This window comes from Marivita sp., from assembly GCF_020055635.1.
Taxonomy (GTDB): Bacteria; Pseudomonadota; Alphaproteobacteria; order Rhodobacterales; family Rhodobacteraceae; genus Marivita.
The window spans coordinates 57,277-112,531 of sequence record NZ_JAIPUT010000004.1 but is presented as its reverse complement, the minus strand read 5'-3'; the positions used below and the strand labels follow the sequence as shown (position 1 = coordinate 112,531).

General features: G+C 63.3%; 58 protein-coding genes and 2 tRNA genes (2 of these 60 running past the window's edge). 19 read left to right on the top strand and 41 right to left on the bottom strand.

Features of this window, described 5'->3' with window-relative positions; genetic code table 11:
* From LCF60_RS03645 to LCF60_RS03600, 10 genes are all read right to left on the bottom strand, one after another.
* A protein-coding gene (locus LCF60_RS03645; protein WP_292289705.1) for an ATP12 family protein crosses the window boundary here: on the bottom strand, positions 1 to 459 show its 5' portion. The gene continues 264 nt to the left of window position 1, outside the view; 459 of the gene's 723 nt are visible here — the first part of the coding sequence; it begins with the start codon at positions 457 to 459; its stop codon lies beyond the left edge, outside the window.
* A gap of 75 nt (positions 460 to 534) precedes the next feature.
* Entirely contained in the window at positions 535 to 1,581 is a 1,047-nt protein-coding gene (locus LCF60_RS03640) for an RluA family pseudouridine synthase (protein ID WP_292289704.1), read from the bottom strand.
* Positions 1,578 to 1,958 carry a fluoride efflux transporter CrcB gene (gene crcB, locus LCF60_RS03635; protein WP_292289703.1) on the bottom strand — a complete coding sequence of 127 codons (381 nt, stop codon included), beginning with the start codon at positions 1,956 to 1,958 and terminating at the stop codon, positions 1,578 to 1,580. Before crcB ends, LCF60_RS03640 begins: the two co-directional genes overlap by 4 nt.
* A 195-nt stretch (positions 1,959 to 2,153) precedes the next feature.
* Positions 2,154 to 3,458, bottom strand: coding sequence for a replication-associated recombination protein A (locus LCF60_RS03630; protein WP_292289701.1), 1,305 nt, complete (start codon positions 3,456 to 3,458; stop codon positions 2,154 to 2,156).
* A gap of 3 nt (positions 3,459 to 3,461) precedes the next feature.
* Positions 3,462 to 3,728 carry a hypothetical protein gene (locus LCF60_RS03625; RefSeq protein WP_292289700.1) on the bottom strand — a complete coding sequence of 89 codons (267 nt, stop codon included), beginning with the start codon at positions 3,726 to 3,728 and terminating at the stop codon, positions 3,462 to 3,464.
* 54 nt (positions 3,729 to 3,782) lie between these two features.
* Positions 3,783 to 3,857, bottom strand: a tRNA-Glu gene (locus LCF60_RS03620).
* Positions 3,858 to 3,994: 137 nt separating this feature from the next.
* The gene (gene recJ, locus LCF60_RS03615) at positions 3,995 to 5,743 is read right to left on the bottom strand and encodes a single-stranded-DNA-specific exonuclease RecJ (RefSeq protein ID WP_292289699.1); all 1,749 of its coding nucleotides are present in this window, start codon (positions 5,741 to 5,743) and stop codon (positions 3,995 to 3,997) included.
* 10 nt (positions 5,744 to 5,753) lie between these two features.
* Positions 5,754 to 6,719, bottom strand: coding sequence for a class II fructose-bisphosphatase (glpX, locus tag LCF60_RS03610; protein WP_292289698.1), 966 nt, complete (start codon positions 6,717 to 6,719; stop codon positions 5,754 to 5,756).
* A gap of 86 nt (positions 6,720 to 6,805) precedes the next feature.
* Positions 6,806 to 8,092, bottom strand: coding sequence for a homoserine dehydrogenase (locus tag LCF60_RS03605; protein WP_292289697.1), 1,287 nt, complete (start codon positions 8,090 to 8,092; stop codon positions 6,806 to 6,808).
* A gap of 76 nt (positions 8,093 to 8,168) precedes the next feature.
* Positions 8,169 to 8,450, bottom strand: coding sequence for a hypothetical protein (locus LCF60_RS03600; protein ID WP_292289695.1), 282 nt, complete (start codon positions 8,448 to 8,450; stop codon positions 8,169 to 8,171).
* A gap of 96 nt (positions 8,451 to 8,546) precedes the next feature.
* Between LCF60_RS03600 and LCF60_RS03595 the strand changes: the two genes are divergently transcribed.
* On the top strand, positions 8,547 to 9,131 hold the full coding sequence (locus LCF60_RS03595; protein WP_292289694.1) for a TetR/AcrR family transcriptional regulator: 585 nt from the start codon (positions 8,547 to 8,549) through the stop codon (positions 9,129 to 9,131).
* A gap of 101 nt (positions 9,132 to 9,232) precedes the next feature.
* On the opposite strand, the gene LCF60_RS03590 is transcribed toward LCF60_RS03595, so the two are convergent.
* From LCF60_RS03590 to LCF60_RS03580, 3 genes are read right to left on the bottom strand one after another with little or no spacing between them, the layout of a single operon-like run.
* Positions 9,233 to 9,529 carry a carboxymuconolactone decarboxylase family protein gene (locus tag LCF60_RS03590; RefSeq protein WP_292289693.1) on the bottom strand — a complete coding sequence of 99 codons (297 nt, stop codon included), beginning with the start codon at positions 9,527 to 9,529 and terminating at the stop codon, positions 9,233 to 9,235.
* A gap of 23 nt (positions 9,530 to 9,552) precedes the next feature.
* Positions 9,553 to 10,326 (bottom strand): amino acid ABC transporter permease, encoded by a 774-nt coding sequence (locus LCF60_RS03585; protein ID WP_292289692.1) that lies wholly within the window; start codon positions 10,324 to 10,326, stop codon positions 9,553 to 9,555.
* Positions 10,327 to 10,336: 10 nt separating this feature from the next.
* Complete coding sequence (locus LCF60_RS03580; RefSeq protein ID WP_292289691.1) at positions 10,337 to 11,080, bottom strand: amino acid ABC transporter ATP-binding protein; 744 nt, start codon at positions 11,078 to 11,080, stop codon at positions 10,337 to 10,339.
* A gap of 124 nt (positions 11,081 to 11,204) precedes the next feature.
* Between LCF60_RS03580 and LCF60_RS03575 the strand changes: the two genes are divergently transcribed.
* On the top strand, positions 11,205 to 11,984 hold the full coding sequence (locus tag LCF60_RS03575) for a transporter substrate-binding domain-containing protein (RefSeq protein WP_292289690.1): 780 nt from the start codon (positions 11,205 to 11,207) through the stop codon (positions 11,982 to 11,984).
* 60 nt (positions 11,985 to 12,044) lie between these two features.
* Here LCF60_RS03575 and LCF60_RS03570 read toward each other — a convergent pair whose 3' ends face one another.
* Entirely contained in the window at positions 12,045 to 12,233 is a 189-nt protein-coding gene (locus LCF60_RS03570) for a hypothetical protein (protein ID WP_292289688.1), read from the bottom strand.
* Between the two features lie 174 nt (positions 12,234 to 12,407).
* On the opposite strand from LCF60_RS03570, the gene LCF60_RS03565 reads away from it, so the two are divergent.
* Genes LCF60_RS03565 through LCF60_RS03555 form a run of 3 tightly spaced genes read left to right on the top strand, consistent with a single transcriptional unit; the run spans position 12,408 to position 17,203 of the window.
* Positions 12,408 to 14,009 (top strand): hypothetical protein, encoded by a 1,602-nt coding sequence (locus LCF60_RS03565; protein WP_292289686.1) that lies wholly within the window; start codon positions 12,408 to 12,410, stop codon positions 14,007 to 14,009.
* A 23-nt stretch (positions 14,010 to 14,032) separates the two neighbouring features.
* Complete coding sequence (locus LCF60_RS03560; protein ID WP_292289685.1) at positions 14,033 to 15,142, top strand: phosphatase PAP2 family protein; 1,110 nt, start codon at positions 14,033 to 14,035, stop codon at positions 15,140 to 15,142.
* Between the two features lie 3 nt (positions 15,143 to 15,145).
* Complete coding sequence (locus LCF60_RS03555; protein WP_292289684.1) at positions 15,146 to 17,203, top strand: S8 family serine peptidase; 2,058 nt, start codon at positions 15,146 to 15,148, stop codon at positions 17,201 to 17,203.
* Between the two features lie 64 nt (positions 17,204 to 17,267).
* Here LCF60_RS03555 and LCF60_RS03550 read toward each other — a convergent pair whose 3' ends face one another.
* The 9 genes from LCF60_RS03550 to LCF60_RS03510 all read right to left on the bottom strand — a co-directional run bounded on the left by LCF60_RS03550 (position 17,268) and on the right by LCF60_RS03510 (position 27,485).
* Entirely contained in the window at positions 17,268 to 18,839 is a 1,572-nt protein-coding gene (locus LCF60_RS03550; protein WP_292289682.1) for a flotillin domain-containing protein, read from the bottom strand.
* A 13-nt stretch (positions 18,840 to 18,852) separates the two neighbouring features.
* Complete coding sequence (locus LCF60_RS03545) at positions 18,853 to 19,659, bottom strand: coniferyl-alcohol dehydrogenase (RefSeq protein WP_292289680.1); 807 nt, start codon at positions 19,657 to 19,659, stop codon at positions 18,853 to 18,855.
* Position 19,660: 1 nt separating this feature from the next.
* Positions 19,661 to 21,127 carry an aldehyde dehydrogenase family protein gene (locus tag LCF60_RS03540; RefSeq protein ID WP_292289679.1) on the bottom strand — a complete coding sequence of 489 codons (1,467 nt, stop codon included), beginning with the start codon at positions 21,125 to 21,127 and terminating at the stop codon, positions 19,661 to 19,663.
* Position 21,128: 1 nt separating this feature from the next.
* Positions 21,129 to 22,274 carry an ATP-binding cassette domain-containing protein gene (locus LCF60_RS03535; RefSeq protein ID WP_292289678.1) on the bottom strand — a complete coding sequence of 382 codons (1,146 nt, stop codon included), beginning with the start codon at positions 22,272 to 22,274 and terminating at the stop codon, positions 21,129 to 21,131.
* Positions 22,267 to 22,998 (bottom strand): ABC transporter ATP-binding protein, encoded by a 732-nt coding sequence (locus tag LCF60_RS03530; RefSeq protein WP_292289677.1) that lies wholly within the window; start codon positions 22,996 to 22,998, stop codon positions 22,267 to 22,269. Before LCF60_RS03530 ends, LCF60_RS03535 begins: the two co-directional genes overlap by 8 nt.
* 1 nt (position 22,999) lies before the next feature.
* The gene (locus LCF60_RS03525; RefSeq protein WP_292289676.1) at positions 23,000 to 23,935 is read right to left on the bottom strand and encodes a branched-chain amino acid ABC transporter permease; all 936 of its coding nucleotides are present in this window, start codon (positions 23,933 to 23,935) and stop codon (positions 23,000 to 23,002) included.
* Positions 23,932 to 24,798, bottom strand: coding sequence for a branched-chain amino acid ABC transporter permease (locus LCF60_RS03520; protein WP_292289675.1), 867 nt, complete (start codon positions 24,796 to 24,798; stop codon positions 23,932 to 23,934). The genes LCF60_RS03525 and LCF60_RS03520 overlap by 4 nt, the downstream gene beginning before the upstream one ends.
* 65 nt (positions 24,799 to 24,863) lie before the next feature.
* Positions 24,864 to 26,063 carry an amino acid ABC transporter substrate-binding protein gene (locus LCF60_RS03515; protein WP_292289673.1) on the bottom strand — a complete coding sequence of 400 codons (1,200 nt, stop codon included), beginning with the start codon at positions 26,061 to 26,063 and terminating at the stop codon, positions 24,864 to 24,866.
* 30 nt (positions 26,064 to 26,093) lie between these two features.
* A complete protein-coding gene (locus tag LCF60_RS03510) occupies positions 26,094 to 27,485 on the bottom strand; it encodes an aldehyde dehydrogenase (protein WP_292289672.1) in 1,392 nt (463 codons plus the stop codon).
* A gap of 128 nt (positions 27,486 to 27,613) precedes the next feature.
* On the opposite strand from LCF60_RS03510, the gene LCF60_RS03505 reads away from it, so the two are divergent.
* The 5 genes from LCF60_RS03505 (at position 27,614) to LCF60_RS03485 (ending at position 31,034) form a co-directional block, all read left to right on the top strand.
* Positions 27,614 to 28,534, top strand: a complete 921-nt coding sequence (locus tag LCF60_RS03505) for an AraC family transcriptional regulator (protein ID WP_292289669.1) — start codon at positions 27,614 to 27,616, stop codon at positions 28,532 to 28,534.
* Between the two features lie 199 nt (positions 28,535 to 28,733).
* Positions 28,734 to 28,985: a hypothetical protein gene (locus LCF60_RS03500; RefSeq protein WP_292289668.1), complete on the top strand. Its 252-nt coding sequence runs from the start codon at positions 28,734 to 28,736 to the stop codon at positions 28,983 to 28,985.
* Between the two features lie 247 nt (positions 28,986 to 29,232).
* Positions 29,233 to 29,463 carry a hypothetical protein gene (locus LCF60_RS03495; RefSeq protein ID WP_292289667.1) on the top strand — a complete coding sequence of 77 codons (231 nt, stop codon included), beginning with the start codon at positions 29,233 to 29,235 and terminating at the stop codon, positions 29,461 to 29,463.
* Positions 29,460 to 30,176 (top strand): Crp/Fnr family transcriptional regulator, encoded by a 717-nt coding sequence (locus LCF60_RS03490; protein ID WP_292289666.1) that lies wholly within the window; start codon positions 29,460 to 29,462, stop codon positions 30,174 to 30,176. The genes LCF60_RS03495 and LCF60_RS03490 overlap by 4 nt, the downstream gene beginning before the upstream one ends.
* A gap of 78 nt (positions 30,177 to 30,254) precedes the next feature.
* A complete protein-coding gene (locus tag LCF60_RS03485) occupies positions 30,255 to 31,034 on the top strand; it encodes an FkbM family methyltransferase (protein WP_292289665.1) in 780 nt (259 codons plus the stop codon).
* A 38-nt stretch (positions 31,035 to 31,072) separates the two neighbouring features.
* On the opposite strand, the gene alr is transcribed toward LCF60_RS03485, so the two are convergent.
* From alr to LCF60_RS03430, 11 genes are all read right to left on the bottom strand, one after another.
* On the bottom strand, positions 31,073 to 32,188 hold the full coding sequence (gene alr / locus LCF60_RS03480) for an alanine racemase (protein WP_292289663.1): 1,116 nt from the start codon (positions 32,186 to 32,188) through the stop codon (positions 31,073 to 31,075).
* 2 nt (positions 32,189 to 32,190) lie between these two features.
* On the bottom strand, positions 32,191 to 33,348 hold the full coding sequence (locus tag LCF60_RS03475; protein WP_363318378.1) for an amidohydrolase: 1,158 nt from the start codon (positions 33,346 to 33,348) through the stop codon (positions 32,191 to 32,193).
* Positions 33,349 to 33,358: 10 nt separating this feature from the next.
* A complete protein-coding gene (locus LCF60_RS03470; protein ID WP_292289661.1) occupies positions 33,359 to 34,534 on the bottom strand; it encodes an acetyl-CoA C-acyltransferase in 1,176 nt (391 codons plus the stop codon).
* A gap of 3 nt (positions 34,535 to 34,537) precedes the next feature.
* Positions 34,538 to 35,830, bottom strand: coding sequence for an ArgE/DapE family deacylase (locus LCF60_RS03465; RefSeq protein WP_292289660.1), 1,293 nt, complete (start codon positions 35,828 to 35,830; stop codon positions 34,538 to 34,540).
* Between the two features lie 8 nt (positions 35,831 to 35,838).
* Positions 35,839 to 36,492, bottom strand: coding sequence for a 3-oxoacid CoA-transferase subunit B (locus LCF60_RS03460; RefSeq protein WP_292289659.1), 654 nt, complete (start codon positions 36,490 to 36,492; stop codon positions 35,839 to 35,841).
* Complete coding sequence (locus LCF60_RS03455) at positions 36,479 to 37,171, bottom strand: CoA transferase subunit A (RefSeq protein ID WP_292289658.1); 693 nt, start codon at positions 37,169 to 37,171, stop codon at positions 36,479 to 36,481. Before LCF60_RS03455 ends, LCF60_RS03460 begins: the two co-directional genes overlap by 14 nt.
* Positions 37,168 to 38,520 carry an aspartate aminotransferase family protein gene (locus LCF60_RS03450; protein ID WP_292289656.1) on the bottom strand — a complete coding sequence of 451 codons (1,353 nt, stop codon included), beginning with the start codon at positions 38,518 to 38,520 and terminating at the stop codon, positions 37,168 to 37,170. Before LCF60_RS03450 ends, LCF60_RS03455 begins: the two co-directional genes overlap by 4 nt.
* Complete coding sequence (locus LCF60_RS03445) at positions 38,517 to 39,287, bottom strand: amino acid ABC transporter ATP-binding protein (RefSeq protein ID WP_292289655.1); 771 nt, start codon at positions 39,285 to 39,287, stop codon at positions 38,517 to 38,519. The genes LCF60_RS03450 and LCF60_RS03445 overlap by 4 nt, the downstream gene beginning before the upstream one ends.
* 15 nt (positions 39,288 to 39,302) lie before the next feature.
* On the bottom strand, positions 39,303 to 39,959 hold the full coding sequence (locus tag LCF60_RS03440) for an amino acid ABC transporter permease (protein ID WP_292289653.1): 657 nt from the start codon (positions 39,957 to 39,959) through the stop codon (positions 39,303 to 39,305).
* Between the two features lie 18 nt (positions 39,960 to 39,977).
* A complete protein-coding gene (locus tag LCF60_RS03435; RefSeq protein WP_292289652.1) occupies positions 39,978 to 40,625 on the bottom strand; it encodes an amino acid ABC transporter permease in 648 nt (215 codons plus the stop codon).
* 134 nt (positions 40,626 to 40,759) lie between these two features.
* The gene (locus tag LCF60_RS03430; RefSeq protein WP_292289650.1) at positions 40,760 to 41,536 is read right to left on the bottom strand and encodes a transporter substrate-binding domain-containing protein; all 777 of its coding nucleotides are present in this window, start codon (positions 41,534 to 41,536) and stop codon (positions 40,760 to 40,762) included.
* A 140-nt stretch (positions 41,537 to 41,676) separates the two neighbouring features.
* Here LCF60_RS03430 and LCF60_RS03425 point away from each other — a divergent pair, with 140 nt between their 5' ends.
* Positions 41,677 to 42,636, top strand: a complete 960-nt coding sequence (locus tag LCF60_RS03425) for a LysR family transcriptional regulator (protein WP_292289649.1) — start codon at positions 41,677 to 41,679, stop codon at positions 42,634 to 42,636.
* 40 nt (positions 42,637 to 42,676) lie between these two features.
* Here the strand turns inward: LCF60_RS03425 and LCF60_RS03420 are convergent.
* The 3 genes from LCF60_RS03420 to LCF60_RS03410 all read right to left on the bottom strand — a co-directional run bounded on the left by LCF60_RS03420 (position 42,677) and on the right by LCF60_RS03410 (position 43,895).
* A tRNA-Leu gene (locus LCF60_RS03420) sits at positions 42,677 to 42,762 on the bottom strand.
* An 85-nt stretch (positions 42,763 to 42,847) separates the two neighbouring features.
* Complete coding sequence (locus LCF60_RS03415) at positions 42,848 to 43,393, bottom strand: tetratricopeptide repeat protein (protein ID WP_292289648.1); 546 nt, start codon at positions 43,391 to 43,393, stop codon at positions 42,848 to 42,850.
* 31 nt (positions 43,394 to 43,424) lie between these two features.
* Complete coding sequence (locus LCF60_RS03410; RefSeq protein WP_292289646.1) at positions 43,425 to 43,895, bottom strand: Lrp/AsnC ligand binding domain-containing protein; 471 nt, start codon at positions 43,893 to 43,895, stop codon at positions 43,425 to 43,427.
* Between the two features lie 110 nt (positions 43,896 to 44,005).
* Here LCF60_RS03410 and putA point away from each other — a divergent pair, with 110 nt between their 5' ends.
* The 3 genes from putA to ettA all read left to right on the top strand — a co-directional run bounded on the left by putA (position 44,006) and on the right by ettA (position 50,039).
* On the top strand, positions 44,006 to 47,440 hold the full coding sequence (putA, locus tag LCF60_RS03405) for a bifunctional proline dehydrogenase/L-glutamate gamma-semialdehyde dehydrogenase PutA (RefSeq protein WP_292289645.1): 3,435 nt from the start codon (positions 44,006 to 44,008) through the stop codon (positions 47,438 to 47,440).
* Between the two features lie 31 nt (positions 47,441 to 47,471).
* Positions 47,472 to 48,215 (top strand): rhomboid family intramembrane serine protease, encoded by a 744-nt coding sequence (locus LCF60_RS03400; RefSeq protein WP_292289643.1) that lies wholly within the window; start codon positions 47,472 to 47,474, stop codon positions 48,213 to 48,215.
* 168 nt (positions 48,216 to 48,383) lie between these two features.
* Positions 48,384 to 50,039: an energy-dependent translational throttle protein EttA gene (ettA, locus tag LCF60_RS03395; protein WP_292289642.1), complete on the top strand. Its 1,656-nt coding sequence runs from the start codon at positions 48,384 to 48,386 to the stop codon at positions 50,037 to 50,039.
* Positions 50,040 to 50,600: 561 nt separating this feature from the next.
* Here ettA and LCF60_RS03390 read toward each other — a convergent pair.
* Both LCF60_RS03390 and LCF60_RS03385 read right to left on the bottom strand, forming a co-directional pair.
* Positions 50,601 to 51,086 carry a DUF2938 domain-containing protein gene (locus LCF60_RS03390; protein WP_292289641.1) on the bottom strand — a complete coding sequence of 162 codons (486 nt, stop codon included), beginning with the start codon at positions 51,084 to 51,086 and terminating at the stop codon, positions 50,601 to 50,603.
* A 66-nt stretch (positions 51,087 to 51,152) separates the two neighbouring features.
* Complete coding sequence (locus LCF60_RS03385; protein ID WP_292289640.1) at positions 51,153 to 51,575, bottom strand: thioredoxin domain-containing protein; 423 nt, start codon at positions 51,573 to 51,575, stop codon at positions 51,153 to 51,155.
* 427 nt (positions 51,576 to 52,002) lie between these two features.
* On the opposite strand from LCF60_RS03385, the gene LCF60_RS03380 reads away from it, so the two are divergent.
* From LCF60_RS03380 to LCF60_RS03370, 3 genes are all read left to right on the top strand, one after another.
* Entirely contained in the window at positions 52,003 to 52,209 is a 207-nt protein-coding gene (locus LCF60_RS03380; protein ID WP_292289639.1) for a cold-shock protein, read from the top strand.
* 246 nt (positions 52,210 to 52,455) lie between these two features.
* Positions 52,456 to 53,016 (top strand): L,D-transpeptidase, encoded by a 561-nt coding sequence (locus LCF60_RS03375; protein WP_292289638.1) that lies wholly within the window; start codon positions 52,456 to 52,458, stop codon positions 53,014 to 53,016.
* Between the two features lie 23 nt (positions 53,017 to 53,039).
* The gene (locus tag LCF60_RS03370; RefSeq protein ID WP_292289637.1) at positions 53,040 to 53,321 is read left to right on the top strand and encodes a hypothetical protein; all 282 of its coding nucleotides are present in this window, start codon (positions 53,040 to 53,042) and stop codon (positions 53,319 to 53,321) included.
* A gap of 44 nt (positions 53,322 to 53,365) precedes the next feature.
* Here LCF60_RS03370 and LCF60_RS03365 read toward each other — a convergent pair whose 3' ends face one another.
* Positions 53,366 to 53,683, bottom strand: a complete 318-nt coding sequence (locus tag LCF60_RS03365) for a hypothetical protein (protein WP_292289635.1) — start codon at positions 53,681 to 53,683, stop codon at positions 53,366 to 53,368.
* Between the two features lie 194 nt (positions 53,684 to 53,877).
* Here LCF60_RS03365 and LCF60_RS03360 point away from each other — a divergent pair, with 194 nt between their 5' ends.
* On the top strand, positions 53,878 to 54,084 hold the full coding sequence (locus LCF60_RS03360) for a cold-shock protein (RefSeq protein WP_292289634.1): 207 nt from the start codon (positions 53,878 to 53,880) through the stop codon (positions 54,082 to 54,084).
* Positions 54,085 to 54,320: 236 nt separating this feature from the next.
* On the opposite strand, the gene LCF60_RS03355 is transcribed toward LCF60_RS03360, so the two are convergent.
* Positions 54,321 to 54,962, bottom strand: a complete 642-nt coding sequence (locus LCF60_RS03355) for an arylesterase (RefSeq protein WP_292289633.1) — start codon at positions 54,960 to 54,962, stop codon at positions 54,321 to 54,323.
* A 51-nt stretch (positions 54,963 to 55,013) separates the two neighbouring features.
* On the opposite strand from LCF60_RS03355, the gene LCF60_RS03350 reads away from it, so the two are divergent.
* Positions 55,014 to 55,255 carry the 5' end (the start) of an ATP-binding cassette domain-containing protein gene (locus tag LCF60_RS03350; protein WP_292289631.1) on the top strand. It continues 451 nt past the right edge of the window, so the window shows 242 of its 693 coding nt (coding positions 1-242); its start codon is at positions 55,014 to 55,016; the stop codon falls past the right edge of the window.

Below are 55,255 nucleotides of genomic sequence, written 5' to 3'. Positions count from 1 at the left end.
CTGGCTCAGGATGGCCAGGGACGCCGGGTCCTGCGGCGCGTGCATCACGCCGGTACGCGGCTCCAGCCGCACGCCCAGCGCGTCTGCCGCCCAGTCCAGCAGCGGATCCCATTGCTCGGCCTGGCGCGCCACCAACTCGTCCGGCTCGTGCGCCCTGTAACACAGAAGGTCGCTGTCGCCGTAAGCGGCAAGCAGGTCGGCAACTTCGGCATGCTGGATCGCGACCTTGTCAATCGCGGCGTTCGCCGTGCGGGTGAACGGCATCGTTGTCGGGTCGATCCGGTCGTTCTGCGCATCGAATTCCCCGGCGATTCGGTCTGCGACCGCTTCGGTCGGCACCGATAAGAGCGCCTTTGCAGGCGTGCGCACCGGGCGGCCATCCAGCAGCACGCCGAACCCGTCATCCGTGGGGGTCGTTTCAGCCGATTTCCAAAACCGTTTCGGAGCCCATTCGCTCATGTCAGGTCCTCCATCAAGGTGTCGGTGCGGGGGCCGGTCGTCGATATCGCGCATGGACCGGCCAAGGCGGTCGGGTCATGCCTCGAAATCCTCGAACGGGTCGGCAGGCACGTCGCGCGGGTCCCATTGCAGGAAGCCCCAGGTGCGCTGCATGTGTTCGGGCAACGGCGCGGTGATCGTGAGATGCGCGCCGGTGACGGGGTGTTTCAGCGAAATCGACCGCGCGTGCAGGTGCAGCTTGTTGCTGATCGCCCCACCCAGCATCGCGCCCCAGCCATCGCCGAGGTTTTCCTGCCCGGACCCGCCGTATTTGCCATCGCCGATGATCGGATGGCCCAGTTCCGCCATATGCGCGCGCAACTGGTGGGTGCGGCCGGTGATCGGAACCATTGCCACCCAGGCGGCGCGCTTGGCCAGCGCGCTCAGGACCGCGTAATCGGTTGTTGCGTGTTTCGCGCCTTCGGTGCTGGCCACGTCGCGCGGCAGCACCGCGCGCATCTTTTCGTTTTCGCCGCTCGCGCCATGACCCGGCGCCTTGACCAGGCCGAACTTGATCGTGCCCATCAGCGGCGCCGGAACGCCCGCGACGCAGGCCCAGTAGATCTTGCGGGTCTCGCGGTCGCGGAAGGCCGCGGTCAGCGCGCCGGCCACCTGCCGCGTGCGCGCCAGAAGCAGCACGCCCGACGTATCCTTGTCGAGACGGTGCACGAGGCGCGGTTTCTCGTCATGGCCAAAGGTCAGCGCCTCGGCCAGGCCATCGACATGGCGGGTCTGCTTGCTGCCGCCTTGCGTGGGCAGTCCCGGCGGCTTGTTCAGGGCGATGATGTGGTCGTCCTTGTAGAGCACAAGCGCCTTCATCATCTCGGCGTCCTTGTCGGACACGCCCGGTTTGGGCTGCGATTGGACCTCTCCGGGTTCGGGCAGCGGCGGGATGCGCACCTGCTGACCGGTGGCCAGCCGCGTGCTGGCTTTCACGCGGGCCCCGTCAATCCGCAGCTCGCCCTTGCGGCACATCTTTTCGATGCGCCCCTGCCCGAGATGCGGAAACATCCGCTTGAGCCAGCGATCGAGCCTTTGATCGACGTCACCGGGACCAACCGTGATTGTCTGGACACGACTCATGCAAACACACTCCGAGCGGCCAGAAGGCCAAGGGCAAGACCACCGATGGACAAGCCGACCGACAGCACGACATAGAGGCTGGCAAAGCCGATCTGCCCGCGTTCGATCAACGTCATCGTTTCAAGCGAAAAGGCGGAAAACGTCGTGAAACCGCCCAGAAGCCCTGTCATCACGAAAGGGCCGAGATGCGTCAGGCCGCGCTGCGCCGCGATCACCACGAAGACCCCCATCAGGAACGATCCGATCACGTTGACCGACAGGATGGCCACGGGGAAATCGCCGTGCCCGACCAGCCGAAGGATGCCGACCCCCGCCAGATAGCGAAGGCCTGCGCCAAGCGCGCCGCCAAGGGCGACAAGAGAAAGGGTGGTCAACATGCAGGCTCTGTCGCGCGCGGCCTGTGAGATGTCAAGCAAAGCACGGTTGCGCCCTCGCCGCCATCGACGGCCGTGGGGCCGGATGCGGGCAAGGGTCCGTCCCGTATCGCCGCGAGTCCACGCGAGGCCATTGTCCCATGCTGGCGCACCGCAAGGCGGGCATTGGCACCCGGGTCAGCGTCACGCGCCGCGCCTTCAGATGGTCCGCTTGGCCCGCAGCCGGGCGAAATACTCGAGCCTTTTCTTCAGGTCGCGCTCGAATCCGCGTTCGACCGGGGCGTAGAATTCGGTGCGGCCCATCGCGTCGGGAAAATAATCCTGGCCGGAAAAGCCGTCCTCGGCATCGTGATCATAGGCGTAGCCGGTCCCGTAGCCCTGTTCCTTCATCAGTTTCGTCGGCGCATTCAGAATATGCTTGGGCGGCACCAGCGATCCGGTCTTCTTCGCCGCTGCGCGCGCGCCCTTGTAGGCCGCATAGACCGCGTTGGATTTCGGCGCGAGCGCGAGGTAAACCAGAGCCTGCGCGATCGCCAGTTCACCTTCGGGGCTGCCCAGCCGTTCGAAGGTTTCCCAGCCTTGCAGGCACACCGCTTGCGCCTGCGGATCGGCAAGGCCGATATCCTCGACTGCCATGCGCGTGATGCGCCGCGCCAGGTATCGAGGGTCTTCACCCGCATCGAGCATCCGCGCGAACCAGTAGAGCGCCGCATCGGGATCGGACCCGCGCACGGATTTGTGCAACGCCGAGATCAGGTTGTAATGCGCATCGCCGGACTTGTCGTATTGCGCCGCGCGTTTCATCAGGCGCTGCCCCAACGCGGCGCTGTCGAGGGGCGAGTCGACCTTCCACGCCACCACCTGTTCGATCAGGTTCAACAGCGCGCGCCCGTCGCCATCCGCCATCTCGAGCAGGTTTTCCCGCGCCGGCCCGTCCAGCGGCAGCTTTCGGTCCAGTTCCCGCTCGGCGCGCTCTGCAAGCCGCTCCAGGTCCGCAAGGTCAAGACGTTCCAGAACCAGAACCTGTGCCCGGCTGAGCAGGGCCGCATTCAGTTCGAACGACGGGTTCTCGGTTGTGGCTCCGACCAGAAGGATCGTGCCATCCTCCATATGGGGCAGGAAGCTGTCTTGCTGCGCCTTGTTGAAGCGATGGATCTCGTCGACGAAAAGAAGCGTGCCCTGCCCCGCCTTGCGCCGCTGCTGGGCGGCATCGAACACCTTGCGCAGCTCCGGCACGCCGGAAAAGATCGCGCTGATCTGAACGAAATGCAGGTCGGTCTCGTCAGCCAGCAGCCGCGCGATGGTGGTCTTGCCGACACCCGGCGGCCCCCAGAACACCACCGATCCAAGGCTGCCAGCCTCGAGCATCACGGTCAGCGGCGCGTCCGGTCCGATGACCTGCGACTGCCCGATGACATCGGACAGCTTTTTCGGTCGCAACCGGTCGGCCAGGGGCCGCGGCGCGTCGTCTGCCTGTGTGTCGGTATCAAAAAGATCCGCCATGTGTCAGGCCCTGAACCGCAGCAACGGGCCCTGACCGCCGTGTGCGGGCTTCACGAACCGTGCGGCCAGCGCAGCGCGAACCGCAACGCCGGTAACACGCCCGGCCACGTCGATCAGCGCCCCACCCAATTTGCCGGGATTGATCGGCGCGTCACTCTGGACAAACTCGATGGGGGATTGCCGCACACGCAGTTCCGCGCTCGATTGTGCCGAAACCGGCAAAGCGAGAACGGCGCAGGAAACGGTGGTAATCGATCTGATGACACGCATGGCCCGCATATGTCGGGCGGCCACGCGATTTGCAAGTCTGTGCTTTGGGGAAGGTGGCAGCCCGTAGGGGAATCGAACCCCTCTTTCCAGGTTGAAAACCTGGCGTCCTAACCGATAGACGAACGGGCCACTCTTGGTGAGCGGTGTTTAGGCAAAGCGGCGCGGCCATGCAAGTGGAAATTCGAGGTTTTCTGCGGATTTTTCGGCAGATCGCGGTGCGCGAATGGGCCGAAAAAAATTCACACGAATTCAATAACTTGAACCGATCAGGAGATCGACGGCGCGGCATCTTCGAGGCGAAGCTGAACCGTGCGGCGGCCACCCCATTCATTTATCTCCAGACGCCCGGCAAGGTGGAATCGTGCGCCACCGTGGTTTTCAAGCGCAGGCCCCAGCGGGCCGTCGAACGCACCGAAGCAGATGGCGTCGATCCGGGCTCCGATACCGTCCCCGAAGCTGATCTTGAGATGCGCGGACCCGACCCGTTTCGCCAATCCGATCTGGGTGTCGGGGAAGACGAATCTCGGGGCCGCGGCGCCTGCGCCGAAGGGGCCGGCATTTTCGAGCAGGTCCACCAGTTCCGGCGTCGCGGCGCCGGGCATGAGCGGCCCGTCCAGGCGCAGATCCGACGCGCCAAGGCGATCCGCGCCCTGTTTCGCCAGAAGTTCGGTCAGGCGGGCCATGGCGGGTTCAAGCTGCGCGCGGGTCAGTGACAGACCTGCGGCCATCTTGTGACCGCCGCCTTTCTGGATGAGCCCTTCTGCCGCAAGCTTCTGGATCGATGCGCCAAGATCGATGCCGCTGACCGAACGCCCCGATCCCTTGCCGTCGTCGCCGTCGAAACCGATGACGATCGCCGGGCGGTTGGTGCGTTCCTTGAGGCGCGAGGCGACGATTCCCACGACGCCCGGATGCCAGCCCTCGCCGGCGGCCCAGACCAGCGGCGCGTCCCACCCGCGCGCCTCGGACTGTTCGAGGGCCTGCGCGCGCACGGCCTCTTCGATTTCACGGCGTTCGGTGTTCAGCGCGTCCAGCCGTTCGGCCATCGCACGGGCTTCGTGCGGATCGGTGCAGGACAGGAGCCGTGCGCCCAGATCCGCCTTGCCGATCCGTCCGCCCGCGTTCACGCGGGGGCCGAGGACAAAGCCGAGATGATGGGATTTCGGGGCGCTTTCCAGCCGCCCGACATCGCAGAGCGCCACCAGGCCAGGCCGCGCGCGTCGCGCCATCACGCGCAATCCCTGCCGCACGAGGGCGCGGTTGACCCCCTTGAGCGGCGCGACATCGGCCACGGTCGCCAGCGCGACCAGATCGAGCATCGACATCAGGTCGGGGCCCTTGGCGCCAGCCTCGCGCAATTGTCGGCCGGCCTCGACCAGCGCAAGGAACACCACGCCCGCCGCACACAGATGTGCCAGCGATCCGTCCTCGTCCTGCCGGTTCGGATTGACCACCGCGTAGGCGTCGGGCAGCGTTTCGCCGCCAAGGTGATGGTCGAGCACGACAACATCGGCGCCGGTCGCGGCGGCAATCGGGCCGTGCGACAGCGTTCCGCAATCGACGCAGACAATCAGGTCGTGATCTTGCGCCAGGGCCTGCATCGCCGGTTCGTTGGGGCCGTAGCCTTCGTCGATGCGGTCCGGCACGTAGAGCGTCGCGTGCCGGTCCAGTTGCCGCAGCCAGTCGATCAGCAGCGCCGCCGACGCGCCGCCATCGACATCGTAATCGGCGAAGATCGCGATACGCTCGCGGTCGCGCACAGCCTTGAGCAGACGTTCCGCGGCGCGGCCCATGTCCCGGAGCGATCGCGGGTCGGGCAGCAGGTCGCGCAGGGTCGGTTCCAGGTAGCCGGGAACCTCGGCAGATTGCACGCCGAGCCGCGCCAAGGTCTGACACAGGGCCGGGCTGTGGCCGGTCTGCTGGGCCAGGGCCTCTGCAAGACGTGCCACATCTGTTCCCGGACCGAACCAGCGCCGTTCGGTCAGGGACCGGTCAACGCCCAGATATCCGGTCACGCAGCCTCCATCAGTGCATCGGGTTCCGGTAGGTCATCCGCCGCACCGACCCGGTCTTGGACCGCATCAACAGCGTTTCCGTGGTGTAGAAGCCGATCTCGCGCTTGATACCAGGCAAGAGCGATCCGCTCGTGACGCCGGTGGCCGCAAAGATCACGTCCTGTGTGACCATCTCGTCAAGGCTGTAGATCTTGTCGAGGTCGGTGATGCCGGCTTTCGCGGCGCGGCCCTTTTCGTCCTCGTTGCGGAACAGCAGACGGCCCTGGATCTGGCCGCCCATGCATTTCAGCGCCGCCGCCGCGAGAACCCCCTCCGGGGCGCCGCCGGTGCCCATGTACATGTCGATGCCGGTCTGGATCGGCTCGGCGCAATGCATGACACCCGCCACATCCCCGTCGGTGATGAGGCGGATGGCGGCCCCGGTGGAGCGCAGTTCGGCAATCATCTCTTCGTGGCGCGGGCGTTCCAGAACGCAGACGGTGATGTCGTTCGGGCTACAGCCCTTTGCCTTGGCCAGAGCCGTCACGCGCTCTTTCGGGGACATGTCGAGGGTCACGACGTTTTCGGCAAAGCCCGGCCCGATGGCAAGCTTGTCCATGTAGACATCCGGCGCGTGCAGCATTGATCCGCGCGGCCCCATCGCGATGACGGTCAGGGCGTTCGGCATGTCCTTGGCGGTCAGCGTTGTACCTTCAAGCGGATCGAGTGCGATGTCGACGCCGGGTCCATTGCCGTTGCCCACTTCTTCTCCGATGAACAGCATCGGAGCTTCGTCACGTTCGCCCTCGCCGATCACCACGACACCGGCAATGTCCAGCAGGTTCAGCTGTTCGCGCATGGCATTGACCGCCGCCTGGTCCGCGGCCTTTTCGTCGCCCCGCCCGATCAGGTCGACGGTCGCGATTGCGGCTTGTTCCGCCACCCGCGCCAGACCAAGGGACAACATGCGGTCATTGAAATCGGGATGCGCGCTCATCTGGCTCTCCAGTCAGGAATGAATTCAGGTATACTGTCTGTTAAGGGGGCGTCTGCGCACTGACAAGGTTGATTGCGCTAAAGCCGTCAGACGTGCTCGATCCGAAGCGCCACGGGTTCCCCTTCTACAACACCTGTGCCGACCATTGCGGCCAGGGCATTGTCCAGAGCCGCGCGGGTCGTCTTGTGCGTGACGATCAGCACGGGCGCGGTGTTCTGGTCGTGGCTGCGCTGCCGCATGCGGTTGATCGAGACGCCGGCTTCCCCCAGCACCGCCGCCACCTTGGCCAGCGCACCGGGTTTGTCCAGCAGCATCAGCCGCAGGTAATAGGGCGCCGGTGTGGCGGTGCTTGCGGGTTTCGGCTTGGTCAGCCGGTCCGACGGCTGTCCGAAGGTGGACACCCGCGTGCCACGGGCGATGTCGAGCACGTCGCCGATGACAGCACTGGCGGTCGGACCTTCGCCGGCCCCGGCCCCGCGCATCACGATCTGTCCCACCTGGTCGCCTTCGATCACCACCATGTTGGTGCCGCCATCCAACTGTCCGAGCGGCGAGGTTGCCGGAACGAGACAGGGCGACATCCGCTGTTCGAGACCGCGGCCGGTCATCTGGCACACGCCGAGCAGCTTGACCTTGTAGCCCATGTCGGCCGCCTGGCGAATGTCCTCGATGCTCACCCGGCCGATGCCCTCAAGCTCGACCGCGTCGAAATCCACCTGGGTGCCAAAAGCGATGGCAGAGAGCAGCGACAGTTTGTGCCCCGCGTCGATGCCACCGACATCGAGGGTCGGGTCGGCTTCGAGATAGCCAAGCCCGTCGGCTTCGGCGAAGGCTTCGTCATAGGTCAGGCCCGCGGATTCCATCCGGGTGAGGATGTAGTTGCAGGTGCCGTTCATCACCCCCATGATCCGCTGGATATCGTTGCCCGCAAGCCCTTCGGTCAGCGCCTTGACGACCGGGATGCCCCCGGCAACCGCAGCCTCGAAGCGCAGCACCGACCCGTTCGCCTCGGCCAGTTCGGCCAGGGCCTGCCCGTGATGGGCCAGCAGCGCCTTGTTGGCGGACACCACGTCCTTGCCGGCGCGCAAGGCGGCCTCGGTCGAGGCCTTGGCCGGCCCGTCACTGCCCCCGATCAACTCGACGAAGACATCGATGTCGTCGCGCTTGGCCAGTTCCACCGGATCGTCTTCCCAATCGTAACCGTCGAGCGGCACGCCCCGCTCCTTGCTGCGATTGCGCGCGCCGACCGCGGAAATCGTGATCTGACGCCCACCGCGCGCCTCCAGCAGCGCCGCTTTCTGGCGGATGATCTTGAGGACACCCACGCCGACAGTGCCCAGCCCGGCGATTCCAAGGCGCAGAGGTTCAGTCATGTGGGGTCATCCTTTTGCAGAGAGGCGTGATTTTGCCCGCAATAGCGCCTTGCGAAGGCCCCTGCAACGGGCCAGATCAGGGTTCTGCGACACCGTCGTCCATCCGGTCACGAGTCTGCGGCTCGATCACCGGGCGGCGCAATCCATCCGCCCGCGCCCTGAGGTCGGCGGCCCGCGCCCGAAGAGCCGCGTCATCGCCTTGGGCCAGCCGCGGATCGTCGCCCGAAAGCAACTGTTCGAAGGGCAGCAACTCCGGGTAGTCCTGCCCTTGTGCGCCTGTCGCCAGGGCCGCGTCGACCTCGGGAAACTCCGCGCAGGCGGACAAGGCCAGTCCAAGGGTGATCCACAACCGCCACATGCAGCTTGCTCCTTTCGGTTACGATCTCATGCCGCAGCCGACATGAACACGCAACCGCAAGCTTGATCTGAACAAGCGTTCAGATAATCTGTCGACATGGCGCGTACAGCAGGATCTCATTCCGACATCACCGGCCCCCGCGTGCGGGAGGCCGCCCTGACGCTGTTTGCGCGGCACGGCTACGCGGCCGTTTCCATGCGCCAGATCGCCCGCGATGTCGGCGTGCAGGCAGGTGCGCTCTACAATTACACGCCGGACAAGCAGACGCTCCTGTTCGACCTGCTCCAGGGGCATATGGACGACCTGTTGTCGGCGCTCGCGGACGCGCCGGTGCAGCCGACACCGCCCGACCAGCTGGAAGCCTTCACGCGGTTCCACATCCGCTTTCACCTTGAGCGGCCGCAGGCGGTTTTCATCTCGTACATGGAATTGCGCAATCTGACGCCGGAAAACTTCGCCGTCATCGAGGACTTGCGGCGGCGCTACGAACGGGCCCTCGAGGCGATCCTGCAAGCCGGGCGCGACGCGGGGGCGTTCCATGTCGTCGATACCAAGATCACCACGCTGGCGATCATCGCCATGCTGACGGGTGTGAACACCTGGTACCGCAGCGGCGGCCGGCTTTCGCTGCCCGAGGTGGAAGCGATCTACTGGGACATGGTGCGCAAGGCGGTGACGTGAAAGAGATTTCGAAATCTCTTTCGCAAAGCGCGTTGCAACGCGCTTGGACACGCGGTTTCGAAACCGCGTCGGCAAGGTCTTTCGAAAGACCTTGCCCCCGGTCACACCGACCTGCCCCTGGCCCCGCCCATATGGGCGATCATCGCCAGCGCCTCGCAGACTTCCTCGCGGCTTGTCCCGAGCCGCACCAGCGACTTGACGTGAAACGCGATGCAGCTGTCGCAGCGGGTCGCGATCGCGATGCCCAGCGCGATGAGCTCCTTGGTCTTTTCGTCCAGAGCTCCGTTCGTCTTGGCGGCGCGGCCCATCTGGTTGAAGCCGGCGAATGTTTCCGGGACCTCTTTCTCAAGCACGCCGAGGCGCGCGACGGTGTCGTCCATGAAATCCGACCAACTCATCCTGTCTTTCCCCTTGTCCTGGATTACCGACGTTCGTCCGATCCCATCTTCCGTTCCAGCCAGCGCACGAAGAAGCTGATGATCAGCACCAGCACGAGGTATTCGAGAATCAGCAGCGAATAGATCTCCAGCGGCCGGTATTCCGTCACCACGAGTTCATTGGCGCGCCGGGTCAATTCCTGCATGCCGATGACCGACGCGAAGGCGGACATCTTGACGATGTAGATGAACTGGTTCGCCAGCGGCGGCAGGATGCGCCGGATCGCCTGCGGCAGCACCACGTAGCGCATGGTCTGCCCGTAGGTGAGGCCCACGGTGCGCGCCGCTTCGGTCTGGCCCTTGGGAATGGACTGAATCCCCGCGCGGTAGATTTCGGCGGTGAAGGCACTGTCGGAAATGGCCAGCGTGATGATCGCGCCCCAGAAGGCGTCGATCGAGATCGGGATGCCCATGGATTTCATCACGACGGGCAACCCGTAGAACACCCAGAACAGCATCGGCAGAAGCGGGATCGACCGGACGAACTCGATATAGATGCGGGACGGCAGGCGCACCCACCGATTGTCGGACATGCCCGGAAGCGCGACCAGAAGCCCGATGGTCATCGACAGCGCCGCGGCGATCAGCGACAGCTGGATCGTTGCCCAGAAGCCGCCGATCAGGAATTTGACATTCGACTGCCCCTGCGGCGTCGTGGGGTCGATCACATACCAGCCCCAGGTGTTGCCGCTGCTGCTGCATCCGGCCGCCAGCAGCACCACCAGGAGAAGCCCCCAGATCTTCAACGTTCTTGTCATGTCGAAAGCCTCAATGATGATGCAGGATCTTGTCGAGGAATGCGCGGAACCTCTCGGATTTCGGCGCTTCGAACACGGCTGACGGTGCGCCGATCTCGACGATTTCGCCGCTGTCCATGAAGACCATCCGATCCGCGACCTTGCGGGCAAAGCCCATCTCGTGCGTGACCACGAGCATCGTCATGCCGTCCTGGGCAAGTTCGACCATCACGTCCAGAACCTCGGAGATCATCTCTGGGTCGAGCGCCGAGGTCGGTTCGTCGAACAGCATGATCTTGGGCTTCATGCACAAGGATCGGGCAATCGCCACACGTTGCTGTTGACCGCCCGACAGGTCGCCTGGCCGCTTGCGCGCCTGTTCGGGGATGCGCACCCGGTCGAGATAGGTCATCGCCAGGTCTTCCGCGTCCTTGCGCGACAGGCCCCGCGCCTTCATCGGACCGAGCGTCAGGTTCTCCAGGACCGTCAGGTGGGGGAACAGGTTGAACTGTTGAAACACCATGCCGACCTCGGCCCTGACCCGCTCGGCGCTGCCTTTGTCCCGAAGCGAGATGCCATCGACCTCGATGTGTCCGGAATCGAATTGTTCCAATCCGTTGACACATCTGATCAATGTCGATTTGCCAGACCCGGAGGGTCCGCAAATCACGATGCGTTCCCCCAGGCTGACCGACAGATCGACATTTGTAAGGACCCTGAAATCGCCGAAAGATTTGTTCAGCGAACTGATTTCGATGACGCGCTCTGCGCTCATTTTCTACTCCGATCCATCTTCAGTGCTCACAAGATAGCGCACGCGCAGAAAAATCAGCGTGTCGTGATGGCCGTCAGAGCTATACTTGCATGTAATCGAACCACGACATCCACGAAAAGGACATATGATGCGTTTTCTGAAATCACTTGGACTGGCGGCAACGCTGGCCGTTTCCGTCCTCGCGGCTCCGGCCTCGGCGCAATCGGCGTTGCAGGACATCCTGAGCAATGGCGTTCTCAAGGTGGGCACCACGGGCGACTGGAACCCGATGTCTGTCCGCGATCCGGCCACCAACAGTTACAAGGGCTACGACGTCGACGTGATGACCGAACTGGCCACCGACCTCGGCGTCGAGCTTGAATTCGTGCCGACCGACTGGAAGACGCTGGTGAACGGCGTGGTCGCAGGCAACTACCACATGACCGGCTCGGCCTCGATCAGCCCGGCCCGCATGAAGGCCGCAGGGTTTTCCGACAGCTATATCGCCGTGGAAATCCTGCCGTTCACCACCGACGACAAGCTTGACCGCTTTTCGGGCTGGGACTCGATCAATTCCGCGGATGTGAAGGTCGCCACGACCCTTGGCACGAGCTTCGAAGCCATGGTCCGCGAATGGTTCCCGGATGCCGACATCACCGTGGTCGAAGCCCCGGCGCGCGGGTTCCAGGAGGTCCTGTCCGACCGGTCGGACGTGTTCGTGACCTCGAACATCGAAGGCTCGACCCTGCTGACCAAGTTTCCGAACTTGCGGCAGATCGAAATCGACGCACCCCGCGCGCCGACACCGATCGCCATGTTGCTGCCGCAGGACGACCAGGTCTGGATCAATTACGTGAACAGCTGGATCGAATTGAAAAAGGCGTCGGGTTTCTTCGAGACCACCGCCGACAAATGGGGTCTCTGACCCCGTTTCGCAGACACGATCGGAAAAAACCGGCCAGGCGGCCGGTTTTTTTTCACCATGCTAATGCCGGGAAATGTCGTTTGGGCCCACCATGTCGACCATCCGGATCATCCATTTCAACAATTCCGAATCCTGCGGCGTCATGTTGCGTGTCTCGACCAGTGTCTCGGCACGCCGTCGCAAATGCGGCCATTTTTCGTAGAAATCGACGGCATCCGTGATTGTCAGAATCGGGTCTTGGTCGGACATGAACAGGTCCTTCTCGATGAGCGCTTTCGACTTGGTAGCAAACCAGAGTCCGTGACCCGCGTGAAATTAGTGTGAATGACTTGGTGCATGGCAAAAGCGGGGATAGCATGACCCCACGTTAACGGAGAGACCAAGGTGGGCGCAGGCCTGGAAATTTCATTGTTCGGCTCATGCGTGCTCCGTCGCGCAGACGTGACCCGTGCCGAGGTCACCGGCGCCAAACATCGTGCGCTGTTCGCCCTGCTGGTAACCGCGCCGCTGAACCGGCGGTCGCGCAGCTTTCTTCAGGAAACGCTGTGGGGCTTTGCCGATTATGAAAGCGGTCACCAGAACCTGCGCCGGGCCCTGTCGGATCTGCGCAAGATCATCGGCGCCGATTTCGACGACATCCTGACGGTCACGAACAAGGAAATCGAGATCGACATGGCGCGGGTCAAGGTCATCGGCCATCCCTCGGACGGGCCCTTCCTCGATGATCTGAACATCCGTGAGCCGTCCTTCGTGGCCTGGCGCGACAGTGTGCGCGCCGACCCGGGCGCGGTGAAGGCGCTGTGCTTCGTGTCCGGCAAGCGCGGTCCGACCCGCATCCGTCCGCGCGTCTGCGCCCTGCCCCTGACCGTGCCTCCGGGCGACACGGACCTTGCCATCGCCGGCGACTGGATCGCCGAAGAGACCAGCCGGATGATGTCGCGTTCCAGCTTGTTGTCGGTAATTTCGCACCTGTCCGGCCGCGCCATGTCGCAGCGGTTCATCGACATCGTGAATGTCCGCGACACGCTGGATGTCGATTATCTCCTGACCGGAACCATGCGACGACAGGGCGAGACCTTGATCGCGGATGTGGATTTCACCGATGTGCGCAGCGGAACCCTGTTGTGGAACCGGCACCTGTCCTGTCCCTTTGCGCATTTCGCAGAGGAGGCCAGTGCATGGCTGGTCAGCGTCGTGCAATCGGTTGGCCGCTCGATTGCCGAAACAACCCTGGACGCCGGGCGCCAGACCCCGCTGCCGGACCTGCCGGATCATCAATTGCTGATCGCCGGAGCCACGGCGATGCATCTTCCAAAGCTCGGGGATTTCCTGCGCGCGCGTCAGTTTCTCGATGAAGCGGCGGCGCGCGCGCCATCCAACTCGCATGTCTTTGCGTGGCTGGGCAAATGGTATGTGCTCAGCATCTTCAAGTATTACAGCACCGACCGCGAGAAGGACACGCAGAAGGCGCTGGATTGCACCGCCCGCGCGCTTGATCTTGATCCGCAATCCAGTTTCGGGCTGACCATCGACGGGTTCGTCAATGGCAACATCCTCAAGAACCTTGACGTGGCCGAACAAAGGTACACCGCAGCCCAAGAGATCAATCCAAGCGAAAGCCTTGCCTGGTTGCTGCGGGGATCGTTGATGGCGTTCTCCGATGAGGGCCAGTCCGCGATCAAGGCCACCACGACGGCCCGCGACCTGTCGCCCATCGACCCGTTCGGCTATTACTTCGACAGCCTGGCCAGTTCGGCGCATCTCGCGGGGGGCGAATACGAGAAAGCGCTCGCGCTCGCCGACCGGTCTCTTGCAGCCAACGATCGGCACATCTCGACCTTGCGGACGCGGATCGCGGCTCTGCATGCGCTGAACCGGGGCGACGAAGCCCGCATTGCAGCGCAGGACCTCATGCGACGCTTTCCCTATTTCAGCCTCGAAGATTACCGCAGGACACACCCGTCTGCCGACAGGAGAATCGGCAAGCTGATGGTTGAGGCGCTATCGACCGCAGGCATTTCTTAACGCATTGAAAAGGAAACAGAACTATGGCTCAGTATGGTGGTTTGGGCGGACTGGGTGGCCTGGGAGGGCTGGGTGGTTTGGGCGGCCTTGGAGGACTGGGCGGCCTTGGCGGCAGCACCAATTTCACCGGGCTTGGCGGGTTCCTGGGCGTTGAAGATCCCGGCGGCCACGACCCGATGACGACGCATGGCCTGCAAACCACGGCCGAGGGTCTGCGCCACCTCACCGAAGGCGGCACGATGCCCACCGACCAGGAGCTTGGGTTTTCCGACCCGAACACCCTTGGCGGACTGGCAACCTGGGTGCGCGGATCGCTTTATGTCAGTGAATTCCTCGCCGGCATCGGCTCAGAGGCCATCGACGGGACGCCGCAGAAGGCCACGTTGTCTTTCGACGGTCAGACCTGCCTGACGCTTCACCGGCCCGGAACGCATCTGTTGCGGGCGCAATGCCGGTTCGTGTCGGATTACGCCACCCTGCGCGCCGAACGCAGCGCCGAGATCACGTCGCAGCTTGGCTTTCCGACGCCCTATTTCGCGATGATGCTGGGCCTGCACAGCGCGCAGAACACCAAGACGTTCGAACTTATCACGGCCACCCAGGTCGCCGCCGCGCATGCCGCCATGATCGTCAAGAACCATCTCGCGATCCGCCGGCCGGACCAGCTGGATGCGCGGCTGATGCCGATGATCCCGACACCGGGGCATGGCAGCTTTCCGTCGGCGCATGCCACCGAAGCCTATGCCGTGCTGACCGTGCTTGAGGCGCTGATCACGGCCTGGGACAGTCTGTCGGACGGCCCTCAGCGCATCGCGGTGCTGCGCGGGCTTGCCGAACGGATCACGGTCAACCGGACGGTGGCGGGTGTGCATTACCCCATCGACAGCTGGGCCGGGGCGACCCTGGGCAAGATCGTCGGACAGGTTGTGCTCAACCGCGCCGGCGCGGGGTCGGCAATCGACGTGATGACCTACACCCCGGACGATCACGACTTCTTCGACGAAGATCACCGCACCGGAAACATTGCCTCCGGTATGGGCCTTACCGCCACCGGTGACAGTTTCACGCTCGACAGCAAACCGGCCTTCAGCTGGCTCTGGTCCGGCGCGGTTGCCGAAGCGCAGAAGGTCTGAGCGATGTTTCCGCATCGCCATGATCACGAACGGATCGACAAGTATACCGGCCCTTACGAGCGGTGGATCTTTTCGCAAGACCTCGGTCGCCCCTTCGCCTTTCCGGCCATTCGCAACGGCCCGTCGACCCACATCACCGCGCTGATGGAGGGGGACGGGATGCTGGCGGATACCGACGATGTGACCATCCGCATTCCGCCGCTTTGGAGCGAGCGCCCCAACGTCACGCCCTTCGTCATGTGGAACACCGCGATCGATCCCGAAGCGCCGGTCACCGGGGAAGACGCCGAACTGGCGCGGTGCCTGCACGCCCTGAACGGAAGCCGGTACCGGCTCAACATGCCGATCGATCCGCGGACATGGCCCGAAACCTACGCCGAGGGTGCCGCGCCGCAGGGCTGGACCCCGCCCAAGACCAAGCCGCGCGTGATCATCGGCGTGATCGACGACGGCATTCCCTTCCTGCACCGCGCCTTCCGCGACAGCGCGGACGATACGCGGATCAACCTGTGCTGGCTTCAGGCGGCCCGGGCAAACGCTTCGGCCGCGGTGCCCTTCGGCAAGGAACTGACCAGCGGCGCGATCAACCGACTCAGGCTCGAACATGGCGATCACGAACTGCGGGCCTACCGGGCTGCCGGTGCGATCGACCGCGACGTGCCCGAGATCGACACCGTCCTGATGCACCACGTCACCCACGGCGCGCATATCGCCGGAATTGCGGCTGGCAACGATCCTTTTGTCGGCGCGCACTCCCTGCCCGACGATGCGGCGATCCTGGCGGTTCAGCTGCCCAACACCATCGCCTGGGACACCTCCGGCTTCGGCAAGGAGATGATGATGCTGAGCGCGATCGAATATATCTTCAATCGCGCGCGCATGATCGCTCAGGCCTTCGACGGCGAAGAGATTCCGCTGGTCGTGAACTTCAGCTATGGCTGGAGCGCCAATCGCCATGACGGCAAATCAAGCTTCGAACGGGCGGTGGATCAGCTGATCGTCGCCCGCCGTGCGACGCAGCCCTGCACCGAGCTGGTCATGCCCACAGGCAACAATTTCGCCAAGAAGATGCATGCGCGGTTCTCGGCGCGCGAGACGACCGAAGGCGCGGTCCGTTTCGGCTGGCATCTCAAGCCCGACGACCGAACGTCAAGCTATCTCGAGATCTGGTTGCCGCCCGACCGCGACCCGCAGGGCTGGACCGTTACGGTCACGCCGCCGACAGGCAGCGGGGTGCCTGAACTCAGCATGCCGATCACAGCCGATCCAGACTTGGAGGACGGTGATCCCCGGCGCTTTGTCGAAGTGGAAAAGGACGGTGCCAACATCGGACAGCTTTCCGCCGACAAGCATCTGGACAACCGCTGGCGCGTCATGCTGGCGATGACCCCGAGCGCGGGGTTTCCGGCAATCGGACGGCGCACACCGGTCGGCCTCTGGACCATCAAGATCGACACCGGAGATGATCCGCTGCCGAACGGCGCGCATGTCGACATCTGGGTTCAGCGCGACGATGACCCGAGCCAGCTTGGCACCGGGGGGCAGCAAAGCCATCTTGTCGATCTGGACCGGCCGGAACCGCCCCGCCCGCTGGAACGCCCTGCCCTGACACCGGTGCGCGGCTATGGTTGCCTGAACGGCATCGGCACCGCCCCGTCGGCGTTCCGCGTCGCGGGGTACATGCTGTCGACGCTGAAGCCATCGGATTATAGCGGCAGCGCCTCGGTGGCAGTGAACGCGGACGACACGCCGCAGGTCGATGCCAACCTGCCCACCGTGACGGCCACAGCCGATCAGGGCTGGTTCCGGCCGGGCTTGCCGTCGATCGGCACCCTGTCTGGATCGGGTTCGCGGATTGTCGGCACCAGCGCTGCGGCGGCCACGGCCACGCGGCTGATCGCGCTGAATTTCCTGTCCGGCAGGCCAGCGTGCGACGGGTTCGAGACGCTTTACCCGGAATTCGCTCCCGAGGCGCGCATCCTGGCGCGGACGGGTCATTTCCGCGTGCCCGAGGTCTGTCAACAGGCCCTGAAACGCAAGCCGCCCTTTGTAGGCGCCTGACCCGCCGCGGCCCGGCACTTGTGCCGCGCAGCGCTGGAAGCCGCCTTGGTGCGGCGTTGCGCCGTCAGCTCTTGTCCGGTTGCGGTCTGTCTTTCGCGTCCAATGCGGTGACGTCCATGTTCACACCGATCGCGTCGCCCAGTTTTTTCATCGCGGGCAACGAGACCGCCATATCGAGGATCGCATCCACGGTTTGCGTCACCGGTGACGTCGGACCGCCAGCGTCGGGTCCAGCGCGACCCAGACCGGAAACCTGGTTGATCGAGATGCCGTTGATCTTTTCCGCCGGCTTGACCATTTCGGCGAGAATCTGCGGCATCGCCTTTAGCCGGGCCAGTTCGAGTTCCATCGCGACCTGTGCTTCCGACCGCGCGTTCTCGGCATTGATCTGGGCGAGGTTGGCTTCGGTCTCGGCCAGGCGCATGGCCTTGAGCGCCTCGGCTTCCTCGCGCTTGGCCGCGGACTTGTCGGCAGCGGTCGCCTTGTCCGAGGCCGCGGTGATCCGGGCGCGCGCGGCGGCGGCCTCTGCCTGTTCCTGGGCGGCCAGAAGGGCCAACGCCTTGCGCCGCTCGGCTTCGGCCAACTGGCGGGCCGTATGCACCGCCTCGGCGGCTTTCACGGCTTCGACCCGCGCGGTGTCGGCCTCGGCATGGGCCTTGCTTTCCTCCTGCGACTTGGCGGCAAAGGCGATGGCGCGGTTCTGCTCCGCGACTTCCAGCGCAAGGGCCTGGGCGATCTCCGCTTCGCGCAAGACTTGCTCTTTGGCAAGATCGGCGGTGGCGATATCCTGCTCCATCCGGATACGCGACTTCGCAGCGGCGCGTTCGCTGTCGGCCTTGCGCGCGGCGATCTCCGACAGTTGCGCGGCGACCAGTGTTTCCACCTCCTGCGTCTGGGCGATTTCCGCGCGACGCTGCTCGAGGTCGATCTCGAGCTTGCGCCGTTCGGCGTCCATCGCCGCGCGTGCGACGCTCACCTGGCTGTCGCCTTCGATCTCGGCGCGCTCCTTCTTGGATTTGGCGATGATCTCGGCCAGTTTGCGCATGCCGACCGCGTTGAAGGCGTTGTTCTCGTCAAGCGACGCAAACGGCGTCTGGTCCAGCGCGGTGAGCGACACCGAGTCAAGTTGCAGGCCGTATGTCGCCAGCGTGTCGGTCAGGCTGTCGCGCACCTCCTTGACGAAGGTGGCGCGATTTTCGTGCAATTCGTCCATCGTCATTCGTGCCGCAACCGAGCGGAGCGCGTCGATCATCATCCCGTCGATCAGGCTTTTCAACTGGTCCGGCTGAAACACCCGGTTGCCCAGCGCCTGCGACGCCCGCGTCACCGCATCATCGTTGGGCGTGACACTGGCGTAGAATTCGGCACCGACATCGACCCGCAAACGGTCCTTGGTGATGAGCGACGAGTCTCCCGCGCGCGCCACATCCATGCGCAGGGTCTGCATGTTGACCCTGTTGATCTCGTGGAAGTAAGGGATAGCCAGCAAGCCGCCGTCGATCACGACCCGCCGCCCGCCAAGGCCGGTGCGGACAAGGGCCACTTCGTTGCTGGCCCTTTGATAGAAGGCCGCCGCCAAGGCGATGATGATCGCCACGATGACCAGAAAGATGATGATCCAAGCAAGTGCAGCCATGATGTGGCCTCCCTTAAGATGACAACCCGTGCATGTCGCACAGGATGTTAGATGACATGCCGCCGTCCGCCGGAATGTTGGTGCCGCGAATCCAGCGCGTCATGTCCGACAGCAGGAATGCGACGATCGGGGCCAGATCGGCCGGCGTGCCGGGGCGATCCATGGTGCGCATGTCCTCTTCGGCCCGCGCGCCCAGTGTTTCGATGAAATCCCCCAGGATGGGTGTATCGACCGGACCGGGGCTCACGCAGTTCATCCGGATGTCGCGGTCGCGCCAGGTCCAGCGGTTCTGCATCGTCCAGGCGATCAGGGCCTCTTTCGAAAAGAAGTAGCTGCGCCCGCCTTCGCTGGTGATCCGGTGATCGTCGGCAAAGCGGGCCGCATCGTCGACATGCACGTCTTCGCTTGCCCGGATGGCCGGGATCGCATCGGGCCAGCCGAAACCGGCCAGCGAGGCGAGGTTCACGATGCTGGCCCCGTCGTTGAGCTTTGGCATCAGGCCAAGGGTCAGGTGCTTCAGTCCGAAGAGATTGACCGCAAGCACCTTTGCCGCCGGGGCGGTCGGTGGCAGGCCGGCGATATTCGCCATGCCGTCGATGCCGTCTGGCAGCACGTCGATCAGCGCATCTATGGTGGCCCCGTCCGACAGGTCGGCGCGGTAGAACTCCTCGACATGGTCGAACTTCTTTGTCACGTCCACGCCCAGGACCCGTGCGCCCATGGCGGTGCAGACCCGTGCAGTTTCCTGGCCGATGCCCGACGCCGAGCCGGTCACGAGGATGGTCTTGCCCTTGAGCAGCGGAGCGCGTTCCCAACCCATCTCAGAACACCGGCGGATAGGGACGGCCGCCACGATCGAGCGTGATCCAGCGGGTTTCGGTAAAGGTTTCCATCGACCACTTGCCCCCGTGCTTGCCGACGCCTGATGCCTTGCTGCCGCCGAACGGCACGTGCGGTTCGTCGTTCACCGAGGAACAGTTGACGTGGCACATGCCGGTTTGCAGCTTGCGCGACATCTCGAGCGCCCGGTGTTCGTCGGCGCTGATGATCCCCGAACTGAGCCCGTATTCGGTATCGTTGTTCAGCGCGATGGCCTCGGCATCGGTCCGGAACGGCACGACAACCGCGACCGGGCCGAAGGTCTCGTCCTGCCAGACGGCCATGTCGGGGCTCACATTGGTGAGAATCGTCGGTTCGACGAAGCGGTCGCGGATGTGGCCGCCCAGCACGGCCCTGGCGCCCTTGGCCAGCGCATCCTCGATCTGGAACTTCACGCGCTCGACCTGCCGGTCATTGATCAGCGGGCCGATGACGTTGCCCTGATCGGCGGTGTCGCCGGTCTTCAGCTTGGCCGCCCGCGCCACGAATTGACGCAGAAACTCGGGATAGATGCTTTCGTGCACAAGCACCTTCTCGACGGACATGCAAATCTGCCCCTGGTGCATGAAGGCACCGAAACTGGCCGCCGAGGTGGCGCGTTCCATGTCGGCATCTTCCAGAACGATGAGGCTGTCCTTGCCGCCAAGCTCGACGCAGGCTTTCTTGAGATGCGCCCCGGCCTTGGCGGCGATCTGCCTGCCCACGGGAGTCGATCCGGTAAAGGAGATGCCCTTGACCAGCGGGTTCTCGACCAGTTCATCGCCCATTTCGCCGACCCGGTCGCGCGAGCAGGTGATGACGTTGAACACCCCCTTGGGCACGCCGGCTTCCTCCATGATCTCGGCAAAGAACAATCCGCCCGCGTAAGGCGTGTCCTCGGAAGGTTTCAGGACGATGCTGTTGCCGGCGGCCAGCGGAAAGGCAAAGCCGCGCGATGTCAGGATGCCGGGCATGTTCCACGGGCTGATGACGCCGACCACACCCATCGGCACGCGTTCGACCATCGAGACCTTGCCGTGCTGCGAGGGCAGCATTTCACCGACCGCATTATAGCACATGGCCGCTGCGGCGCGGAACACTTCGGGCACGTAGCCTGCTTCGAACATGCCCTTGCCGAACCATCCGCCCCCTTCGGCCTGTGCCGCCGCGACAAAATCCATCTTGCGCCGTTCCCAGATGTCGGCGGCTTTCAGCAGGATGCGGGCGCGTTCCTGGAAATGGAGCGCGGCCCAGCCGGGGAACGCGGCCTGCGCCGCCGCAATGGCATCGCGGGTCTCGGTGCGGCCCCCGTCGGGGATCAGCGCCCACACATCGCCGGTGGACGGGTTGATGTCGTCAAAGCTGCGGGCGGTATGAACCCAGTCGCCGCCGATATACATGCCTTTGATCTGCGTAGGATTGTCAAGCATCTCAGGACCTTTCAAATTCGGAACCGCCGGGCCGACGGCGATACACTTCGACGCGCGGTGCCCGGTAGACCTCAATGACGGGGGGCGGCGTGTCGTCCCGGCGCTGCGGCGCGGGCGTTGCGGACACCACCGGGGTCGTCCGTGCAGGCGCGGCTGTCCGGGGACGATTGCGGGCTTTCTGCGCGGCGCGTTCGATCTCGGCCATCGTGGCGGCAAGCCGGTCTGTCGGCACCTGTGCCGTGGCCGTCGCCTTGGGACGCTGCTGCGCGGTTTCGTCCCTGCTCTGCCGGCTGGCAGAGGCCACGAGATCGGCGACAGAACGCCCCAGGATCGTGTCGGCTGACTGGGTCTGACGGCTGCGCGGCTTGATGGCAAAGGTCGCAGCCTCGGGTGCATCTAGCGGCTCCGGCTCTGGCTGGGCCGCCGGGGGTGTGCTGCTGCCCGCGCCAAGATAGGCCGCCTGCACCGCCGGGTCGCGGATCATGTCGGCGGCGGTGCCTTCATGCACGACACGCGCGTTCTCGATCAGGTAGCACCGGTCCGCGATGGCCAGCGACTGCTTGGCGTTCTGTTCGACCATCAGCACACCGATGCCCAGTTCGCGCACCTTCGAGAGGTTCTGGAACAGCTCTTTCGACAAGAGCGGAGACAGGCCGAGCGACGGCTCGTCCAGCGTCAGGATCGACGGGTTCGACATCATGGCGCGACCGATGGCAACCATCTGCTGTTCGCCGCCCGACATGGTGCGCACGATCTGCCTGCCCCGTTCGCGCAGTTTGGGAAACAGCGTATGCACGCGGTCCAGTGTCAGATCTTCGTGCTCGCGGGCGCGTTCGGAATAGGCTCCAAGCGTGAGGTTCTCGGCCACGGTCAGATCGGGGAACACGCCCCGTCCTTCCGGCACGAGGGCCAGACCGGCATCGACAATCCGGTTGGCGGACAGTTGCACCAGGTCGGTGCCGTCAAGCCGGATACTGCCCTGCACGGACCCTTCGCAGATGCCGCTGGCAGCCTTCAACAGCGTGGATTTTCCCGCGCCGTTTGCGCCGAGAATGACCACGATTTCGCCTTTGCTCACATGGACCGAGGCGTTTTCCAGCGCGCGGTGCTGGCCGTAGCGGACGCTGACATCTTTCATCTCAAGCATCGTCGTCTCCCAGATAGGCGCGGATGACCTCCTTGTCGGACAGGACTTCGGTTGGAGTGCCTTCGGCGATCTTGGACCCTGCGGCCATGACGACGCAGCGGTCGCAAAGCGACCGGATCGCGTCCATCACGTGTTCGACCAGGATGACCGTCCGCCCTTCGTCGCGCAGCGACCGGATCAAACCGATCCCGATCTGCAACTCGGTCGGATTCAGCCCCGCGAGCCATTCGTCCAGCAAGAGCACCTTTGGATCGCTGGCCAGTGTCCGCGCCAGTTCCACGCGCTTGGTGTCGATATAGGTGAGCTGCCCGACCGCCATGTCGCCCTTGCCGCCAAGCCCGACCTGATCGAGAAGCTGATCGGCGTGGTCCCGCGCCTCGCCGCCCCACCGCCTGCGATGTCCGAACACCGCGCCGGCCACCACGTTTTCGCGCACGTTCATCGACGGCAGCAGGCGCACCAGCTGAAAGGTCCGGCTGACGCCCTTGCGGGTGATGGTCTGCGGCGGCAATCCGGAAATCCGGTTGCCCCAGAGCGAGACCTGCCCCGAGGTCAGCGGCAAGGCACCCGAGATGAGGTTCAGCGTCGTCGACTTGCCCGAGCCGTTGGGTCCGAGGAGCCCGACCACCTCGTGCTCGGACACGTCGAACCCCATCGCGTTCACGGCCGTCAGACCGCCGAACCGCTTGGTGACGCCGCGCAGGGAAAGAACCGGGGCCGCCATGTTATGCCTCCCTCCGGTGGCCCGTACGGGTCAAGGCCCGGTCCAGCAGGCCGACAAAGCCGTTGGGCAGAAAATAGACGATGATCAGGAACGCGACGCCGATCACCAGTGTCGATTGATTTGGAAAGTTGGCCGAGACCGCTTCGAGCAGGAAGGTGAACGGGATCACCCCGACAAGCGGCCCCCACAAGCGGGACGCCCCGCCCAGAAGCGCCATGATCACAACCTGGAAGGACAGGATCGGCGCAAAGGCCAGCGATGGCTCGATATAGACATAGCGCGGCGCCAGAATGGCCCCGGTCATCGCGGCCACGGCCCCCGGCACCATGAAAAGCAGCACCTTGGCCCGTGCGGTGTTGATCCCGGAATGTGCCGCGACGGTCTCGTCGTCCCCGATGATCCGAAGCGCGAAGCCAAGGCGGGACCGGCCGATCAGCCATCCGGTCACAAACACCGCCGTCACCAGCCCCAGAAGCCACCAGTAGATGCCCGCCTCGTCCAGATCGGTCAGGACATAGAGCCCCTTCTGGCCGGAATTGTTCTGCACCCAGGTGATGACCTGCCGGACAAGCTCGGCCAGTCCCAGCGTGAAGATGACGAAATAGACCCCAGACAATCGCAGCGTCGCCAGCCCGACGAGTGCCGCCAATACGGCCCCGATTGCACCGGCGATGCCGATCAGCCCCCAGTATGGCAAGCTGTCGATCCCCAGCCCGGTGACATAGGTGCCCACACCGAAGAAGGCGGCTGTCGCAAGGCTGATGTAATGTGTCGGGCCGGAAAACAGCGCCCAGGAGGTGGCCAGCGCGGTGAACATGGCGATCGTCACGCCCAGCCCCAGCCAGTAGCCGCTGCCCGAAAGCGGCAGCAGCGCGCAGATGCCCAGCGCCAGGGCCGCCAGGACAAGGTTCCGCAGGTCGGATCCGGTCAGGCTCATGTGGTGGTCTTTCCGAACAGGCCCTGCGGACGGAACAACAGGATACCGAGAAACAGGATATAGGCAGCGGCAAGCGTGAGACCGGGATCGAGAAGGCTTGCCACCGCGGTCTCGACGATCCCCAGCAGAAGCGCCGCCACGATCGTGCCACGCACGTCACCGACCCCGCCCATGATCACGATGATCAGCGCCTTGAGGGTAAACACCACGCCGGTGGACGCATCCAGCGTCAGGTAGGTCGAGATCAGCGCCCCACCCACGGCTGTGACCGCGCCGCCGAGGGCGAAGGCCAGGGCCGACAGGCGTTTCACGTCGATGCCCACCAGCCGGGCCGAGGCCGGTGCCGTGGCGATGGCGCGGATCGAAAGACCGGCGCGGGACCGGTTGAGCCAGAGGTAAAGCGCACCGCAGATCAAAACGGCCATGCAGAAGGCGATGACGCGATTTGCGCCGTAGGTGCTGCCCAGCAACTGGAGTGGCACGGCCATGAAGCTGTAGGAGAAATAGTCGCCGCCGAAAAAGCCCAGCATGAGTCCCACGCCGATGAACGACATGCCGAAGGTGGCCAGAATGCTGTCGGTCTCGAGCTGGCCGCGCGTCTTGGCGCGGTTCACCAGCGGCTGGAGCATGACTCGGTAGATCAGCCAGTTGAGCGCAAAGGCCAGCGGCGCCACCAGGAAGATGGTCAGGAGCGGCGAGAGCTGAAGCGAGACATAGGCAATGAAGGCAAGGTACCCGCCCGCGACCAGGATCTCGCCATTGGCGAGATTCATGATCCGCGCCACACCATATTGCAGGTTCAAGCCGATCGCGATCAACGCGTAGGTGCCGCCCAGCAAGATGCCTGTGATCAGAATGTCCAAGATTGCGGGTCCTTTGCGAGAATGGTGCGGGACGGCGGCACGCGCGCCGCCCCGCTGTCAGGGCGTTATTTCCAGCCGTCTTTCAGGATGACCGGCGCGGTACCGTCGCGGCCGCGCGAGGCGACGCCGACAAAAACACCGTCCTGCCACTGGCCCACGGTCCAGAAGGCAGGGTTCGAGTTGTTTTCGTCGAAGGCGATCGGACCGAGGACTGTCTCGAAGGTGGTTTCGCGCAGATGGTCGGAAACCGCCTCGCGATCCAGTCCGACAGCCTCGATCGATTGCGCCAGGATCTCGAGCGACGCATAGGTCGTGGCAGAGGCCCAGTAATCCGGCGCGGCTCCCGTCAGCTCCATGTGCGCCTTGGCGTATTCCTGGAAGGCGGGACTGTCGGGATTGACCCCGCCCGCGCCCAGAACGCCGTCTGCGGCAGCCCCGAAACGGCCGCCATAGCTTGGGAAGGGTGTCGCCACGGCGGTGTAGAAGGCCTGCACGTCAATGTCTTCGATCATCGCCTGTTCGGTCAGGCCGAAGGTGTCGGGCGGATAGGACCATGCGACGAAGGCGTCAGGCTCGGCCGCTGCCGCGCCCTTGATGACCGGCGAAAGATCCTGGGTGCCCAGCGGATAGGAAGTCTCGTAGACCAGCTCGAAACCGGCTTCGAGGAACAGCGGCTTGGCGGCGGTTGCCAGTTCGATTCCGAAGGCATCAGCCACGTTGACCATGGCGACGCGGTTGCCCAGGTCACCGGCTTCGCGCATGTCGGTCAACACGCCGACCAGATCGGCGGCAAGCGCCGTCGTGGTGCCAAGGGTGAAGAACATGTTGGGAAACTTGTCGGACAGCTCGGGCTGCTGGTCGGTGATCGCGGACACCGCAATCTGGGGATACCCGTAGCGGTCGAACAGCGGCGCCGCGGCAAGGTTGAGCCCGGTGCCGTAAGGCGCGATGATGAAATGCGCCTCGTCCTGCGTGGCCAGCCGCTGCACGGCCTTGATCGTTTCGCCGGGGTTGGTCTGATCGTCATATTCGATCAGCTCGATCATCATCTGCTCGCCATCGACGGTCAGGCCGCCGGCGGCATTGACCTGATCCACCCACAGGTAGATGCTCGGCCACTGGGTCACGGTCGCACCGCCCGCCAGCCCGCCGGTCTTCGGAGCCACGGCGCCGATGCGGATGGTGTCGGCACTGGCAGCCGTGGCCGTCAGGGTGCCTGCGAGCGTCAGGGCGCTGACAAGTTTCAGAAATGGTCTGCGGTTCATTTGGGTTCCTCCGGTTGCAATGGTCTTTTTCTAGGACACCCGCGGACGCATGCTTTGATGCGTGGCGATCCAGCGGGTTTCGGTAAATTCGTCGATCACGGTCTTGCCGCCAAAGCGGCCATGGCCGCTCAGCTTCATGCCGCCGAAGGGCATCGCGGGGTCGTCATGCACGGTCGGGCCATTGATCTGCACGACACCGTATTCAAGCACATCCGCCACCGCCTGGGCCGCCGCGAGGTCGCGGCTGAAGACTGCGGCGTTCAGACCGAATTCCGACGCATTGGCGATGGAAATGGCTTCTTCGGTGTCAAGAACGCGAATGATGCTTGCGAGCGGACCAAAGGCTTCCTCGTGGAACACCCGCATGTTGGACGAGATGCCATCGAGCACCGTCGGTTGAAGCCCCCCGTCCACAAGATCGCCCCCGGCGACAAGCCGCGCGCCTTTCGATACCGCGTCCTCGACCAGCCGATGCACCCGCTCGGCCGCGTCCGGAGATACCATCGGACCGAAATATTCGGGGTTGGACGTCGCGTTCATGTTGGCAAGCCGCGCTTCGAACCGGGTGACAAACGCATCCGCGACAGACTGGACGACGATGATCCACTCGGTCGACATGCAGATCTGTCCCTGGTTGAAGAAAGCCCCGAAACAGGCCGCATCGACGGCGGCCTCCAGGTCGGCATCTTCCAGCACGATCAAGGGCGCCTTGCCCGACAGTTCCAGCAGGACGGGCTTGAGATGGCGCGCCGCTTCCATCGCGACATCCCGCCCGACCCGGGTCGAGCCGGTGAAATTGATCCGGCGGATACAGGGGTGGGCGATCAGCCGGACCATGGTGTCATGGGCATCGGCGGGAGTGTTGATCACGCAATTGAGCACGCCATCGGGCAAGCCCGCCGCGTTCAGCGCCGCAACCAGCCTCTGGTGGGTCCGCGGGCACAGCTCGGAGCCTTTCATCACCACGGTATTGCCGCAGAGCAACGGGCCGGCGACGGCCCTGACCCCCAGGGTGATCGGAGCGTTCCAGGGCACCATGCCCAGGCACACGCCGGCAGCCTGCCGGCGCATGATGGACATCTTTCCCGTGTCGGGATCTTGGACCCGCCGGTCATCGAGCTCTGCCGCCAGGCCGGCGACAAAATGCAGCTTGCGCTTGGCCAGGTCCAGGTTGAAATCGATCCACGAGCGCGACGCCCCGACTTCGGCGGCCGCCAGTTCAGCAAGATCGCCCCGCGCACGATCAAGTTCGTCGGGCATGCGCAGCAGGACCTCCGCGCGGTCGGCGGGCGTCATGCGTGACCACGGCGCAAAGGCGGCCGCTGCCTTGTCGGCGGCTGCATCGGCATCCAGCACAGGCGTGTCATGCGCTTTCACACGCACCGCCCGAGCGTGGCCCATCAACGGCCTCGCTGCAGTCACGTTGTTCCTCCCTGACCCGCGACGATGACAATTCAGCCGTCACGGGTTTTGTCTCCCTTGCGTAAACTTATGCCGAGACAGCCGTAGAAAAATATTGATCCTTGGGTATTTTATGTCAATTTCTGGCCATGTCAGCTTTATCGCCTTCGTTTCAGTTCGGCTTGACGCAGAATGCGGGCATCCATGCAGAAACCTTTCAAAGCGCCCTGCATGACCGGATTCTGAGCCGCACGGTCGCTTTCACCGGCCGCTCATGGAGCTGCATCTTCCTCTCGTCGGGTCAGATCACCCGGCTCTCGTCCACCGAAGAACGGCCCATCGCGGCCCCGGTCTTCCTGTGGGAACCCAAGGACGAAACGGTGCGAATCCGGGCCCATGCGGGCAGCAACGGCACGATCATGACGCTTGGGGAGACGACGCTTGCCAACGCGATCGGTCACAGGCCCGAAGCCGCTGCGCTGCGGCTCATGACGACGCGCGATTTTGTCCTGAGCTTTGCGACCAAACCCGACATCCGGGACAGCGCCCGCGATTGCTTTGCCGCCATCCTGCAGGAACTGGAGGCCAACCAGGCCGGCAAGGAAACCATTGTCGAGGCACAGATCAGGATCCTGCTGGTGCTGCTGTGGCGGGCGGGGGTCGAGGATGTCATCCAGACCAGCGGCTATTCGAACTCGACCCTCACGCTTGAACGGTTTCGGCTGTTGGTAGAAGCCCATCTGCGCGACCGCTGGCCGGTCTCGCGCTTTGCCCGCGAACTGGGCATTTCCCCGGACCGGCTGCACGACATCTGCACCAGAACGCTTGGCAAGCCACCACAGCGGCTTGTTCAGGAGCGCACCGTGTTCGAGGCGCAGACGCTTCTCGAAAGATCCCATCTGACGATCGACCAGATCGCCGACTATCTGGGCTTCCGCAACACGTCCCATTTCAGTGCCTTCTTCAAGACGCAGACCGGCTTTCCGCCCGGTGCCTTCCGCAAGGCGATCGGCCGAAAGGACCAGGCGGCGAAACTCGCCCAGTCCCGCAGCCTCGCGGATTGGCCCTGAGCCGTTGCCGATTGCGCTCTGAACAGCCCGGATCGTGCGGCTGAGAGGGCGTGGTTGCAGCCCTCCGGTCTCGAACAGCCCAACGCGGCAGGCAGATTTGTGAACCCGTTCACATCGGATGAGCCGCATTTCCGGCAAGGTGGTTTCAGGGCTCGATGACGGGTCCGCCAATCCAAAGCCAACCCGAAGGAGACAGATCATGACCAATTTGATTTACCGCGGCGTTCCGCACAAAGGCCACATGAAGATCCGCCCCCGCGTTGCCCAGGATCTGATCTATCGTGGCTTTCCTCATGACGGCCTGAGCGCCGAAGGTCCCGCGCCGGCGCGGAGCATGGCGATGCGCTATCGCGGCGTCGCATACACCCTCACCACTGGGGCCGCGCGGACCTACACCGCAACCGCCACCAACGCGCAAGACCGGTTCGGTTCGGCTCACGCCCTCGCGTGATCCGCAAGGCGCTGGGAACGCGGAGGCGCATGCCGCGTCCGTGTCCCGCGCGTGCCATGGGCCTGCCCTTGCGGTTCAAGACGTTCCGGTCTTTCAACGCCATCCAGACCGGTGTCCGCTTCGATTGTTGCATTTCTCCGCATTGAACGCCGCAACAGGACTCGAAGCGCCTTGAATCGCAGACAACATTTGACCCGACATCTGCTTTTGAGCAATCCTTTCGAGTGCCATGCTTGAAGGGGCAAGAATGCTCGGATGTCTTATTCTCGCGGCCGCGGACGCCGCAGGTCGCGTTCTGGACGTCGTGACAGCTCTGATCGCGGAGGTCTGGAACGACGGGATCGCGATGCGCGCCCACAGCCAGGCCGCCCCCGTTACGCCGGGCGTGTTCGGCGTCACGCGCCCGGCCATTGAAACGATGTGGATCGGCGATCCGCCCCGCCGCGCAGATGGCCCATGTGCCGGGCGGGGCGCATGAGCGCACTTGCCGACGAAAGGGCAGCCACCCTGCGCAAGTGTCACCTGTTCAGCGGGCTCGCCCCGGAAAGCCTTGCGCCGCTCGCGCAGGCCAGTTCGATCCGCGTCACCCAATCGGGGGTCGAGATCTTCGCGGCGGGCGATACCGTCGACGGACTTCGCGTCGTGATCTCGGGGCAGGTGCGTTTGTGGATCGCCGACCGGGAGGGTCGGGAGCTTACCCTGCTCTTTGCGGAGCCCGGTGATCCCTTCGGCGAGATCGCGCTCCTTGATGGTTTGCCCCGCTCTGCGGCCGCGACCGCCCTGGAGACAACGCGCTGTCTGTTCCTGCCGGTAAGCGCGGTCGAGACCGCCCTTGCCGCCGACCCGGCCTTTGCACGGCACCTGATTTTGTCGCTCTGTGAACTCCTGCGTCGCAATGTCGAAACCATCAGCGGTTTCGCATTTTCCGGACTGGATGCGCGGCTCGCACATCGGCTTTACGATCTGGCCCATGATCACGCCGAGATCACCGGACAGTCCGCGCGCTTCACCCGGCACTTTTCCCAGACCGATCTTGCACAGCTCCTCGGTGTGACGCGGGAAGCCGTCAACAAGAAGCTACGCGCGCTTGAACATGACGGACTGGTCCTGCGCAATGGCACAACCCTGAGCCTTCCCGATCTGCCCGCCCTCGCCGCGCGAGCAGAGATTTTCAGGATGGACGGAAGCTGAGCTTTCTTGGACAGGTGCCAAATCGCTGGCCGGCGCTATCTCGTTTCACCTGATCAACCGGAAAAGCGACCCCTTGCGATGCACAATCCCGACCTCAAGGATCAATCGTCTGAGCGCCATGTGCCATCACGCACCGGGATCGGTCGGTCTCTCGACATCTACTACCGGGACGCCAAGCGCTTTGACCGAATGAACGCGCTCAACGGCCAGTTCGTCAGCAAAGGCAGCCTTGCCTTCGACATCGGTGCGCATGTGGGCGACCGGACGGCTGGTTTTCTGCATCTCGGAGCGTCCGTGGTTGCGCTCGAGCCGCAACCCCGCGTGTTCCGCGCGCTGCGTCTGATGCATGGCCGGAACCCGAACGCCGTGCTGCGCGCCATGGCTGTCGGCGCAAGGCCCGGCAGTCTTGATCTGTTCGTGAATTCTGCCAATCCGACAGTCTCGACGGTCTCGAGCGACCTTGTCACGGCAGCACGGACTGCACCGCGCTGGACACGTGAAGTCTGGGATGAGCATGTGCGCGTTCCCGTAACGACCCTCGACCAACTGGTGTCGGAATTCGGAACGCCGGATTTCGTGAAGATCGACGTCGAGGGTCACGAATTCGAGGTGCTTTGCGGGCTCAGCGCAGCGCTGCCTGCCCTGTCTTTCGAGTTCACGATGGTTCAGAGGTCGATCGCGCTGGCATGCATCGAGCGGTTGACGGCGCTCGGGCGCTACGAGTTCAACTTCAGCCTCGGGGAAGAGCATCACCTACGACACGAGACATGGATCGGTTCGACGGAGATCGCGCGCGAGATCGGCGCCCTGTCCGAAGAGGCCAATTCCGGCGATATCTTCGTCAGGTTGGTTTCGTGACGCTGAACTGACATCGTTGCGAAGCCCTGCCACCGAGGCTAGCGGTAAAACCTCGCATTTCTCATGCCCCAATCGGCAAAAAGATCCGGCAGAATGGTACCGAACTGCTCGACGGACGTTCCGGGATCGACACTGGCCGTGCCGTCCGATCCAAACACCGTCGCTTCATCGCCGACCTGAACATCTGCAATTCCAGTCACATCCGCGACGATCGAATTCATCGAAACCTTGCCCAGGACAGGCGCCGGACATCCCCGGATCAACACCGCACCGCGATCCTGGGCGATGCGGCTGTACCCTGCGGCATAGCCGATCGAAACGCAGGCCAGGCGCCGGTCCTCGGACAGCAGGAAATCGCGATCGTACCCGACTGTGGCGCCCTTAGGATAGTCGCCCAGGTGGACCACGCGCGATCTGAGATCCATCGTCGGGCGGAACCCTTGCTCGCGATTCAAGACACCGTAAAGCAGCGCGCCGCAGCGATACATGTCGGTTTCGATCAGCGCACCCGAGAGCAATGTCAGACTGCTGCCAGCATGGACCAGAACCTTTGACCGATCGAGGTCGCTATTGGCAAAGAGCCACGCCACCTGCTGATGAAAAAGGTCCGCATTCTGCCGGAGGGGCATAGGCTCGTTGCTTGGAAAATGGGTACATATTCCGACAACATGCGGCCCGATCAGCTTCAGGATTTCGTGGCAGTCCCCCTGACCTGCCTCGGTCGAGACCTCAAGCCCGTCGCGGGACATGCCGCACGCATTCAGGGAAAGATGCACACCTGCATGGGCGCGCCCGGTTTCGAATGAATCGCGCAGCTGTCTGGCCGCGACAAGCGAGCCGACCTGTTCTTCGACATCGTCGACCAACGCGCTTTCGACTTCCTGCGGAGTCGCCGCGCGCAGCCGGAACAGTCGCCCGGCAAATCCGGCGATCCGCACCGCGCGCGCTTCGGCGTTCGATGTGATGCCGATTTTCGTCACCCCCTGTTCAAGCAGCAGGGGCACAACCCGGTCTATGCCGTGCCCATAGGCGTCGGCCTTCATGACCGCACAAAGGCTTGTGCCTTGGGGAAGCAGACCAAGCGTCAGTTCAAGATTGCTTGAAATACGGTCCAGGTGGATTTCGCACCATGAACTCGGGACAGGCTCGGACATGGTCAGGCCTGCGCGCGACCCAGAATGTGATCGACGATCCCGAGGAACATGTCCGTCATGATCGGGATCAGCGCATCCGGGAAGTCGTAGTCTGGATTGTGCAATTGCGGATGGTTCTCGCCCGCGCCGACATAGAGCATGGTCGCTTGCGCGCCGTCACCACCGATACGGCCGAAATCCTCGGACCAGCGCATGGGCGTCGGCATCTCATGGACCGGACGGTCCTGCGAAAGCGCGACTTTCCGTGCCATCTCGGTCGTCTCGGCGTCGTTGGTCACCGACAGGAAGATGTCGTGCCATGCAATATCCACCGACAGATCCGCGCAATGTTGGTCCACCAGCGCCTGAGCGTCCGCAACCAGCGCCTCCATCCGGTCATCGGTCATACAGCGCAGGGTCACACGCAGTTCACCTTGTCCGGGCGCGATGCCGAAGGTCGGTTCGCCCAGCCACGCATGGGTCAGGGTGCTCAGGGCGAAGTCCTTTTCACCGATGGCGCCGGTGCCCAGCCCCGGCAGCGCCTGCATCAATGCCGCCATCGCCGGACCGGGCGACACGCCGTCTTCGGGCGCTGCGGCATGAGAGCTCTTGCCCTCGAGCAGGATCTGCATGCCGCGCGACGCGCAATTGCCGGGCCCCGGCCGCAGGCCGATCTCGCCCAAGGGACGGCCCGGCACGTTGTGATAGGCAAAGGCGACATCAGGTCGAATTTCGGGCCAGCGCGGGTCTTCGATCACCGCCTTGGCACCGGCGCCGGTTTCTTCGGCTGGCTGGAACAACAGGATCACGCGGCCTTTTGCAGGACGTCTGGCAAGGCCGGTTGCCACGCCCAGAAGGGACACCATGTGCCCGTCATGGCCGCACAGGTGGCCCTTGCCCTCGACCTCGGACCTGTAGGGCAGATCGGAAATCTCGAGGATCGGCAGCCCGTCAAGTTCACAGCGCAAAAGCACCGTTGGACCCTCTTCCGCCCCGGCGAATTCCGCCGCGACGCCATGCCCGCCAAGCTGACGCCAGATCCGATCTGCCCCCAAAGCCTCAAGCTCCTGCGCGATGCGGTCCGCGGTCTCGGCCTCTTCGCCCGAGATTTCCGGTCGGCGGTGCAGCGCATGCCGCAGCGCGGTCAGGTCATGGATTTGGATCTTGGTCAGAACAGTCATGGCTTGGCCTTCAGAAGATTTCGAACAAACCGGCGGCACCCTGCCCGCCGCCGACACACATCGACACCACACCCCATTTCGCGCCACGCCGTCGCCCCTCGAGCAGGAGATGCCCGGCCATCCGAGCACCGGACATGCCGTAAGGGTGGCCAATCGCAATCGCCCCGCCGTTCACGTTCAACCGGTCGTCCGGAATGCCAAGGTGGTCGCGGCAATAAAGCAGCTGCGCGGCAAACGCCTCGTTGATTTCCCACAGGTCGATGTCGGCAATGCCCAGCCCCGCACGGTCGAGCAGCCGTGGAATGGCGATGACCGGGCCGATGCCCATCTCCTCGGGTGCCACGCCGGCAACTGCAAAGCCGCGGAGCGCGCCCAGCGGGGTCAACCCACGGCGCGCGGCCTCGTCAGCCTCCATCACGACAAGCGCTGCGGCCCCGTCCGACAACTGGCTTGCATTGCCTGCGGTCACGGTCTTGTCCTCGCCGAGGACCGCGCCCAGCTTGGCCAGCCCCTCTGCCGTGGTGTCGGGCCGGTTGCATTCGTCCCGGATTAGCCGCACCTGCTGTTCGCTGGTCTCCCCCGTGGCCTTGTTGGTCACGATCTTCACCGCATCGACGGGCACGATCTCGTCCTCGAACAGACCCGCCTCTTGGGCACGGGCGGTGCGTTGCTGGCTTTGCAGCGCGTAGGCATCCTGCGCGGCACGCGTCACGCCGTAGCGAGCGGCTACCACCTCGGCAGTCTCCAGCATGCTGAGGTAATAGGCGTCTGGCGCGTTCGGATCACGGTAGCGATGACCGTTCCAATGGACGTTCTGGACCAGCGAAATACTTTCCAGCCCACCCGCCAGCGCAATGTCGACCTGTTCGCAGCGTATCATGTGCGACGCGATGGCGATGGCGTTGAGGCCCGAGGCGCATTGGCGGTCCACCGTCGCCCCGGCCACGCTGTCGGGAAGTGCGGCCGCCTGCACGATATGCCGCGCCACGTTGACGCCCGATGTGCCCTGCGTCAGGGCGGACCCGAACACCGCCTCCTCGACCTCACCACCGCTCAGCCCGGCGCGGTCCAGCGCGGCCTTGACCGCGTGCGCGGCAAGGCTCGGCGCTTCGAGATTGTTGAACGCCCCGCGATAGGCCTTGCCGATGGGCGTGCGGGCGGTGGACACGATGACGGCGTCGCGCATGGATCAGACCTCCTCCGTGCCGCACCAGTCGGCGATGAACATGGCGGTGGCTTTTGTCACGCGGCGGACACTTTCCAGATCGACACGCTCGTTGAAGCCGTGGATGGCCTCGGCGCGTGGCCCGTAGACCAACGCGGGCGTGTCGGCATAAAGGCCAAAGAACCGCGCGTCGGTTGTGGCAGTGATCGCCGCACGCTCCAGTGCCGTGCCGGTGGCCAAGTGATGCGCCGTCTCCAGCGCGGTGATCGCGGATGCCGCCCGGTCGGAGCTGTCCTGCGACAGCGCGTAGCCTTCGGCGTGAAAGCCGTGATAGACAATCTCGGGCAATGAATTGCGCAGGAACGCGTTGCCCCGCGCGGCATCAAGGATGACCTGTTCGATCTCGGCCTTGGCCGCGTCGATGGACTGGCCCGGAAAGAGCCCCATGCGCACGTCGAAGACACACCATGCGGGCACGGAGCTTGTCCAGTCACCGCCCTGGATCCTGCCGATGTTCAGGTTGAGCGCATGTTCCGCATGGGCGTAATCGTCGGGGCGGTGTTCGACGGCGTTCCAGCGATGCTCCATCTCGTGCAATGCCTGGATCAGAGGGATGGCCGCTTCAATCGCGTTCGACCCGGTGCCAGCATAGGCGACATGGGTGGGCAGCCCCTTGAGGTGGACCTGAAACCAGAGCACCCCCAGCTGCGCGGTGACCAGATGTTCGGCAAAAGGTTCGGGGATCAAGGCCGCGTCGGCTTTATACCCGCGCGCCAGACAGGCCAGCGCGCCATTGCCGGTACATTCCTCTTCGACCACCGACTGAAAGAACACGTCGCCACCGGGGGCCAGTCCGCACGCCGTCAGCGCGTCCAGCGCAAAGAGGTTCGACGCCAGCCCCGCCTTCATGTCGCCACCGCCACGCCCGTAAAGCCAGCCATCCGCCACACGCGGCTCGAAGGGTGGGCTGTCCCACATGTCCAGCGGGCCAGCAGGCACCACATCGATATGACCGTTGAGGATCAGCGACCGGCCAGTGTCGGAGCGGGCGCGATGGGTGCCCACCACATTGACCGCGTCTTCATAGGGGCCGATCACCGGGGAAAAGCCCGGCAGGTGCTGGATATCCGCGATGTCGATCTGCCAGCGATCCACCTCGTAACCCCGCGCGGTCAGTTCGCCGGCCATGAAACCCTGTGCCGATTGTTCGTTGCCACGGGTCGAGGGATGCGCGGTCAGCTCGGACAGGAATGCCACCTGCCGGTCAAATCCGGCATCAACGGCATCACACAGGCGGGTTTTCAGGTCGTCTTGCATGTCGGGCCTCAGAATGTCGGCACGGCAGCTTCGGGCAGGATCAGCGGCGCGCCGGTCGCCTCGGCGACCTCGGCAACGCTGATCCCCTCTGCGGTTTCGACCAGTCCAAAGCCCTGAGGGGTCACGTCGATCACGGCCATGTCGGTGAAAATGCGTTCCACGCAGCCGCGCGCCGTCAAAGGCAGCGCGCAGGCCTGCTTCAGCTTGGGATTTCCCGCGCGATCCGTATGGCTGGTCAGCACCACCACCCGGCGGGCCTTCTGCGCCAGTTCAATCCCGCCGCCTGCACCGGGGCTGAACTTGCCGGGGATCTTCCAGTTGGCCAGATCACCCGTGGCGCTGACCTCGAACGCGCCGAGCATCGTCAGGTCCAGCCGCCCGGACCGTACGATGGCGAAACTCGTGGCGCTGTCGAAACAGGCCGATCCCGGCACGGTCGAGACATAGGCGCCACCTGCGTCGATCAGGTTACGGTCGGCGGTATCGTATCCCTTGGCGGGTCCGATCCCGGTCAGGCCGTTTTCCGTATGCAGGCAAACCGGAAAATCGGACACCAGATGGTTGACCACCTGCGTCGGCAGGCCAATCCCCAGATTAACCACCATGCCCGGTGCGATCTCGCGCGCGGCGCGGGCGACCATGCGTTCCCTAGCGTTGGACAACGGCGTATTCCTTGGACAGGGTTTTCAGTTCGACCACGTGATCGACAAAGACACCGGGGGTATGCACATCATTCGCGTTGATCCCGCCCAGTGGCAGAACCGCCTCGGCCTCGACAATCACTCGGCGGGCGGCCATCGCCATCAGCGGGTTGAAGTTCTGCGCCGTGCCAACATAGGCAAGGTTGCCGAACACGTCCGCCCTGTCGGCATGGATCAGCGCCACATCGGCGCGCAGCGCCGGTTCGACCAGATACGGTGTGCCGTTCATTTCGACCACCTGCTTGCCCGCCGCCAGTTCGGTGCCGATGCCGATATCGCTGAGCACGGCGCCCAGCCCAGCCCCACCGGCGCGGATGCGTTCGGCGAGGATGCCTTGCGCGTTGAACTCGACCTTGATCGCGCCGGAGTTCATCAACCCGATGGCATGGCTGTTCAGCCCCAGATGGGTCGTGATCAGCCGAGCCACCTGCCCGTTTTGCAGCAGATGGTCGATGCCCATGCCCGGCTCGTTGGCGTCGTTCTTGATCAGGGTCAGGTTGCGCGCCCCGTGATCGACCAGCGCGTGGATCAGGGTCATCGGAGTGCCGGGCACGCCGAAACCGCCGATCATCACCGTATCGCAATCCTTGATCCCGGCGATGGCGTCTTCGATATCACTGGTCTTGTCGGGCAGTCTCACGCGGCGTCCTCGACCGGCAGGCCGATCTCGAGCGCGAAGGCATCCAGCGCATCGCGCAGGATCACCATCATCTCGGTGATCTGGTCTCGCGTGATGATCAGCGGCGGCGCGACGAGGAAGTGATCGCCCGATGTGCCCCCCCGCGTGCGCCGCGAATAAAGTATCAGCCCCCGATCATAGGCCAGTTCCACCAGCCGCGAATGCGCCTGCAACGCCGGATCGAGCGGTTCCATCGTGCTGCGGTCCGAGACAAACTCGAACGCGGTCAGCAAGCCCTTGCCGCGCACGTCGCCGATGAACGGGTAGCGGGCCATCAGGGCGCGCAGTTCGTCCATCAGAACGTCCCCCATGCGGGCGGCGTTCTCGATCAGGTTCTGGTCCTGCAATTCCTCGAGCACGGCCAGCCCGGCGGAACAGGCCAAGGGGTTGCCGGCATAGGTAAAGCCGTGCAGGAAACCGCCTGCGTCCAGCACCGGCTCGACCAGCCGGGCACCCGCGACAATCGCGCCCAGCGGCGCATAGCCCGCGCCGAACCCCTTGGACAGCGCGACGATGTCCGGGATGATCCCCCAATGCTCGGCAGCGAGGAATTTGCCCGTGCGGCCCGCGCCGGTCATGACCTCGTCATAGATCAGCAGAACGCCGAACTCGTCGCAGATTTCGCGGACGCGGGCGTAATAGCTGTCAGGTGCGACCAGCGCACCGGTCGACGCGCCGCCCACCGGCTCCATGATGAAGGCCAGCACGGTGTCCGGCCCCTCTTCGATGATCTTGTCGCGCAACAGTTCTGCGTATTTCAGCCCGCGCGCCTCTTCGGTGAGGTTGTCGCGGTCGAGATAGGTCGCAGGGGACGCGACCTTGGGCATGCCCGGCATCATCGGAGCGAACGGTTCGCGCAGCGGCGCGTACCCGGTCAGGTCGAGCGCCCCGAAGGTGCAGCCGTGATAGGACGGAAACCGCGAGATCACCTTGTAGCGCGATCCCTGCCCTTGGGTGACGGCATATTGCCGGGCCAGCTTGACGGCGCTTTCCACCGCCTCGGACCCGCCCGAGACAAAAAACACGCGGTCCAGACCGTCGGGCGTCATCTCAACCGTCTTGGCGGCCAGATCCTCGGATGGATGAGTGCGGAAATGCAGGCGGTAGCCAAAGGTCGCCTTGTCCATCTGCGCCTTGATCTTGGCGAGGACGCGCGGGTTGGAGTGGCCGATATTGGACACCATCGCGCCGGACGACCCGTCGATATAGCGCTTGCCGGATTCGTCGAAGAGGTAGATCCCCTCGCCGCGATCCAGGAACGGGCGCGGGTTGCGGGATTGATAGAACAGATACGAAGGCGCTTCAGTCACGCGACACCTGCCAGATGTTTGCGAAGAAATTCGCGGGTGCGGTCCTTGGTGGGTTTCCTGAACACGATTTCGGGTGGTCCTTCCTCGACCACCACGCCTTGGTCCATGAACAAAACGCGGTCACAGACCGAGGCGGCGAAATCCATCTCGTGGGTGACGATGATCATCGTCATGTGTTCTTCGGCCAGCTTTTTCATCACCATGTTGACCTCGTCCACCAGTTCAGGATCGAGCGCCGAGGTCGCCTCGTCAAAGAGCATCAGCTTGGGCTTCATCGCCAATGCGCGGGCGATGGCAACACGCTGCTTCTGCCCGCCCGACAGGCGCGACGGGTAATAGTCGATCCGGTCCAGCATCCCGACCTTTTCAAGCTGTTCTTCGGCCAGTTTGTCCGCCGCCTCTTTCGACAAGCCCTTGAGCATCTTCGGCGCCATCACGACGTTTTCCCGCGCCGTCAGATGCGGGAACAGGTTGAAGTGCTGGAACACCATCCCGATGTCCTGCCGCATCGCGTTGATGTGCTTTTCATACTGCCGGTGCGGCAGGTCCTTGTTCACCTGCACCCCGTCCAGCCAGACCTCTCCGCCGGTCAGGGAATCCAGATCGTTGATTGCGCGCAGAAGCGTGGACTTGCCCGACCCGGACGGACCGATGATGGCGACGATCTGGCCGCGCTCGACGTTCAGGCTGATATCCTTGAGCACTTCGAGCGTACCGTAGGATTTCTGCGCGTGGCGGATTTCGACAAAATGGCTTTGGTCGGTCATGTTCAGCCTCCTGGGTCAGCGAGAGATCGAGATACGGCGCTCGATCCGGCGCTGCACCCATTCCATGCCAAGGTTGATGACGTAGTAGAACGCCGCGGCGACAAGGTAGAATTCGAACGGACGGTAGGTCGCGCCGATGGCGCGCTGTGCCGACAGGGTCAGTTCGCTGACACCGATCACCGACACCAGCGCACTGTCCTTGAGAAGCGCGATCATGTTGTTGCCGATGGGCGGGATCACATCGCGCACCGCCTGCGGGATCACCACCTTGCGCAGTGCCTGACCCCGGCTGAGCCCCACGGTGCGCGCGGCCTCCATCTGGCCCTTGTCCACCGACAGGATCGCGGTCTGGATCAGTTCGGAATTGTAGACCGCGAAATGCAGCCCCAACCCGATGATCCCGGCCACGAAGGCCGGCAGGTCAATGCCGATCTGAACCAGCCCGAAATAGATCAGGAACAATTGCAACAGCAGCGGCGTGCCCATGAACACCCATTCGAGCAACCGGAACGGCAGGCGGATGATCCACGGCCCGTAAAGCGCGATCACCGCAAAGACGATCCCGCCGAAAAAGCTCAGGACGGCGGCAGCGACGGCGATTGCGATCGTCCAGAGACAGCCCAGCAGGATGATGTCGATGTGTGCGGGAACAACCGTAAAGTCGAGACCCATCTGCGTATCCCTTCCCGGTCAGGTGATCTGCACCTTGCGATCCAGCCAGGCCACGGCCCGTCCGGTCACGTAGATGATGATCATGTAAAGCAGCCCTGCCAGCAGGAACATCTCGAAGGGCTTGTAGGTCGATCCGATATAGCGCTGCGCTGTGTAGGTCAGTTCGACCACGGAAATCGCGGCCACCAGCGCGGTCGCCTTGATGAGCATGTTCATGTTCACCCCCAAGGGCCGCACCATCAGGCGCGCGGCTTGCGGCAGGATCACCTTGTAGGTCGCCTGCCACTGGCTCAGCCCGAGGGTGCGCGCCGCCTCTCGCTGGCCCTTGTCGATCGAGATGATGGCGCCGCGGATGGTTTCGGTCATGTAGGCCCCGGCGTTGATGCCCAGACCGATCACCCCGGCCTCGAAGGCATCCAGCTGAATGCCGATCTGTGGACCGCCGAAGTACAGGATGAACAGCTGGATCAGGGCGGGGGTGCCGCGAAACAGGCTGACATAGGCCGCACCAAGGAAGCGCAGAACCGCAAGGCGCGACAGCCGCGCCGCTGCCCCCAGCGTGCCGCAGGTCAGACCCAGCAGCGCGGTCAGGAGAGACAGCTGGATCGTGACCCAGGCAGCGTCCAGGAAAAACGGATAGACCCGCATCATCAGGTCGATGTCCATGTCACACTCTCTTGTCTGATTGGCGGTTCGGGAGGGATCACGCCCGGCATGGTCGCAAAGCCCGTCATCTCGTCACGATGGCAGGACATTGTCTGCACGGGCTCCCAACCGGTTGGGGCGGGAGCCGGAAAAGATCAGCGGATATCGGCGCCAACCCACTCATTCGCGATTTCGAGATACGTGCCGTCTTCCATCATCGCATCCAGCGCCGCCTGCATTTCTGCGGCAAGCTCGGGATTTCCCTCGCGGATGGCGATCCCGGCCCCAAACGGCTCGGTCGTCGGATCGGCAAACATCTCGTATTCCTGACCCTTCTCGTTCATCGCAAGGATGGCCGCGATGGAATCGTTGACGATGGCATCGACACGGCCGTTTTCCAGCTCGAGCAGAAGCTCGGGAAGGCCCTTGTAGGTGTTGATGTCATAGCCCCGCTCGCGCGCCCAATCTTCGTGGGTTTCGCCAAGGGTCAGACCGACGCGCTTGCCTTCGAGGTCATCCAGGCTGCTGATGCCGGAGCCGGGCTGCGAAAAGATGGCGCGTTTGTCGGAATAATAGGGTCCAACGAAATCGACAACTTCGTCGCGTTCCTCGGTGATGGTCATCGAGCCTACGATGGCATCGTACTTGTTGGCCAGCAGGCCACCGATGATCCCGTCCCAGGCGGTCGTGATGATCTCGGCCTCAAGCCCCATGCGCTCGGCAATCTCGGTTCCGATGGCCGCATCAAAGCCGACAACCTCGTTCTGGTCGTTGACGAAGTTGAACGGAGGATAGGCGCCGGACATCGCGATACGGATGACGCCCTCTTCCTTGAGCGTGTCGAGTTCTTCAGCCGTGGCGGCAGTCAGGCCGGTCACGGCAAAGCCCGCTGCGACAACGGCAGTCTTGAGGATCATACGGCGAGAATTCATGTTGGTCTCCATGTTGGTTTGTCTGGATGGCTGTGCGCCCAAGAAACTGGCGCGGGTTCACCCCGCTGTTCAAAAAGACTTGCATGGCGCCAGCCCATCGCGCAAATAAATATAAGCTACGTTCATTATAGATCAGATTTATGAGCCTTCCGCAACAACAACGCTTCCCCTGGAACCTCGACTGGAATCTGCTGCGCACCTTCATGGTGGTGGTCGAACAGCGCGGCATCTCGAAAGCGGCGGATTTCCTTGGCCTGAAGCAGCCCACCGTATCGGCCGCGCTCAAGCGTCTTGAATACTCCGCCGGCACGCAGTTGATCATTCGCAAACCCAATGAATTCACGATCACGAGGCCCGGTCAGGTGCTTTATACCGAATGCGCGAAAATCTTCGGATCCATCTCGCAGCTGCCGTCGCTTCTCGAAATCGACGAGGCCGAACTGCGCGGTCACCTTTCCATCGCGATAACCAGCTCTGTGGTGTCCGAACATTTCGACGAAATCCTGAATGCATTCTCAAAGTCGCACCCCCATGTCACCTATTCATTCTCGGTCAATGAAAGCGATGACGTTGCAACGATGATTTCCCAGAACCGGGCAAGCCTTGGAATCTGCCTGCTCTCGAAGATGCCGCAGAACCTCGATTCGCTTGTGCTGTATCGCGAGTATTTTGGTCTGTATTGCGGCGCACGCCATCCGCTGTTTCATGCCCCGGAAATCTTGCCCGACGACCTCAGAGGCGAACCTTTTGTTGCCTTCCAGACCGAGGCCGAGGGCAAACCCCTCGAGGCCATATCGCGCCTGCGCGCAAAGCTTGGTCTTGCCAACAGCTGGCGCGGCGTGTCTTCCAGCCTCAATGAAATCCGGCGCATGATCATGGCCAATATCGGCATCGGGGCCCTGCCCCTGCACGTCGCTGAACGCGATGTCGAGGCCGGACGGCTTCGTCAGGTGCCGCCGTATCACGATCTGCCGCAGGTCGACATCTTCCTGATCAGCAACCCAAGCCGCCGCCAGTCCGATGCAGAGGCCACGTTCCTGACCGCCTGTCGCAAGGCCCTTTCAAGGACTGACCTTTCAGAGCGAACCTACCTGGGTTGAGCGCCCGGTCCATTCTTGGGACCGCGCCGGAAGCATGGCTTGGTGCGGGCGGTGGGACTCGAACCCACACGGCGCTGAGGCCTTCGGATTTTAAGTCCGATATGTCTACCATTCCATCACGCCCGCTCTGGCATATTCCTAGCCGGGGCGTCTGGCGAAAACAATGTGTCAACGCAGGTTCGGGCGGCGTGTCTGCCGAAAAGCGGCGCAATCAGATGTCGTCGCCTTGGGGTGGCGTGATCAGCGCGCGCTCGCTCAGCCAGGGGTTCAGTGCGACGGCGTCTTTCAGAACCACCTGCGCCTCGGCGTCGCGGCCCAGCGCGATCAGGGTCAGGGCCTTGCCGGTCAGTGCGCCGGTGTGACGCGGGCTGAGCGCGATCGCCTGATCCAGGTCGGGCAGAACCGCGGGGTAATCACCTCTGAGATAGTTCAGGAGCGCCCGCTGGTTGTAGCCCTCGGCATAGAACGGACAATACGAGACCAGCGCGTTCAACCGATCCTGCGCACGCAGGTAATCACCCACCCGCATGGCGCGTTGTGCGGCGTCGAGCATCATCTGCGACGGCTCGTCCGGCGCATCGAGCCACAACTCCCACATCTGGTTGGAAAAGCCGCGCGCGACCATCTCGTTCGGCGCGCCCTGCACCTCGGCGTAAAGGGTGTCGAGCGCCGCCGAATGATCCGGAGCCTCCGGACATCCTTCCGCCGCTGCGGCCTGTGCCGAACAAAGGGCCAATGCTGACAAGATCATGCGCATGGAATCATTAGGCAGGGTCCGTCGGCTGCGGTCAAGTCACGTTCCCGAAGGTCTCTTCCTTGACGGCCTGCATCGCGACATAGGTCGAGGTCGAGGCGACATGCGGCAGGGTCGAGATCTTTTCCGCCAGGACCTGGCGATAGCTGGGCATGTCCGCCGTGCGCACCTTCAGCAGGTAATCGAAATTTCCGGCGATCAGATGCGCCTGCTCGATCTCTGGAATCTTGGCAACGGCCTCGTTGAAGGCGGCCAAAGCAGCTTCGCGGGTATGGGTCATCTTCACCTCGACGAAGGCGATGTGATCGAGGCCCAGTCGGATCGGATCAAGCAGGGCCCGGTACCCCCGGATGGCGCCGATCTCTTCCAGCCGGCGCAGCCGTGTCTGGGTCGGGGACTTTGACAAACCGATCCTGCGGGACAGTTCAGTAATCGAGATGCGCCCTTCGCGGGCCAGTTCCTGCAGGATTGCACGGTCGAATCTGTCAAGTTCGGAAATATCCATTTGGCCTGCTCCTGCGAACAAAATAGGTTGTTTGGTTTGCAATACTGCAAAATTCCGTAATTTAGCCTGTCGATCCCGCGATACCATAGCGCAAATGACTGGAGTCCGCCATGCCACGTGATGTGTTCCCCAACCTGCGCCCCCTGATTGACGAAAACACCTATGCCGCCGAGCGCCCCGTGATCGAGCAATTGCGCGGCACAGCACAGCTGTCACAGGAGGACAGGGCCGAGATCAAATCCCGCGCAACCAAGCTGGTGACAGCCATTCGCGAGGATGCGCGCCCCGGCATGATGGAGGTCTTCCTCAGCGAATACGGTCTGTCGACCGAGGAAGGCATCGCGCTGATGTGCCTGGCCGAGGCCCTGCTGCGGGTGCCGGATGCCGCGACCATCGACGCGCTGATCGAAGACAAGATCGCGCCCTCGAACTGGGCCAGCCATCTGGGCGAAAGCACCTCTCCTCTGGTGAACGCATCGACCTGGGCGCTGATGCTCACCGGCAAGGTGCTTCGGGACGACCACCCCGGCCCGGTGGGGCATCTGCGCGGCGCGATCAAGCGGCTGGGCGAACCCGTCATCCGGACCGCCGTGGGCCGCGCGATGAAGGAGATGGGCGCGCAATTCGTACTGGGCGAAACCATCCAGTCCGCGATGACCCGCGCCGCGAAGATGGAGCGCAAGGGCTACACCTATTCCTATGACATGCTGGGCGAAGCGGCCCGCACCGAAGCGGATGCGCGGCGCTACCACCTGTCCTATTCGCGCGCCATCAGCGCCATTGCCGAGGCGGCCAAATCCAAGGATATCCGCGAAAATCCGGGCATTTCGGTCAAGCTGTCTGCGCTGCATCCGCGCTATGAGGAAGCCCAGCACGACACCGTCATGAACGAGATCGTGCCGCGTCTGCGCACGTTGGCACAATTGGCCCGCTCGGCCGGCATCGGGCTCAACATCGACGCGGAAGAGGCGGACCGCCTGTCGATCTCGCTTGACGTGATCGAGACCGTGCTGTCGGAGCCCTCGCTCAAGGGCTGGGACGGGTTCGGCGTGGTCGTGCAGGCCTATGGTCAACGCGCCGGCCATGTGCTCGACTGGCTCTATGCGCTGGCCGAACGGCTTGACCGCAAGATCATGGTCCGGCTGGTCAAGGGTGCCTACTGGGACACCGAGATCAAGCGCGCGCAGGTTGCCGGGCTGCCGGGGTTTCCGGTCTTCACCGCCAAGCATCACACCGACATCAGCTATATCGCAAACGCGCGCAAATTGCTGGGCATGACCGATCGCATCTACCCGCAATTCGCGACCCACAACGCCCATACAGTTGCAGCGATCCTGCACATGGCGACCGACCGGTCCGCCTTCGAATTCCAGCGTCTTCACGGCATGGGCGAAGCCCTGCACGATATCGTCAAGAGCGCGGAAGGCACGCGATGCCGGATCTACGCGCCGGTCGGCGCGCATCGCGACCTGCTGGCCTACCTGGTGCGCCGTCTGCTTGAAAACGGAGCGAATTCCTCGTTCGTCAACCAGATCGTGGACGAGGACGTCCCGCCCGCGACTGTCGCGAGCGACCCGTTCGACCAGTCCGGAACCCCCGATCTTGCCACGGGGCCAGAGCTTTTTGCGCCCGAGCGCCCCAACTCCGAGGGCTGGGACCTGACGCACCGGCCGACCCGCGCCGCCATCGAAGACGCCCGCGCGCCGTTTGCAACCGCCCGGTGGGAGGCAGCGCCGCTTTTGGCCACAGAGGCCGAGGTGGGGGATGCCACGTCCATCATCAACCCGGCGCGACCGGGAGACATTGTGGGCCAGATCACCTGGGCCAGCCCGGACACGGTTGCCGCCGCATGCGCGGTGGCCTCGCCCTGGGCTGCATCAGCACAAGAGCGGGCCGAGGTCCTGAACCGCGCCGCCGACCTTTACGAAGAGCATTACGGCGAACTCTTTGCCCTGACCGCGCGTGAAGCCGGGAAATCCCTGCCTGACGTGATTGCCGAACTGCGCGAAGCGGTGGATTTCCTGCGATTTTACGCGGCCCGCTCCGAGGGGCCCGATCCGCAAGGCGTTTTCGCCTGTATCAGCCCCTGGAACTTTCCGCTCGCCATTTTCACCGGCCAGGTCTCTGCCGCCCTGGCGGCCGGAAATGCCGTTCTGGCGAAGCCCGCCGAACAGACGCCGCTGATCGCGCACCGGGCCACGCAGTTGCTGCACGAAGCCGGTGTGCCGCGTTCGGCCCTGCAGCTTCTGCCCGGCGCCGGAGATGTCGGTGCGGCGCTGACCTCGAACCCCGCCGTCAAGGGTGTGGCCTTCACCGGATCGACCGAGACCGCGCAGATCATCCATCGCAGCATGGCAAAGCATCTTGACCCCGGCGCGCCCCTGATCGCCGAAACCGGGGGCCTCAACGCGATGATCGTGGACAGCACCGCCCTGCCCGAACAGGCCGTGCAGGCCATCGTGGAATCCGCCTTCCAATCCGCGGGCCAGCGGTGTTCCGCCCTGCGTTGCCTTTATGTGCAGGAGGACATTGCCAAACCCTTTACCGAGATGCTGACCGGCGCGATGGATGCGCTTGTGATCGGCGACCCCTGGGCATATGGCAACGATGTCGGCCCGGCGATCGACGCCGAGGCGCGCGATGGCATCGTCTCTTATGTCGATGCCGCCGAAGCCGAAGGACGTGTTCTGCACCGCCTTCCCCTGCCCGGTGGCGGCACGTTCGTACCGCCGACCCTGATCAATGTGAAGGGCATCGCCGACATGGAGCGCGAGGTGTTCGGTCCGGTGTTGCATATCGCAACCTTCAAGTCGAAGGACATCGACACCGTGATCGACGCGATCAACAATACCGGATACGGCCTGACCTTCGGCCTGCAAACCCGCATCGACGACCGCGTGCAGCACGTGTCCGACCGCATCGAGGCGGGCAACATCTACGTCAACCGCAACCAGATCGGCGCCATCGTCGGCAGCCAGCCCTTTGGCGGCGAAGGTCTTTCGGGCACCGGCCCCAAGGCGGGCGGGCCGCATTACCTTGACCGCTTCCGCAAGCACCCGGCCCCGCACACCGACAAGGGCGACGCCTCGACGTGGACCGAAAAAGACGATCGGACGCGACTGGACAAGGCCTTGGCCAAGGCCGGCGCGGGCCGCGCGATCAGCAAGGCGAGCCTGCCGGGGCCGACCGGGGAATCCAACGTCCTGACCGTGCTGGCACGGGGCCCGATCCTGTGTCTCGGCCCCGGCGCAGAGGCCGCCAAGGCGCAAGCGCGGGCGGTCGAGAACCTTGGCGGCGTGGCCGTTGTCGCACAGGGGGAAGTTCCGGCGGACTGGCTGACCGATCTGGCCCTCGATGGCGCCCTCTGGTGGGGCGAGGACGACACCGCCCGCGCGATGCATGCTGCGCTGGCGCAGCGGACGGGGCCGATCCGCCCTCTGATCACGGGATTGCCCGACACCGGTCATGTCTGCCACGAGCGCCATGTCTGCGTCGACACCACCGCCTCGGGCGGCAATGCGCAACTTCTGAGCGGCGTGGCTTGACGCGCCGCCGCTTTGGCACAAGTGTCGCGGAATGTTCCCGATCCGTGATCACAACCCGTCCGGCCGAACGCCTTTTGTCACGTACGCGCTGATTGTCGCGAATATCGGTGTATTTCTGAGCTATTGGCCGCTGATGCAAAGCGATCAGCAGATCATGCGCTTCTACTTCGACTGGGCGCTGATCCCGGCGTTGGTCAGCGAAGGCCAGGGCTGGGGCGGGTTCCTGACCTCGATGTTCCTGCATGGCGGCTGGATGCACCTGCTTGGCAACATGCTGTTCCTGTTCATCTTCGGCGACAACATGGAAGACGAGATGGGGCATGTCGGGTTCACGCTCTTCTACCTTGCAGCCGGACTGGGCGCAGGGCTCATCCACTATGTCAGCGCGCCGGGCTCCCCGGTTCCGACCGTCGGTGCTTCGGGGGCGATCGCCGGTGTCATGGGGGGATATCTGCTGCTTTTTCCCAAGGCCAAGGTCGATATTCTGATCATCCTCGTCATCATTTTCCGCATCATTCCGATCCCGGCCTGGATCATGCTGGGCCTGTGGTTTGCGATGCAGGTCTTCGGCGGGTTCGGCACGGCGCCCGATGAAGGCGGCGTCGCCTATTGGGCCCATGTCGGCGGCTTCGCCATCGGGCTTGCCCTGACCCTGCCACTGTGGCTGCGCCTGGGGGGGCCAGCCTTCTGGAACCGCACCGAGGGACATCCGCCGCATCCCGACGCGAAGTACCGCCTGACACGGACGAACGTGCCGAAGGTCAATCGCAAATGACAGACCCGGTCGTCGCCGGCCTTGCAGCGTGACGGCGTGAACGTCCGTCCGGATCGCTGATCCCGTCCGCGCGGCTCCCATTCCAAACAAAGCCTGAACACGCATGATTGCACGGGTCCGCCTGCGCGTGTATCCCTCGGCAAAATCTAAATCCAAAGGAACGCGATCATGGCCTCCTACCAGTATGTCTACCACATGAGCGGGGTTTCAAAGACCTATCCCGGTGGCAAGAAAACGTTCGAAAACATCCACTTGAACTTCCTTCCGGGCGTCAAGATCGGGGTCGTCGGCGTCAACGGCGCGGGTAAATCCACGCTGCTCAAGATCATGGCGGGACTCGATACCGATTTCTCGGGCGAGGCATGGTCCGCAGAAGGTGCCAAGGTCGGCTATCTGCCGCAGGAACCGCAGCTTGATCCGGCGCTGAACGTGCGCGAAAACGTCATGCTTGGCGTGGCCGAAAAGAAGGGCAAGCTTGATCGTTTCAACGAACTGGCGATGAACTACAGCGATGAAACCGCTGACGAAATGGCCAATCTGCAAGACGAGATCGACGCCAACAACCTGTGGGATCTGGACAGCCAGATCGACGTCGCGATGGAAGCGCTGCGCTGCCCGCCGGACGAGGCCGACGTGACATCGCTTTCGGGCGGTGAAAAGCGCCGCGTCGCGCTGTGTAAGCTGTTGCTGGAAGCGCCGGACATGCTCTTGCTCGACGAACCGACCAACCACCTTGATGCCGAAACCATCGCGTGGCTTCAGAACCATCTGATTGAATACAAAGGCACAATCCTGATCGTCACCCATGATCGCTATTTCCTTGATTCCATCACCGGATGGATTCTCGAACTCGATCGCGGACGTGGCGTCCCCTATGAGGGCAATTACTCCAGCTGGCTGGAACAAAAAGCCAAGCGGCTTGAGCAGGAGGCCCGCGAGGACAAGGCCAAGCAGAAGACGCTCGAACGCGAACTGGAATGGATGCGGCAAGGCCAGAAAGCCCGGCAGGCCAAGTCGAAGGCGCGGATTCAGGCCTATGAACAGATGGCGGGCCAATCCGAACGCGAACGGGTCGGGCGTGCCCAGATCATCATCCCGAACGGGCCGCGATTGGGGTCCAAGGTGATTGATGTCAACGGCTTGAAAAAGGCGATGGGCGACAAGCTCCTGATCGAAGACCTGTCGTTCAGCCTCCCGCCGGGCGGCATCGTTGGCGTGATCGGCCCCAACGGGGCGGGCAAGTCGACCCTGTTCAAGATGCTCACCGGGCAAGAACAACCTGACGAAGGGGACGTTTCGTACGGCGATACCGTACAGTTGGCCTATGTCGACCAGTCCCGCGACGACCTGAACGCCAACGACACCGTCTGGGAAGCCATCTCGGGCGGCGCAGAGATCATCAATCTGGGCGATGCCGAGGTCAATTCCCGCGCCTATTGCGGGTCGTTCAACTTCAAGGGCGGCGACCAGCAAAAGAAGGTCGGCCTGCTGTCGGGCGGGGAACGCAACCGTGTCCACATGGCGCGTCTGCTCAAGGAGGGTGGCAATGTGCTCCTTCTCGACGAACCGACAAACGACCTTGACGTCGAGACCCTCCGCGCGCTTGAGGATGCCATCGCCGATTTCGCAGGGTGCGCCGTGGTCATCAGCCACGACCGCTTCTTCCTCGACCGTCTGTGCACGCACATCCTGGCATTTGAGGGCGATGCCCATGTCGAATGGTTCGAGGGCAATTTCGAGGATTACGAAGAAGACAAGAAACGCCGCCTCGGACCGGACGCGGTCGAGCCGAAGCGGGTGAAGTTCAAGAAGTTCGCGAGGTAATGAATGTTAGCTGATGTTGAAACCCTCTGGCCAGCTGGCACAACATCTAGTTGATCTTTGCATCATAATCACTAGTATGATTCTAACTTTGAGGAGGACCGCGCTCAAACCGTGGGAAACCGTCCGACAAGCCAGCGCTTAGCGGCGCTGTGTGAGACTTTAGCTTGGTCTTGCTAAGGTGGACCGAACAGCGGGAAGCTCGTAGGCATCCATCGATAGGGAGCGCTGAGGGTACATAAGCGCAACCGAGCCGCCGTTATAAGGGCGGGATAGAAGTACTGAGCGAACTTAAACGCTCGACCGGTTGAGCACCGCAAAGGGTTTTCCTATGCGTTTCTCGATCAAATTGGAGGGACGTGTGCGTTATGCTGACGTGATTGGCACTATAGCACTCGTACTTACGGTTATCGGCTTGTTGCTGTAGCTGTTGGGCGGCCTTTTTGGCCGCCCTTCAATTCATGGTAATTAAAGAAATGAAAAACTATGCAGGGGTTGTAATCGAATTGGCACCCCAAAGCACCTAATCTACGATTGACGGTGCGCTTCCAGAAAAAACCCGGCTCAGACCGGGCCGCCAACGACCAACGCCACGACCCACATGCCCAGCGCAAAGACCGTGTGTGCGATCAACCCCATGCGACGCGCACGCCACGGATCGTCTGTCTTGCTGGCCGCCCAGCCAAGGCCCATGCCGGGCTGGAGCAGGAACCACCCTGCGGCGATGGTGAGGATCGAGAAAACCCAGAGCGGCAGGAACGGCATGCCATCAAGCCAGTCGGGTCCCACAATCGCCAGAAACAGGACACCGTAGACAATACCGACGCCGTAATGCACCGCCCAGCCGATGCCGGTTTCCCCGGCGACCGGCGCGACGGCGGTGATGCTCTCGTGAAAGACCCGCCCCCTGGACACCTGCGCCGACCAGCGGCCCACATTGCCCCAGTTGGGCAGGGGCATCCCGGCGAACGCCCTGAGCAGCAACGCCCAGAGGTCCATGGCCAGGGTTCCGCCAAGGCCCATCAGCACACCGATTGTCAGCCAATCCATTCCACCCTCCCCGCTTTTTCCGGGGCAGAGTACAGATTGCGCGGCAAATGCCAATGCGCCCGTCTCTCACCTCACCCAGCCGACGATCTGATCCGCCCGCATGGCGCCGGACTGCCGCGCATTTTCGCGGCCGCCGACAAAGCGGATCATCGTCGGGATGCCCCGGATGCCATAGGTCTGGCCGGATTGCGGAAAATCCTCGGTATTGAGTTTGACGAGCCGCGCGCGGCCCTGCAACGTTCCGGCGGCCTTGGAAAATTCAGGCCCCATCATCTTGCACGGCCCGCACCACGGCGCCCAGAAATCCACGACCAGAGGCACTTCGTCGGTTCGGGCGGCCTTTTGCAACGTGGTCCAGTCCAGTTCGATCGCCTTGCCGGGCATCAACGCCGCACCGCAGGTGCCGCATTTCGGATTCGCGGTGAGTTTCTCGTCCGGAACCCGGTTGATCTGGCCGCACTCGAGGCAGGTGAGTTTCTTTGCCGACATGAGCTGTCTCCGCAGTTACATTCCGTTGTTGATATATGACTGAAGCAGAGTGCATCGCAAGACCCGCCGCGTCACGGATCGACTGCGATTCGTGAGTTTCCGGTTGCATTCGCAGTCTGGACCTTGTGCTTTTCAACGGCCCCCCACCATGCCGGCCCGTTCAGTCCGCATCATCATATGCACGACATGTTGCGTCTTCTGACACGTTTGGCCGATCAGGCCGCAAGACCTGCCAAGGGGCCGCTTGTTCGCATCACACCAGTGACGGATCTCTTGCCAGAGCCCCTGATTTCTGTCATACGGAGATGGCTAACGATCTTCTACTCGACCTTCTGTTTTCCGACACCGGCACGCAGCTTTCGATCCAGACGTGACTTTGCCGGGTTGCCGCATGTTGCGGGCAACGGAAAACCAAAGGAATATTCACATGGCCACTGGCACAGTGAAATGGTTCAACACCACTAAAGGCTACGGCTTCATCGCACCCGATGGCGGCTCCAAGGACGTTTTCGTTCATATCTCCGCCGTAGAGCGTTCGGGCCTCACCGGCCTGCAGGATGATCAGAAGGTGACCTTCGACATCGAATCCGGCCGCGACGGTCGCGAAAGCGCGATCAACCTCGCGCTGGCATAAGCCCGCCGATACCAGTTCTCAAAGCCGCCCGGATGCGCCGCGTCCGGGCGGCTTTTTTGTATCTGGACCGCGTTTTGCGCCGTCACGTTTGCGTGTCGGGCGCCCGGTTTTGTGACCTTTGTGCCGCAATGTGACCGCAAGCGCGGTCACGACACATGCACCAAAGGTTGTTTTTGCCTAAAGGGCTGTCAAAGTTCCTGCGGCCCGCCGCACCGAAAGAGCTGTATCGAAAGGAAAGTGCTGCTCATGATTTCCAGACGACATTTCCTGGCCGCGACGGCTGCCGGCCTTGCCGCTCCGCAAATCGCGACCGCGCAGGGGTTTCAGATCGATCCGATCTATCGTCCGCAGACCGTGCGGATCAAAGCCGATGTTGCGGCTGGTCAGATCCTGATCCTGCCGCGCGCGCATTTCCTCTACCACGTGACGCAAGCCGGCGTTGCCCGCCGCTACGGTGTCGGGGTTGGTCGCGCCGGGCTCGAATTCACCGGCACCGCCGAGATTGCGGTCAAGAAGGAATGGCCGACCTGGCGACCGACACCCGAAATGATCGAACGCGAACCGGACACCTACGCGAAATTTGTCGAGAACGACTATGTCCAGCCGGGCGGACCGGAAAACCCGCTGGGCGCGCGCGCGCTCTATCTTTTCCAGAACGGGCGCGACACGTTCTTCCGCATTCACGGCACCACATCACCAAGATCCATCGGGCGGTCCGTATCGAACGGATGCATACGGATGCTCAACGAGCATGTCAGGGAACTCTACGAACGCGTGCCGATCGGGACCGTGGTCACGGTGCTCTGACCTGAAATTCGATCGGGGGCCTGATGATCTGGCCCCCGGTTTTTCTTTTTACTGCCACAGAGTCACCACGATCCTGCATCTTTAATGGAGTTTTAACGGATGGTCTGCATCTTGAAACCAAAGAGGGCTCGGTCATGGCGGCAATTTCCTGCATCATAGGCAGCGTGTTGGGCTGGATCGCCGCTGCTACTGCCCTCTTTTTAGGCGCTCTGGCCTCGACCGCATTCCTTGTTTTCATGTTCACCAGCGTCGGATTCGTGGCGATGATGGTCTGTCTCGCGTCAATGCGCGCCACAGAGCAATAATACCTGAAACCCGTCCTGCGTGCCCCGCATTCGGGACTTGGTCTTCACAACAGGACGTGGATCACCAGAAGGTTGGGGATCACGAAAACCGCCGCGATGCAGACAAGCTTCGCCCAATGTGATGCCATCCGGAACAAAGAATTCTCTTCCAGCGTTTCCCCATAAGCCATCGCGGCGAACAACAGAGCACCGGATTGACCGTTTTCAATCAACCGCTGGCGTTCCAGGTCGGCGCGGGCCTGCTTGTATCGCGCGTCGAGATATTCCTGTTCGTCTTTTGCTGCAAGACGCGCATCTACACCTGACATGTTCACTCTCCCCTTGGTCATATCCTTGAGGCATATGGCGTGCGGCCCCCGCAAGGCAAGGCCGGATTCACATCAGTGCGACGCTCCGGGATTTCTCTTGCGTGATCACAGGAATCACCTGAAGACTTGTACTGCGAAGTTGCAAAGTTCGTTCACTGCTCCGCTCGGGGGCGGTCCTGCGAACCTGACCGACAAGGCCCGTCGCGCCTTCTTGCCGGCGGAAGACAAGACAGACAGGAGTAGAACGGATGGCCACGGGCACCGTCAAATGGTTCAATACCACCAAAGGCTACGGCTTCATTGCACCCGATAACGGCGGAAAAGATGTGTTTGTGCACATCTCGGCGGTCGAACGGTCCGGACTGACCGGCCTCGCCGACAATCAAAAGGTGACCTATGACCTCGAAGCGGGTCGTGATGGGCGCGAAGCCGCTGTGAACCTGTCACTCGCCTGACAGCGACACGGTCCGGGCTGCGTCCTGTTGTCAGGCCATGTTTTCTCAGGTCATGTTTTTTCAGGCCATTTCCCGGTCACAGCCAGATGGGCACCAGCCCCAGGGGCAACCGCTCAACGGGCGGCGAACGTCGCCCGTAGTCACAATGCGCGCCGCTGAACTTTGCGACACTGACGGAAACTGCCTTTCAGATCGCGGGCCGTCAGCCACTTGAACCATGCACAAGCGTCAGAGCTTCAGTCAGACGCGCGTGCCACAAGCTCTGCCACCGCCGGTCCCATGGCCTCCACGATGAGGTCGACACCTTCTGCATTCGGATGGATGCCGTCCATCTGCATCACCGAACGCAAGTCAGCCGGTGTGTCGCCCACGCTGTAAAGCCCTTCGAAGAAACGCGGGAAATACAGCGCGCCATAGTCCTCGGCAAGTTCCGGATACATGGCGTCGAAAGCGGCCTTGTAGTCCGGCCCGTAATTTCCCGGCGCTTCCATGCCGACGACGAGAACTTCAAGGTCGTTCTCCTGTGCCACTTCAAGGATGCCTTCCAGGTTCTCCCGTGACACCGCCGGGTCCAGCCCCCGCAAAAGATCATTGCCACCAAGCGCAACGATCAAAGCATCCGTCGACGGGTTGAGCGACCACGCCACCCGCGACAGCCCTCCAGCGGTCGTGTCGCCGGAGACCCCGGCATTGACCAGCCGCACATCGAGTCCCTGCTCTTCCAGCCAGGTGCGCATTTTGGGCACAAACCCGTTCTCGTCGATCAGCCCGTAGCCCGCTGTCAAACTGTCGCCCAGCGCGAGCACTTCCACCGGTTCGGCCTGTGCCGCTGTCGCGGCGCAAAGACACACAACCGCGACGCGCGTCTTGCTCAACATCTGCGACGCCCCATATGTGAACGAATGAAACATGATAAAGTCCCGTACCCCATGACCCAGACCATCCTTGACCTCAAAGATGTCACGCTCAGCCTCAGGGGCAATGCCGGAATGGTCGAGATCCTGCACGGGATCACCCTTTCCGTTCACAAGGGCGAGACCTTGGGCCTGATCGGTCCGTCCGGGTCCGGCAAATCCTCGCTGCTCATGGTGATGGGCGGGCTTGAAAACGCCACGTCTGGCAGCGTTCTGGCGCTCGGTCAGGACCTGACCGCGATGGACGAAGACAAGAT

Coding starts and splice junctions, on each gene's coding strand:
- LCF60_RS03605 (WP_292289697.1), bottom strand. CDS start 8,092: ATGACTGAACCTCTGCGCCTTGGAATCGCCGGGCTGGGCACTGTCGGC.
- LCF60_RS03375 (WP_292289638.1), top strand. CDS start 52,456: ATGATTTCCAGACGACATTTCCTGGCCGCGACGGCTGCCGGCCTTGCC.
- LCF60_RS03625 (WP_292289700.1), bottom strand. CDS start 3,728: ATGCGTGTCATCAGATCGATTACCACCGTTTCCTGCGCCGTTCTCGCT.
- LCF60_RS03535 (WP_292289678.1), bottom strand. CDS start 22,274: ATGCTTGAGATGAAAGATGTCAGCGTCCGCTACGGCCAGCACCGCGCG.
- LCF60_RS03485 (WP_292289665.1), top strand. CDS start 30,255: ATGCACAATCCCGACCTCAAGGATCAATCGTCTGAGCGCCATGTGCCA.
- LCF60_RS03435 (WP_292289652.1), bottom strand. CDS start 40,625: ATGGACATCGACCTGATGATGCGGGTCTATCCGTTTTTCCTGGACGCT.
- LCF60_RS03490 (WP_292289666.1), top strand. CDS start 29,460: ATGAGCGCACTTGCCGACGAAAGGGCAGCCACCCTGCGCAAGTGTCAC.
- LCF60_RS03385 (WP_292289640.1), bottom strand. CDS start 51,575: ATGTCGGCAAAGAAACTCACCTGCCTCGAGTGCGGCCAGATCAACCGG.
- LCF60_RS03545 (WP_292289680.1), bottom strand. CDS start 19,659: ATGGGTTGGGAACGCGCTCCGCTGCTCAAGGGCAAGACCATCCTCGTG.
- LCF60_RS03600 (WP_292289695.1), bottom strand. CDS start 8,450: ATGTGGCGGTTGTGGATCACCCTTGGACTGGCCTTGTCCGCCTGCGCG.
- LCF60_RS03495 (WP_292289667.1), top strand. CDS start 29,233: ATGCTCGGATGTCTTATTCTCGCGGCCGCGGACGCCGCAGGTCGCGTT.
- LCF60_RS03425 (WP_292289649.1), top strand. CDS start 41,677: ATGAGCCTTCCGCAACAACAACGCTTCCCCTGGAACCTCGACTGGAAT.
- LCF60_RS03505 (WP_292289669.1), top strand. CDS start 27,614: ATGTCAGCTTTATCGCCTTCGTTTCAGTTCGGCTTGACGCAGAATGCG.
- LCF60_RS03590 (WP_292289693.1), bottom strand. CDS start 9,529: ATGAGTTGGTCGGATTTCATGGACGACACCGTCGCGCGCCTCGGCGTG.
- LCF60_RS03445 (WP_292289655.1), bottom strand. CDS start 39,287: ATGACCGACCAAAGCCATTTTGTCGAAATCCGCCACGCGCAGAAATCC.
- LCF60_RS03415 (WP_292289648.1), bottom strand. CDS start 43,393: ATGCGCATGATCTTGTCAGCATTGGCCCTTTGTTCGGCACAGGCCGCA.
- LCF60_RS03530 (WP_292289677.1), bottom strand. CDS start 22,998: ATGGCGGCCCCGGTTCTTTCCCTGCGCGGCGTCACCAAGCGGTTCGGC.
- alr (WP_292289663.1), bottom strand. CDS start 32,188: ATGTCCGAGCCTGTCCCGAGTTCATGGTGCGAAATCCACCTGGACCGT.
- putA (WP_292289645.1), top strand. CDS start 44,006: ATGCCACGTGATGTGTTCCCCAACCTGCGCCCCCTGATTGACGAAAAC.
- LCF60_RS03570 (WP_292289688.1), bottom strand. CDS start 12,233: ATGTCCGACCAAGACCCGATTCTGACAATCACGGATGCCGTCGATTTC.
- LCF60_RS03585 (WP_292289692.1), bottom strand. CDS start 10,326: ATGACAAGAACGTTGAAGATCTGGGGGCTTCTCCTGGTGGTGCTGCTG.
- LCF60_RS03515 (WP_292289673.1), bottom strand. CDS start 26,063: ATGAACCGCAGACCATTTCTGAAACTTGTCAGCGCCCTGACGCTCGCA.
- LCF60_RS03470 (WP_292289661.1), bottom strand. CDS start 34,534: ATGCGCGACGCCGTCATCGTGTCCACCGCCCGCACGCCCATCGGCAAG.
- LCF60_RS03380 (WP_292289639.1), top strand. CDS start 52,003: ATGGCCACTGGCACAGTGAAATGGTTCAACACCACTAAAGGCTACGGC.
- LCF60_RS03500 (WP_292289668.1), top strand. CDS start 28,734: ATGACCAATTTGATTTACCGCGGCGTTCCGCACAAAGGCCACATGAAG.
- LCF60_RS03465 (WP_292289660.1), bottom strand. CDS start 35,830: ATGCAAGACGACCTGAAAACCCGCCTGTGTGATGCCGTTGATGCCGGA.
- LCF60_RS03360 (WP_292289634.1), top strand. CDS start 53,878: ATGGCCACGGGCACCGTCAAATGGTTCAATACCACCAAAGGCTACGGC.
- LCF60_RS03580 (WP_292289691.1), bottom strand. CDS start 11,080: ATGAGCGCAGAGCGCGTCATCGAAATCAGTTCGCTGAACAAATCTTTC.
- LCF60_RS03540 (WP_292289679.1), bottom strand. CDS start 21,127: ATGCTTGACAATCCTACGCAGATCAAAGGCATGTATATCGGCGGCGAC.
- LCF60_RS03560 (WP_292289685.1), top strand. CDS start 14,033: ATGGCTCAGTATGGTGGTTTGGGCGGACTGGGTGGCCTGGGAGGGCTG.
- LCF60_RS03370 (WP_292289637.1), top strand. CDS start 53,040: ATGATCTGGCCCCCGGTTTTTCTTTTTACTGCCACAGAGTCACCACGA.
- LCF60_RS03640 (WP_292289704.1), bottom strand. CDS start 1,581: ATGAGTCGTGTCCAGACAATCACGGTTGGTCCCGGTGACGTCGATCAA.
- LCF60_RS03410 (WP_292289646.1), bottom strand. CDS start 43,895: ATGGATATTTCCGAACTTGACAGATTCGACCGTGCAATCCTGCAGGAA.
- LCF60_RS03355 (WP_292289633.1), bottom strand. CDS start 54,962: ATGTTGAGCAAGACGCGCGTCGCGGTTGTGTGTCTTTGCGCCGCGACA.
- LCF60_RS03555 (WP_292289684.1), top strand. CDS start 15,146: ATGTTTCCGCATCGCCATGATCACGAACGGATCGACAAGTATACCGGC.
- LCF60_RS03595 (WP_292289694.1), top strand. CDS start 8,547: ATGGCGCGTACAGCAGGATCTCATTCCGACATCACCGGCCCCCGCGTG.
- LCF60_RS03390 (WP_292289641.1), bottom strand. CDS start 51,086: ATGGATTGGCTGACAATCGGTGTGCTGATGGGCCTTGGCGGAACCCTG.
- LCF60_RS03525 (WP_292289676.1), bottom strand. CDS start 23,935: ATGAGCCTGACCGGATCCGACCTGCGGAACCTTGTCCTGGCGGCCCTG.
- LCF60_RS03550 (WP_292289682.1), bottom strand. CDS start 18,839: ATGGCTGCACTTGCTTGGATCATCATCTTTCTGGTCATCGTGGCGATC.
- LCF60_RS03440 (WP_292289653.1), bottom strand. CDS start 39,959: ATGGGTCTCGACTTTACGGTTGTTCCCGCACACATCGACATCATCCTG.
- LCF60_RS03630 (WP_292289701.1), bottom strand. CDS start 3,458: ATGGCGGATCTTTTTGATACCGACACACAGGCAGACGACGCGCCGCGG.
- glpX (WP_292289698.1), bottom strand. CDS start 6,719: ATGAGCGCGCATCCCGATTTCAATGACCGCATGTTGTCCCTTGGTCTG.
- LCF60_RS03575 (WP_292289690.1), top strand. CDS start 11,205: ATGATGCGTTTTCTGAAATCACTTGGACTGGCGGCAACGCTGGCCGTT.
- crcB (WP_292289703.1), bottom strand. CDS start 1,958: ATGTTGACCACCCTTTCTCTTGTCGCCCTTGGCGGCGCGCTTGGCGCA.
- LCF60_RS03430 (WP_292289650.1), bottom strand. CDS start 41,536: ATGAATTCTCGCCGTATGATCCTCAAGACTGCCGTTGTCGCAGCGGGC.
- ettA (WP_292289642.1), top strand. CDS start 48,384: ATGGCCTCCTACCAGTATGTCTACCACATGAGCGGGGTTTCAAAGACC.
- LCF60_RS03400 (WP_292289643.1), top strand. CDS start 47,472: ATGTTCCCGATCCGTGATCACAACCCGTCCGGCCGAACGCCTTTTGTC.
- LCF60_RS03475 (WP_363318378.1), bottom strand. CDS start 33,348: ATGACTGTTCTGACCAAGATCCAAATCCATGACCTGACCGCGCTGCGG.